Below are 55,806 nucleotides of genomic sequence, written 5' to 3'. Positions count from 1 at the left end.
AGGGTCACCTTCGCGGAGTTGACCCGCTGCTGCGCGCTGAGGATGGCGTCGGTGCTGCTGCTCTGGCCGCCACCCTGGCTGCCGCCGCTGCCGCTGCCACTGCCGCTGGTGCCGCAGTCGGACGAGCCGCTGCCACCCTGGCTGCCGCTGCCCGAGCCGCCCGTGCTGCCACTGCCGCTGGTCTTGGTCGAGGTGGCCGTCGCGGTGGCGGTGGCGGTGGCCGTCGCGGTGGCCGTCGCCGTGGCCGTGGCGGACGCCGACGCGCTGGGCGAGGCCGTCGCGGTCGGGCTCGTGGTGGCCTTGGCCTCCGGGAGCTTGTACGCGGCCGTGCTGTCCGAGCACGACGTGGTCGTCGACGAACTGGAGGAGGAGTCCTCGGCCTCGTCGAGCGCGTCCTCCGCGTCGTCGAGCGCGGTCTGCGCCTCGTCGACGGCGTCCTGCGCGTCGGTGTCGTCCACCGTCGCGAGCACCTGGCCCGCGGTGACCGTCGTGCCGGCGCGGACCTTGACGGTCTCCACGGTGCCGTCGACCGTGAACGAGAGGCTGCGCGTCTGCGCCGCCGCCAGCGTTCCGGTCGTCGCGACCTCCGTGCTGACCGCACCCTTGTCCACCGTGGCGGTCTCGGCCGCCTTCGTACTCTCTTCCGCGCCGTCCGCCGTCAGCGCACGCACCACGCCATAAGCGAGCAACGCGAGCACGACGACCGCTACGCCGAGCCAGACCAAACGCCGGCGACCGGCCAGTGCAACACCCATGGTCGAGCAGTGTGGGGAAGCGTCCTCGCCGCGGGCTCGGTCCCGCCTAGGAATTAGCTAGGAGCCCTCCAGGATTCTCAGCGGACTCGCAGCCGTTCCTAGCTAATTCCTAGGTGCGTCCGATCTTTCGCATAGGAAGACCGGCTTCGCTATGCCCTCGTGCCCGCCCGATGGGGGGCGGGAGATGAGGAGAACCATCGTGCGGGTAGTCAGTCTGAAGCGGGCCATGGTTCTCGTGGTGGCATCCGTGGCCGTTGCGTTCACGGCGGCAGCGTGTGGCGGCTCCGACAGCGACACCAGCTCGGCGAGCAGCACCAGCGACAACAGCGGTGGTGGCAACAACGCGATGACCGCCTACATCGAGTGCCTCTCGAAGAACGGCGTGACCATCTCGATGCCCTCCGGTGGCGCCCAGGGCGGCGGCAACGGCGGCCAGCCCGGCGGCGGCGCCTCGGGTGGCCCGCAGGGTGGCGGCATGCCCTCCGGCGGCCCGCAGGGTGGTGGCGGCGCGTCCGGTCAGCCCCGTCCGTCCGGCAGCTTCGGTGGTGGCGGCGGCCGCAACGGCGGCGGGATGATGGGCGGCGGCGCATTCAGCAAGCCGGACGACGTCGACGACGCTACCTGGGCCGCGGCCCAGACCGCCTGCGCCTCGGTCAAGCCGAGCATGGGCGCCGGCCGTGGCGGCAACGGCAACGGCGGTGGCGGCGGCGACAGCAGCGCGGCCTACGCGGACTGCCTCAAGCAGAACGGCGTCACCGACACCACCAACCTGGACGAGTCGGACGCCACCACCAAGAAGGCCGAGGAGACCTGCAAGGTCCTCAAGCCGAGCGCCGCGTCCTGACGCACCCCCGGTAAGGCTCCGTGCCGGCGTCGTTCGTCCCCCCGTCGTGGCGTCGCCGGCACGGCCATCGTGAAGAGGGAGGCCCCTGTGGGCCTCCCTCTTTCGTGCTTCCGGAATTTCAGACCCTGCACGACATCGGGTCATATCTTCCGGTCCGGATCCGCCCGCGTAACACTCGCGACATGTTTCATGCACCTTCAGTGCAGGAAGTCGCCGCGGCGGCGGGGCCGCTGACGCCCGAGGACTGCCGCTCGCTGCTCCCGCCGGACGTCGCCACGGACGTCGCCACCGCGGTGATCGAGCTCTCCGGCGGCGATCCGGCGGCCCTGCGCGAGCTGACCGCCACGCTGACGCCGGAGCAGCGGCGCGGTTACGCCCCGCCCCCGGCAGCGCTGCCCTTCGACGGTCCGCTCGGCTCCCGGATCCGCGCGGAGCTGACCGCGCTGCCCGAGGCCACCCGGCTCCTGCTCCTGCTGGCGGCCGCCGACCCACCCGCGTCACTCGCGGACGTGCTCACCGCCGCCGCCTCGCTCACTCCCGCGGGCAGCACTCCCACGGGCAGCACTCCCGCGAACATCGGGCTCGGGGACCTCGCGGACGCCGAACGGGCGGGGCTCGTCGTGGTCAGCGGGGAGACGGTGCGCTTCGGGTCGAAGGTGCTGCGCGGGGCCGCGTACCTCGGAGAATCGGTGAGGATGCGGCAGATCGCCCACCTGGCGCTGGCGGAGGTCCTGACCCGGCAGGGGCGGGAGCTGCCCGCGCTGCTGCATCGCGCGGCCGCGACGGTGGGCCGGGACCGCGCGATCGCGGCGGCACTCACCCGGGCAGCGGCGACGGCGGCCCCGGTCGATGCCTTCCGAGCCTTACGGTACGCCGCGGAGCTGGCCCCGAACCCGGCCGACAGGGACGACGCGCTGCTCGGTGCGGCGCGGGCGGCGTGGCTGGCCGGGCGGCCGCACGACGCCGGACCGCTGATCCGCCGGGTGGAGCGGGCCCGGGTGCGGGCGCGCGGACTGATCGCCGGGATGCGGCCGGACGCGCCGTCGTCCCGGGGGATGCTGCTGGACGTCGCCGCCGAACTGGGCCCGGGCGATCCGGTGGCGGCGCTGGACGCGCTCTCGCTCGCCGGGGAGGCCGCCGGGGATCCGGGTGAACGGGGACGGTACGCCACCCTGGCCCACCGGGTACTGGCGGCCCGGTGCGGCGACGAACCGGTGGCGGTGGCCCTGGCCTATCACCACGTGGCGGGCCTCGCCCGGATGGCCTCGGACGACGAGGCGGGGGCGTTCGCGTCCTTCCGGGCGGAGCTGGACCTCGCCGGCCGCACCCCGCCGCCGGTCGCCGACCCGGTGCCGCTGATCCGGGCCGCGACCGCCGGGATCCTGGTCGGGGACGCCCGGCGGGCGGCCGCGTTCGCCGGGCGGGCCGCGCTGCTGGCCCGGGAGGCCGGTGCGCGGACGCTGACGCCGCGGGCGCTGGAGCTGGTGGTGCTGGCCGGGCTGGCGGCCGGTGACTACGACGCGGCGACCGAGGCGGCGCTGGACGGTGCGGCGACCGCGCAGGCGACCGGTCAGCCCCCGCTCGCCGGAACCCACCTCGCGCTGCTCGCGGTGCTCTCCGCGCTGGTCGGCGACCGGGCGAGCGGCCTGACCCGGATCCAGCACGCGACCGGCTCCGATCAGGGCGACCCGACCCGGATCCCGCGCGCGACCGGTTCTGATCAGGGCGACCCGACCCGGATCCCGCGCGCGACCGGTTCTGATCAGGGCCGCCTGACCCGGATCCCGTGGGCGACCGGTGCTGATCAGGTGCGGCCGATCGTCGACTGGGCGCTGGCGCTGCTCGATCTGGTCGACGGGCGGCCGGGCGCGGCCGCGGAGCGCCTCCGTGGCGTGGTGGCCGGGCGGGGATCGGTGCTGCTGCGGACGGCGGTCGTACCGCACCTGCTGGAGGCCGCCGGTCCGGAGCCCGCGCTCGGCGACGTCGCGGCGGCGTTCGACGTCTGGGCCGGGCGTACCGGGCAGACCGGCTGGCTGGCGCTGCGGGACCGGTGCCGGGCGCTACGGACCCGGGACGGCGAGGCCGCGGCGGAGCACTTCCACGCGGCGCTGCGGCGGACCGGGGAGGGCGGGTTCCCGCGAGCGCACACCGAGCTGCTCTACGGGCGGCTGCTGCGGAGCCGGCGGCGGCACGTCGAGGCGCGGGCCCACCTGCGGCGGGCGGCGGAGACGTTCCGGTCGCTGGGGGCGGAGCCGTGGGCGGCGCAGAGCGTTCGCGAACTGCGGGCCGCCGGGGAGCGGGTGCGGCCACCGGGGGCGGCGGGAGCGTCCGGCGCTGCGCGGGAGCGTCCGGCCGTACTCGAGACGGGGGTGCTCACCGCCCAGCAGGAGCGCATCGCCGTGCTCGTGGCGGAGGGTGCGACCAACCGGGAGGTAGCGCAGGAGCTGCACCTGAGTCCCCGGACCGTCGATCATCACCTGCGCAACATCTTCGCGCGGCTCGGTGTCCGCTCACGCACCGAGATGGCGCATCGGTTGACGTGCTGACTTTCGGGGTACGGCCCGGCGCCTCTCCTTCAGGGCACCGAGCCGTACGGGATGGACCGGTTCTGATTGCGGACAGGGGTCACGCGGTCTGCGCCAGGCCGCGATCGGTGAGGTCCCGCTGGGCAAGCTCGAACGACGCCCAGCGCTCGGTCAGCTGGCGGCGCCGGCAGGCGACCAGGTGGCCCGCCAGGATCGCCGGGTGACCGCCGCGCACGCAGACGTCGGCGCCCGCGGTCAGCACCCCGGCGACCAGCTCGGCCGGCGCCCAGTCGTCGATCAGCGCCACCACCCGGGAGTCCCGGGGCAGGATCGCGCGGGCCAGCCGCACGTCCTCCACCTTGGCGCCGCTCAGCACGATCATCTCACCGGGCCGGGCCTCGCCGAGCTCGTCGAGGCGCCGGGTGGACCAGCCGGACGGCAGGTACTGCGGGAGCGCGCCGACCCGGCTCTGCTGACCGAAGACGGCGACGACGGGGTCGGCGGCGGGCGCCGGGATACGGGTGACGTTCTCCTCGGCCCCGCGGTTCAACTGAACGATCATGGCGGTTCTCCTGACTCGGGTCCCTCGTGATGTCCTTCACGATTCGCTCCCGGGCTTAAGACCCCATGTGGCATGCCTGTGCGTTGGTTGTCAGCCGTCGCTGCAGGTCACGACCCGATCACGGCCGCGTCACGGCATAGCGCTCGACGAGCCCGGCGAGGATGTCCCGGGTCCGGAACAGATCCTCGATCTGGCTCTCCACCCGGTCCAGTTCGGCGCCGAGCCGGCCCGCCAGCCAGGGCGTCCGCAGGCTCGCGTCGGCCACACAGGGCAGCACCTCGCGGATGGTCGCCGAGGTCAGCCCGGCGGCGAGCAGCGAACGGATCAGACCGACCCGTTCCACCGCCGCGGGCGGGTAGATCCGCTGCCCACCCGGGCCGCGGTCGCTGGCGAGCAGCCCCTGCTCCTCGTAGTACCGCAGCGACCGGGCGCTCGCCCCGCTCGCCGCCGACAGATCACCGATGCGCATGAATGTCTCCCCGCTCACATCAGGCTTGACCCTCACATCAGTGTCAAGTCTTAGCGTCCGCTCATGACCACCACAACCCCGCTGCCGGCAGCCCCGGTCGAGATCGCCGGGATGACCCTGCCGAACCCGTACGTGATGGCGCCGATGACCCGGTTCCGCTCCCCCGGTGGCGTGCCGGACGCCGAGGTCGCGGCCTACTACCGGCGCCGGGCCGGGCTCGGGCTGATCGTCACCGAGGGGGTGCTGGTCGGGCATCCGAGCGCGGGCCACGAGCCGGACGTGCCCCGGATGACGCCCGGTGCCGCCGAGGACGGGTGGCGACGGGTGACCGATGAGGTACACGCCGCCGGTGGCCGGATCGCCGCCCAGCTCTGGCATCTCGGCGGTGAGCGGCGGCCGGTCGACGGGCTGGCCGCGTGGACACCCTCCGGCGTGGACCCGGGCACCCGCGCGATGACCACAGCCGATCTGGACACCGTGATCGGGGCGTTCGCCGAGTCCGCCCGGGTGGCGGTCCGGGCCGGCTTCGACGCGGTGGAGCTCCACGCCGCGCACGGTTACCTGCTCGACGAGTTCCTCTGGCCGCACACCAACCGGCGCTCCGATCGCTTCGGCGGCGGCCCGGCGGCCCGCGCCGCCTTCCCGGCCGAGGTGATCCGCGCGGTCCGTGCGCAGCTTCCGGCCTCGTTCCCGTTGATCGTACGGTTCTCCCAGTTCAAGGAACGTGCCCATGACGCCGCCATCGCCGCGACCCCGGACGAGCTGGCCGCGATCCTGACCGCGTTCGCCGAGGCCGGCGCCGACGTGCTGCACGCCTCGCAGCGGCGCTTCTGGGAACCGGCCTTCCCCGGCTCCCACCGCAACCTGGCCGGCTGGGCCCGGCACCTGACCGGCCTGCCCTCGATCACCGTCGGCTCGGTCGGCCTGACCCGCGAGATCGCCCATGCCGACCGGCTCGCCGAGGGCCTGGCCACCGGCGAGTTCGACCTGGTCGCACTGGGCCGCATCCTGCTCGCCAACCCGACCTGGCCCGCCCTCGCCACCACCGGCCGCCTCAGCGAGATCCACGAGTACCGCAAGTCCCACGAGGAGGTCTACTTCTGACCCACCCGCTCCCCACCGGCTCCCACCGGCTCCCACCGGCTTCCGGCCGGCTGACCGCGTCCTGCGCACTCACGGGGCGCCTCAGGCCGGTCGGCTGGCGATCCGGGGTGTCTCGCGCCCGTCGGCTGGCGATCCGGGGTGTCTCAGGCGCCCGAGAGACCCCTGAACACCAGCCACGTCGGGAAAGCTGGCACCCAGAGGTCACTCAAGCCCGCCGACACACCCCTGAACACCAGCCACCAAGATCATCACCATTGTTGATCATGAAAGTGTCAGGGGTGTGTCGCGGGGGGCCGGCCGGCTCCTGGGCGCCGGCCGGGGATCGGCGGCTAACGGGCGTTCCAGGTGGCGATCACGGGGTCGGTGGCGTGCTCGAAGCCGAGCACCGAGATCGTGGCGGTGTCCAGTTTGAGCAGGCTGCCGCCGCTGGGCGGGAGGCCGATCCAGCGGGCGCCGGCCACCCGGAGTGAATGGCCGTGCGCGATCAGGGCCACGTCGCCGCCGGACAGGGGGTCGGCGGCGGACAGGTCGGCGGCGGACAGGAGGTCGGCGGCGCGCTTCAGCACCCGGTCCAGGCGGGCGGCCACCTCGTCCGGGGACTCGCCGCCCGGGCAGCCGTCGCGCCACAGCGACCAGTCCGGGCGGGTCTTCCGGATCTCCGCGGTGGTGATCCCCTCGTACTCGCCGTAGTTCCACTCGGCCAGGTCGTCGGTCACCTCCGTGACGTGCAGCCCGGCCAGCTCGGCGGTGCGCAGCGCACGTCGGCGCGGGCTGGACAGCACGGCCGCGAAGGTCCGCCCGGCCAGGCGGTCCCGCACGGCACCGGCCTGCCGCTCGCCCTCCTCGGTGAGTTCCAGGTCCGTGTACGAGGTGTGCCGGCCGTTCGCACTCCACTCGGTCTGCCCGTGCCGGATGAGCACGATCTCCGCCATTGATCATCCCTTCGTCGGGTTCCAGCTTTCCACCCCGCGCTCATCTCCTCCGGGACGACCGGGCCGACGGGGCTGTCCGAGTTCACGATCATGGACTGGCGGGGCGGTAGGGATCCGCGATCGCCGATCGAGTCCTTCCCGAGCCGCCATGAGGGCTGCCCGTGCACACGATCGGCCATCGTGTGCGCCCGCCGCCCCGATTCCCGGCTGATCGTGTGCACGCACCGCCCGTCTCGCGCCGTTCGTGTGCACGCGCCGCCCGGGCCGCGCCGTTCGTGTGCACGGGCCGCGCCGTTCGTGTGCACGGGCCGCCCGAGCCGCGCCGTTCGTGTGCACGCAGCGCCCGTCTCCCGCAGTGCTGCTCTCCCACAATGCCGCTCTCCCGCAGTGCTGCGGCGTTGACGGACCGGGAGGACCGGCCGGGAGGACCGGTCGGGAGCGGTCGGGAGCGGCCGGGAGGAGGTCAGGAGCGGTCGTCGCGGGGGATGGTGAGGGGGCTGCGTTCCTCGTCGCGGGCGGCCAGGTTCTCCAGGGCGCGAATGTACTGGCGGCGGCTGATCTCGCCGGTCAGGAGCTGGGCGGTGAGGACGCCCTCGAGACTGAACGGGGGGAGCGGAAAGCGGCCGACCCGGGGCGGTGCGACGGGCTCGGGCACGGCACGGCGGTCACGCCAGTCGCTCAGCCTCGGCCAGATGATCAGCCCGGCCGAGATCGTCAGGCCGACCGCGGCCACCATCAGAACCATCACCATCGGATCCCACCCCCGCGCAGCCGTCCCCCACCCCGTGGCGCCAACCCCGTAGAACCATCATCGTCACTGTCTTGTCGATCACCCAGACCGCCGGGAAGACGGGCATCCGACACAGCGCGGGAGCTGGGAAGTTGCTCAGTGTGAGGATTCCGTCACGTGTCTGTAGCGGCAAATGGCGTAACGCGGCGTTCTCCAGCCGGTCATCTCCGGCTGCTTCGGCGCGAACCGACCGGCGCTCAGGACGGGGCGGGGCCGGTGCTCGCGCGCTCGCGGACGCTGATCCGTGGGCCCGGATGCTCGCCCGCACCAGCGTCGCCGGCCAACCGGGTGAGCACGGCGTGGCCGAGGGTGAGGCCGTGCTCGTGGACGTCGGTGCTGAGCGCCGAGAGGGGTGGCACGGCCAGCTCGCAGAGCGGGGAGTCGTCGCAGGCCAGCAGGCTGATCCGGCCGGGGACCGGGATGCCCGCGCGGATCAGCTCCTGCTCGGCGGCGACCGCCATCACGTCGTTGTCGAAGACTATCGCGGTCGGGGTGGGCTCGGCGCCGAGCAGGTCGCGCAGTCCGCGGACGCCCGCCTCGGCACTGTAGTCGCCCTCGACGATCCGGACCCGGATGCCGCGCTCGGCGGCGGCCGAGCGGATCGCCGCGGTCCGCACGGCGGTGTGCACCAGGTCGGCGGGGCCGCTGACCCGGCCGACCACCCGGTGCCCGAGTCCGCCGAGCGTCGCGATCGCGGTGGCCATCGCCCCGGCGTCGTCGGTGATCACCTTGTGGAAGGCCCCGGGGTGCCGGCCGGCCAGCACCGCCGGGAGGCCCAGCGCCGCGACCCGGGACGGCCGTACGTCGTCGTGGACCAGGTTGACCAGGACGACCGCCGCCACGGTGTGGTCCTGCGCCCACCGCGCGTAGGTGGCCAGCTCGGCCGGGAGGTCCGGCACGACCAGCAGCAGCACGGTCGACCCGGTCGGGGCGAGCGCCTCCTCCATGCCCGCGATGAGCTCCATGAAGAACGGCTCCACCCCGACACGCGCCGCGCTGCCGGTCAGCACCAGCCCGATCAGCCCGCCGGCCATCCCGGTTACCTCGGCCCGGCCAGCGCGTTCGCCGAGCGCAGCACCCCGGGTGAGGCGAACACCGACGGGTCGGGGACGGGCTTCGTGCGTACCAGGAAGGTGTGTTCCTCGCCCGGAAGCAGGTCGATCAGCATGTCATCGGGGGCCGCGTCCGGGTCGGCGCGGTCGGCGAGCAGGGCGACGTCGCGAACGAATGTGGTGGCGGTCACGGTGATCGAGTATCCGCCCTCGACCGGCGTGATGTCAGCGTCGAGCGGGTCCGGATCGTAGGCGAGCGCCACGTCCTCGGCGAACAGGTGGGTGGCGCGCAGCCCGTCGGCGTCGGCGACCAGGACCTCGCGGGACGGGTCGCCCACCCCGGTCAGCCCGGCGGAGAGGGGGATGGCCTGCACGGCGCGGGGCGCGACGTCGAGCACGACGTCCTCGGACACGATGCGCGTACCCGAGAAGGTGAGGCGGGAGAGGCCGGCGGGCGCGCGCCACGGCTCGGCGGTGTCGTTGATCGCGATCAGTTCCGGACCGTTCGCCGTCTCCCGGAAGGCCAGCAGGCGCGGCGCGTAGACGCGGCGGAGGGCGTACCAGGCGGGTTTGCGGCGGCCGGCGCCGTCCACGACGGACCACGAGGTGACCGGCCAGCAGTCGTTGAGCTGCCAGATGATGCTGCCCATGGTGCGCGGGGCGTGACCGCGCAGGTGGGTGACGGCGTACGCGGTGGCGCGCGCCTGATTGAGCTGGGTAGCCCAGTGCCACGCGTCGAAATCGGCCGGCACCCGCATGTGATGGGCGAGGCCCGCGTTCAGCTTGCCGTTGCCGTCCTGGGCCTTCTGGTGCAGCAGGAAGACCGGCGAGTCCTGATCGAAATCCTCCGGCAGCATGGTCTCGGCGAGCGTGGCCAGGGTCGGGGGCGCCTGCCAGCCGAACTCGGAGCAGAAGCGCGGCACGAAGTTCGCGTGGTACGTGTAGTCCTGCCGGTTCCAGGCCTCCCACTCGTGCCGCGTGCCGAACCGGTCGTCGTTGGGGTGGACGACCTCGGGGTCGTGCCCCGGGCTGGACGGGCTGCCCGGGTGGTACGGCCGGGTGGGGTCCAGCTCGGCGAGCAGTGCCGGGAAGTCCTCGTAGTAGTACCCGGCTCCCCAGGTGGCGCCCTTGAGCTCGGCCTTCCACTTCCAGTCCTCGTGGCCCCAGATGTTCTCGTTGCCGCCGTTCCAGAGCGCCAGCGAGGGGTGCGGGGTGAGGCGGGTGATGTTCTCCCGGGCCTCGGCGAGGATCTCCGCGCGGATCGGGTCCTCCTCGGCGTACGCGGCGCAGGCGAGCGGGAAGTCCTGCCAGACCAGCACGCCGCGCTCGTCGCAGACGTCGTAGAAGTCGTCGCTCTCGTAGATCCCGCCGCCCCAGATCCGCAGCAGGTTGGCGTTGGCCTCGACGGCGCGGTCGACGGCGGCGGCGATCCGGTCCCGGGTGAGCCGGGTGAGCAGGTGGTCCTCGGGGATCCAGTTGAGACCGCGGACGAAGATCGGCTGTCCGTTCACGACCAGGGTGAACGCGCTGCCGACCTCGTCGGGCGTCTCGTCCAGGGCGATCGTCCGGAAGCCGACCCGGGTGGTGTAAGTGTCCAGTTCGTCCCCGGCAGCGGCACGCAGGCTCACGGTGAGCGGGATCAGCGGCTGGTCGCCGAACCCGACCGGCCACCAGATGGGGGCGTTCGGCACGGATGTTTCCAACATGCCGGAAACATCGCCTGACGACAGAGAAAGCTGGGCAGCGACCTCCCCCAACCTCACCTCGACGGTCAACTCCGCGTCGGGGGTCAGGCCGGAGCGCTCCACCTCCACGTGCACGGTCAACAGGCCCGTCGCACCGTCCAGCGTGGCCAGCGGACGGACCGACGCGAGCCGGGCGACACGCCAGCGCTCCAGCCGGACCGGCTTCCAGATGCCGGCGGTCTGCAGGTCCGGCCCCCAGTCCCAGCCGAAGGAGCAGGCCATCTTCCGGACCGCGTTGAACGGGTGCGGGTACGGGCGGGGCCGCTCGCCGATCAGCTCCTGGATCCGTTCGGCGTACTCGAGGGCCGAGTCGAACCGGACCGTGAGCGGCCGGCGGCCCTCCTGCGAGCGCACGTCGAACCGGTAGCCGCGGTGCATGTTGGCGGTCCGGCCGAGCTCGGCGCCGTCCAGGGAGATCACGGCGACCGTGTCGAGGCCGTCGAAGACCAGGTCGACGCGCTCGTCCGGGGCGGCCGGGGCGAGGTCGACGGTCGTCTCGTAGAGCCAGGCCGACCGGTGGAACCACGCGAGCACGGTCTCGTTCTCGCCGAGATACGGGTCCGGGATGAGCTCGGCGTCGAGCAGGTCGGTGTGCACCGTGCCGGGGACGGTCGCGGGCACCGTCTCGTCGGCGATCTCCGCCGGCACCGGCCCACCGGCGGCGCGCACGGTCCAGCCCTCGTGGAGGTCGGTCTTGATCATTGGCGTGACTCCCGTCGTAGCCCCGAAACAGCGGGGGCGGGTACATTCTTAAGCAACTGAACGAAGCCCGTCAACGCTGGTTAAGGGAGTCGCGGATGGCCCCGGATCCGATCCATCTGAGCGCCGGCGGGGTGAGCCTCGTGCTCGACCGCTCCGGCCCCGGCCTGCCCGTGGTCGTGTACTGGGGCGCCGCACTGCCGGAGATCGGCGACCTCGGCACGGCGGTCGCACCGCAGCCGATCGGGTTCTCGGTGGACGGGCCGGTGGGCGTGTCGCTCGTGCCCGAGCAGTCGTCCGGCTGGCTCGGGTACCCGGGGATCGCCGGACATCGCGAGGGCCGGGACTGGGCGACCGCTTTTGCATGCTCCGAGGTTCGGCACGGGGCCGCCGGCGTACGCATCAGCGCGGTTGATCCCGTCGCGAAGCTGGAGCTGACCATCACGCTCGAGCTGCTCCCGGCCGGGATCCTGCGCGGCCGGGCGGCGCTGACCAACAACGGACCCGGGACGTACTGGCTCGAGCATCTCGCACTCCTGCTCCCGGTGCCCGAGCGCACCGCCGAACTGCTCGACTTCACCGGTCACCACCTGCGCGAACGTCAACCGCAGCGGACCGCGTTCACGCACGGCATGCGCGTCCGGGAGAACCGTACCGGCCGGACCGGATACGACAGCGCCTTCCTGCTCTGCGCCGGCACCGCGGGCTTCGGCAATCGGCACGGCGAGGTCTGGGCGCTGCACACGGCGTTCTCCGGCGGCGCGCGCAGCATCGCCGAACGCACCTATCACGGGCATTCCGCCATCGGCGGCGGAGAGCTTCTGCTGCCCGGCGAGGTCGGCCTCGCCCAGGGACAGACCTATCAGACCCCTCTCCTGTACGCCGGGTATTCGGCAACCGGCCTGGACGGCCTGTCGGCGCGCTTCCACACCATGCTGCGCGCCCGCCCGCACCATCCCTCGTCGCCCCGCCCGGTGGTGGTGAACACGTGGGAGGCGGTCTATTTCGATCAGTCGCTGGAGAGGCTGACCGCGCTCGCCGGGGCCGCGGCCACCGTCGGCGCCGAGCGGTTCGTGCTGGACGACGGCTGGTTCGGCTCCCGTCGCGACGACACCTCGGGCCTCGGCGACTGGACCGTCTCCCCGGACGTGTGGCCGGACGGGCTCACCCCGCTGATCGCCGTGGTCCGCGGGCTCGGCATGGAGTTCGGCCTCTGGGTCGAGCCCGAGATGATCAACCCGGACTCCGAGCTGGCCCGCGCCCACCCGGACTGGATCATGGCGACCGGCGCGCGGCAGCCCCGGACGGCGCGCAGTCAGCAGGTCCTCGATCTCGCCAATCCGGCCGCCTTCGATCACATCCTGAAGCGGCTGGACGCGCTGCTGACCGACCACGACATCGCGTACCTGAAATGGGATCACAACCGCGACCTGGTCGAGGCCGGCCATCCGGCGAGCGGGCGCGCCGGTGTGCACGATCAGACGCTGGCGGTCTACCGCCTGCTGGACGAGCTGCGCGCCCGGCACCCGCGCGTGGAGATCGAGTCGTGCTCGTCCGGCGGCGGCCGGGTGGACCTGGAGATCCTCGAACGGACCGACCGGATCTGGGCGTCCGACTGCATCGACGCGCACGAGCGCGTCCCGATCCAGCGGTGGACCAGTCTGCTCGTACCCCTGGAGCTGATCGGCTCGCACATCGGCGCCCCGGCCTCGCACACCACCCACCGCACGCTGCCCCTGTCGATGCGCGCCGGCACGGCCATCCTCGGTCACCTGGGCATCGAGTGGGACCTCACCGCACCGGACGCGGACCTCACCGAACTGGCCGCGTGGGTGGCGCTCTACAAGGAGCTGCGGCCGCTGCTGCACACCGGCACGCTGGTGCACGCGGACGTGGCGGATCCGGCCTTCGCGGTCACCGGCGTGGTCGCGCAGGACCGGTCCGAGGCGCTGTACGCGCTGATCTCCACCGGGACGAGCGCCTCCTATCCCCCGGGCACGGTCACCCTGCCCGGCCTCGATCCGGACCGCGTCTATCACGTACGCCCGCAACCCCCGGGTGACGTTCCCGACGGCAACGCCGCGGCCTGGGGCGCTGCGTTACCCTGGTGCACGCCTCGGGGGGTCCACCTGCACGGAGTGACACTCGGGAATGCCGGCCTCCGGCTCCCGGTGCTCTATCCGGACCGTGTCCTCCTCGTCCGCGTCTCCGCCCTCCCCACCGGTGACGCCCCCGCCGTGCCGGCCGATCCGGCCGGGCCGGGGTTCTCGGGTTCGGACATCGGAAGGGTGACCAGGTGAAGGAAGCGGTCGGCGCGGCCGCGCCGGCGGGGCGCCCCGGCCGGGGACGACGGCCCGGCGCCCGGGAGAGCATCCTCGACGCGATCCGTGCCTCCGAGCCGCTCAGCCGGGTGGAGCTGGCCCGGATGACCGGGCTCACCGAGGCGGCGGTCTCGATGACCGTACGGCGCCTGCTGGAGGAGGGCCTGGTCGTGGAGACCGGGCGTACCCCCACCGGCGGCAAACCCCGGACGCTGCTCCGCCTGGACCCGGCGGCGCGCCTCTCGGTCGGCGTCCACCTGGACGAGGACACCACCACCTACGTGCTGACCGGCCAGACCGGCGGCGTCATCTCGCGGCTGGCCCGCCCCGCCCCGTCCGAATCGGATCAGGCGTCCGTGCTGCGCGACCTGGTCGCCGACGTGGACACGCTGCTCGCCGGTTCGGGCGTCGACCCGGCCCGCTGCCTCGGGGTGGGCATCGTCTGGCCCGGCCCGCACAGCGACACCCCGCGCCGGCTCAACGGCTGGCGCGGCGACGACCTGGCCGCCCGGCTCACCGAGACCACCGGCTGGCCGGTCCTGGTCGAGAACGACGCCACCGCCGCCGCGGTCGGCGAGTACTGGGTGGCCCGGGTCGGGCCGGACCGTGCCTTCGCCGCCCTCTACATGAGCGGCGGCCTCGGCGCGGGCATCGTGGTCGAGGGCCGGGCGATGCGGGGCGGGCACGCCAGCGCCGGCGAGTTCGGGCACCTCTGCCTCCAGGTGGACGGCCCGGAATGCTGGTGCGGGAGCCACGGCTGCCTGGAGGCGCTGGCCGGTCCCCGTACGGTGGTCACCGCCGCCCGCGCCTCGACCACGGCGACCGCCGAGGCGGGCCTGGACCCCGCCCAGCCGCTGCGCAGCGTCGCCGCCGAGTTCGCCGCGGTGGCCCGGGCCGCGCGCGCGGGCGCCCCGGCCTGCCGGGCACTGCTGGAGGACTCGGCCCGCTACGTGGCAGCCGCCGCCGAGTCGGTGGTCAACCTGCTCGACATCGACCTGGTGGTGCTGACCGGACCGGGCTTCGCCGCCGCGTCGGCCATCTACGGCCCGGCGATCATGCGCCGGATCGCCGCCGCCGACGCCCGCACCTGGCACCGCGACGTGACGGTCACCGTGTCGACGGCCGCCGCGGCCGCCTCGGCGACCGGTGCCGCGGCCCTGGTCCTGCAGTCCCACCTACGGGCCTGAGGGGGCGATATCCTGCCGGGATGTTCTCGCCCCACGGACCGACGCTGCGCGAACTGGCCGTCCAGGCCCTCTCCTCGGTCGAGCACGGCTACGACCTGCTCGCCCCGAAATTCGACGACACCCCTTTCCGTACGCCCCGGAGCATCCTCGACGCCACGGCGGAGGCGCTCGGCGCGCGCGGCCCGTTCGGGGCGGGACTCGACGTGTGCTGCGGGACGGGAGCGGGCCTCGGCGTGCTCCGGGCGGTGTGTGCGGGACGGGTGGCGGGTGCCGACTTCAGCGCCGGGATGCTCTCCCGGGCCCGAGCCGGGCATCCCGGCGCCGACCTGGTGCGGACCGACGTACGGGAGCTCGGTTTCGATCGGGAATTCGATCTTGCGGTGACCTTCGGGGCGCTCGGCCACTTCCTCCCCTCGGAACGGCCCGCGGTCTTCGCCGGTGTCCACCGGGCACTGCGGCCCGGCGGGCTGTTCGCCTTCCCGGTCCCCGCGCCGGCCCCGCCGACCTCGCCGGCGCACTGGGCCGCGCTCGGCTTCGACGTGGCGATGCGGGTCCGCAACGCCCTCTGGCACCCGCCGTTCGTCATGTACTACCGGACCACCCCGTTCTCCGCGCTCCGTGCCGATCTCGTCGCGGCCGGTTTCCGGGTGGAGGTGGCGGGCCTGCCGTCGCTCGGGCTCACCCGGGACGGCAGCCCCCGCTGCGGGCTCGTGATGGCGTTCACCGCGGCCGCGACCTCCTGAACCCGGCCCGACGGGATGCCCGCCAGGTTGATCCGGCCCGACGGGAGGCCGTAGATCGCGTGCTCGGCGCGGAGCCGCTCCATCGCCGCCGGGCCGAGCGGCAGGCGCAGGAACATCCCCCGCTGCTCCGTCAGCGCCCACTCCGGCGGCAGGCCGGCGGCCAGCTCGCCGCGCAGCCGGTCCAGCCGGGTACGCATCCCGTCCAGCTCCGCGCGCCAGCAGGCGGTCAGCGCCGGATCGGTGAGGATCTCCTCGACGATCAGGGCGCCGTGCGCCGGCGGCTGCGAGTAGCTCGCGCGGGCGATCGACTCCAGCGCCGCCCGGACGTGATCCCCGCCGGACTCGGTCAGCACCAGGGCGCAGCCGGTCCGCTCGTTGTAGAGGCCCCACGCCTTGGACGCGCTCACCGCCACGACCGCGGCCGGCACGGCGCGCAGCAGCACCCGCATACCCGCGAGGTCCGCGTCGAGCCCGTCGCCGAGCCCGAAGTACGCCTGATCCACGAAGGGGACCACGCCCCGCGCGGCGAGGATCGCGCCCAGCTCCGCCCAGAGCTCGACCGGCATACTCGTCCCGGTAGGGTTGTGGCAGCACCCCTGCAGCAGCAGGACGTCACCGGGCGCGGCGGTACGGGCCGCCTCGACGGCCGCGGCCACCGGATACTCGCGGACGCGCAGGCCGGCGGCGGCGAGGATCGCCGCGTGGTTGGCGTACGCGGGGACGCCGAGATGGACGGTCCGCTCCGCTCCGGTGACCGACGCCGATCCGGTGGTCGCCAGGAACTCCGCGAGCAGCCGGAGCGCACCCGTGCCGGCCACCGTCTGGATCGCGGTGACGCGGTCCGCGTCGCCCACGATCAACTCGGTCATCGCGGCGTTGAAGCGGAGATCGCCGGAGAGCCCGGTGTACTCCTTCGACGGGGACCGGTCCAGCAGCCGCCGCTCGGCCTCGTGCACGGCGCGCATCACCGGGGAGGCGCCGGTGTCGTCCCGGTAGACGCCGACGACCAGGTCGAGCCGCTCCGGTCGCCGGTCAGCCGCGCAGGCCGCGGTGAGCCGCCAGAGCGCGTCGGTCTTCGGTGGGGGCAGGGTCATCATCATGGCGGGTGGCACCCTTCGCGGAGAACGTGACCACACCCGCGACGATGAGGGCGAGGCTGACCAGGTCGTGCACGGTGAGCCGCTCACCGAAGAGCGGTACCGCGGCGAGCGCGGTGAGGACCGGGCTGGCGGCGCCCAGCGTGGCGGCGGTGGGGCCGCCGAGGTGCCGGATCGCGTACGCGTAGGCGAGCGCCGCCAGCACGCCCACCCCGGCGCCCTGCACCACCAGGTAGGTGAGCAGGTCCGCGGGGCGTACCGCGCCGAGGTGTGCCGGGCTTACCGAGCCGAGGTATGACGGGCTTACCGAGCCGAGGTGTGACGGCAGTGTCCCGGTCACCAGGAGAAGCGCGGTGACCAGGGCGGACGGCGCGCAGACCAGAAGTGCGGCGCCGATCGGGTCGAGCCCGGTGGCGCGCAGGCCGACCGTGTAGACGCTCCAGATCAGACCGGCCAGCAGCAGTACGAGGACACCCGGGCCGCCGGACCAGGCGGCGACACCCGCGCCGGTGACGATCATCGCGAGGGCCGCCGCCCGCACCGGACGGGTCCGGGTCATCAGCGTGACGAAGACCGGGACGCTGCCGGGGATCACCATGCCGACCAGGGCCGCGCTGGTCAGCCGTCCGCCGAGGGCCGCGACGAGAAAATAGGGCAGGCCCGCGCCGAGACAGACCGCCCCGGCGACCAGCGGGCGCTCGGTGCGCAGGGCCCGCAGCGTACGCGGGATCCACGGACTGAGCAGCACCACCGGGAGCCCGAAACGGATCAGCGCGGCGTCCGCCGTGGTCAGGCTGGACGCCCCGATGCCCCGGATGCTGAGCGCGAATCCGGCCCACACGACGACCGTGACGGCCATCGCGACCAGGCCCGCTGTTCTCTTCACGCTTCGCAACAGTAGGCAGACCGGCGGGGCAGGCGATTGCTAAATCATGCGCAGGGAGGCCCCCTGTTGGCATAATCTGCCACCGTGAAGCCCTTGGACGACATCGACCGCCGGATCCTGCTGGAATTGCAGCGGGACGGGCGGCTGAGCAACCAGGATCTGGCCGACCGGGTCGGGCTCTCCCCCTCCCCCTGTCTGCGGCGGGTCCGGATGCTGGAGGAGGCCGGGGTGATCACCGGATACCGCGCGGTCGTCGACCAGGACGCGGTCGGCCTCGCGATCACGGCGTTCGCGCGGCTCACGCTGGAGTCGCACGGCCGCGAGATCGTGGACCGGGTCGAGGCGGAGATCCGGAAGATCCCGGAGGTGGTCGAGGCATACCTGCTCGCCGGCGACCAGGACTACCTGCTGAAGATCACGGTCGCGTCGTTCGCCTCCTACGAACAACTGCTGCGCACCAGCCTGCGCGCCATCCCGTCGCTCTCCTCGATCCAGACCACGTTCGCCTTCGGCGTCACCAAACCGATCTCCCCACTGCCGATCCCGGCCACGCCGACCACCCGATAACGACCACACCGCGCCGCCCGCCCCAGCGCCTGCCCCGCCCTCCCGCCTGCCCCGCCCACCCTCCCATTCGCCACTCCACCTGCGCTCCCGCCCGCGGCGCCGCCCGGCCCTCGGCACGCTGACACTGGCCGGCCGGTGTTGAGGGGCGGCACACGCACACAATCAGCGCTGGCACGGCGGCACACGCACACGATCGGATCGGCAGGGGCGCTACGGAGCGCGAAAGGGCATCAGCAGCACACGATCGGCGTGAATCGGGGCGGGGAGAGGACACATTCGGCGACTGAGTGCTCGTGCCGCCCTCCTGAGGGCTGCGCGAGGACACGGTCGCTCATGGTGGATCCGTGCCGCCCCGCCGTCTCGCCCACGCGAACGGCGAACACCGCCGTGCTGAGAATATGCACACCGAGCAGGATGGTCGGCCACTGGCGGATGGCCCCGGGACGGTCGGGGTCGCCTTGTCGGGTCGGCCGCCGCTGCTGGCCAGGCCGCCGCTGCGGGCCGAGCGCTGTGAACCGGGCCGCCGCTGCGGGCCAGGCTTGAGCGCTGTGGGTCGAGCCGCCGCTGAGAGACAGGCTTGAGCGCTGTGGGCCGGGCCGCCGCTGAGAGCCGAGCGCTGTTGGCCGAGTGGCCGTTGTGGGCTGAGCGGAGGTGCGGGGCCTGCCCCCGTTGTAGGGCGTCATCGGCCACACGGAGTCGGTGGTGCTGCGGGCGGCCGAACACCAGCTTAGCGCGTGAGAACGTCGCGGCGGCGGGTCACCAGAAGCGGCGGCGGTAATGGCCGTGGTGACGATAGTGGCCGTGGTGACGGTAGTGCCCGTGGAAGGCCGGGCCGTGGTGGTAGGCCGGGCCGTAGTGCGGGGGCTGGTAGCCGCCGGGGTAGGGGTGGCCCCCGCCTGGATAACCCGGGTGGCGGCCGAGTTTATGGTTCACCTCGCGCAGCATGCTGTGGACCAGAGGGTTGCGGGAGTGGTGGGCGCGGCGTTCCAGGTTCGACGCGACCATGGACAGGAACATTCGCTTGACGAAGCCCATCGATGCACTCCTCACCTGCGGGAACTCTGGACACCAACGGTACGGCGTGGTGTCCAGAGGTCACGCTTTCGAGGAGGAGGTGCGGCACACGGGAGGAGGGGAGGAAGCGGGACGGACGGGAGGAGGTGCGGCACACGGGAGGAGGCGGGACACGTACGGGAGGACGTGGGACGTGCGGGAGGACGTGGGACGTACGGGAGAGGGGGTCAGGAGGGTGAGCGGAGCTCGCTGATCCGGCGCTCGGGGTTGGGTGCGGCCTCGGCCAGGGTCTTGGTGTACGGGTGCTGTGGGGTGAGGATCACGTCGTCGGCGGGGCCGCGTTCGACGATGGAGCCGCGGTACATCACCAGGATCTCGTCGGAGAAGTGGCGTGCCGTGGCCAGGTCGTGGGTGATGTAGAGGACGCCGAGGTCCTCCTCGCGCTGGAGGGTGGCCAGCAGGTTGAGGACGCCGAGACGGATGGAGACGTCGAGCATGGAGACGGGCTCGTCGGCGATCAGGACGCCGGGCTCGGGAGCGAGGGCGCGGGCGATGGCGACGCGCTGGCGCTGACCGCCGGAGAGCTCGTGCGGGCGGCGGGCGGCGACCGTGGCGGTGGGGGTGAGCCGGACGCGTTCCAGCAGTTCGTGGACGCGCCGGGTGACCTCGGCGTCGGTCATCGCGGGGTGGTGCAGGCGGATCGGGCGGGCCAGGTGGTGACCGATGGTGTGGTACGGGTTGAGGGAGGCGAACGGGTCCTGGAAGACCATCTGGACGGTACGGCGGTAGCGCCGCAGACCGGAACCGCGGCGGGCGACCGGCTCGCCGTCGAGGAGGATCGAACCGGAGGTGGGGCGTTCGAGCTGGAGCAGTAGTTTCGCGACGGTGGACTTGCCACTGCCGCTCTGACCGACGAGGGCGATCGTGCGGCCGTGGTCGAGGGTGAAGCCGACGTCGTCGACCGCGCGGAGCGTGGATGTCCGCAGCCCGTCCCGTAGGCGGTAGTCCTTGCGCAGCGAACGCACTTCGAGGGTGGTCACGACGGCTCCTTCCCGGCGGGGAGCGCTTCAGCCTCGACCGTGCCGGACGAGGAAGCCGCAGGCGTGCCGGACGAGGAAGCCGCAGGCGTGCCGGACGAGGAAGCCGCAGGCGTGCCGGACGGGCCGGGCGGAGACGCCGCGGGCGGAAGCGGGTCGGTGGTGATCTGGTCCAGAGCCAGCAGGCGGTCGTCGACGGCGCCGCGGATGAAGGAGCCGCGGTCGCCGGTGAGGCTGGGGAAGGAGGCGAGGAGCTGGCGGGTGTACTCGTGGCGCGGGTTCGTGTAGAGCGCGGCGGCGGCGCCCAGTTCGACGATCTCGCCGTGGCGCATCACGGCGATGCGGTCGCTGATCTCCAGGAGGAGTGGCAGGTCGTGGGTGATGAAGATGACGGCGAAGCCGAGTTCGTCGCGGAGGCGGCTGATCTCACGGAGGATCTCGCGCTGGACGACGACGTCGAGTGCGGTGGTCGGCTCGTCCATGATCATGATGTGCGGTTCCAGGGCCATCGCCATGGCGATCATGACGCGCTGGCGCATGCCGCCGGAGAGCTCGTGCGGGTACGCGGTCAGGCGCTTGCGGTCGACGCCGACGCGTTCCAGCAGGTCGCCGCAGCGCTCGCGGCGTTGTTTGCGGGTCATCGACGGGCGGTGGGTGGTGAAGACGTCCTCGAACTGGTCGCGGATCGAGATCACCGGGTTGAGGGAGTTCATCGCGCCCTGGAAGACCATCGAGATCTTCTCCCAGCGGTTGGCCCGGAGGTCGTCGGCGTGCAGCTCGCCCCAGTCGATCTGCGAGCCGTCCGGCCCGTGAAAGACCGCGCGACCGGAAGTGATCGCGGCGGGGGGCTTGAGCAGGCGGACGATGCCGTACGCCAGAGTGCTCTTGCCGCAACCGCTCTCGCCCGCCAGACCCAGCACCTCGCCGCGCTGCAGCTCCAGGCTCACGTTCTTGACCGCGTGGACGACCGGGTCGACGAGATAGTCCACGCTGAAGTCCTCGATGGACAGGACGGCGCCGCCGCCGCGGCGACTCGCCGTGCCACCTCCACCGCCATCGGAGAAAGCCGCGCCACCTCCACCGCCATCGGAGAAAGCCGTGCCACCACCGTCGCCATCAGAGAAAGCCGCCGTGCCACCACCGTCGCCGGGGAGAGCTGCCGTGCCGGTCACAGGGTCGCCTCCTTCGCGGTGGAGAGCTGCTCGCGGGACATGCGCCAGCCCTTGCGGGCCGACCGTGTCTGGTCACGCAGCTTCGGGTTGATGATCTCGTCGATCGAGAAGTTGACCAGGGAGAGAGCGGCGCCGAAGAGGGCCAGCATCAGGCCCGGAGGGACGAACCACCACCACGCGCCGAGGCGCAGGGCCAGGCCGTTCTGGGCGAAGTAGAGCATGGTTCCCCAGGTGAACGAGCCGCTCGCGCCGAGGCCCAGGTACGAGAGGCCGGCCTCGCCGAGAATGGCGAAGATGACCGCGAAGACCGTTTGTGACGCGAGCAGCGGGATCAGGTTGGGCAGGATCTCGACGGTCAGGATCCGCCAGCGCTTCTCGCCGGCCACCTGGGAGGCGAGCACGTAGTCGCGGTTGCGCAGGCTCAGCGTGTAGCCGCGCAGCACCCGGGCGGAGGCCGCCCAGCTGGTGATCGCCAGGACGACCGAGACCAGCCAGATGCTCTTGTCCGGGACGTAGCTGGAGATCACGATGACCAGCGGCAGACCGGGAATGACCAGCATGACGTTGGTGAACAGGGAGAACGCCTCGTCGACCCAGCCGCCCGCGTACGCGCCGACCACGCCGAAGAACGCGGAGAGGATCAGAGTGAGCAGGCCGACCACCGCGCCCACGATCAGCGAGCCGCGGGTGCCGTGCGCCAGCTGGGCCAGGACGTCCTGACCGGTCTGCGTGGTGCCGAGCCAGTGATCGGCGCTCGGGCCCGCCAGACCGATATCGTTCACCAGTCGCGGGTCCTGCGTGACGAACGGGCCGATCACTGCGAAGAGCAGGATCGCGCCGGCGATGACCAGGCCGACTCTCAACTTGGAAACCACGATCAACCCCTTGCTCTCGTACGCGGATCGATCACCGAGTACAGGAGGTCCACCAGGAGGTTGGCCCCGAGCACGGAGAGCGTGATGACCAGGAAGATGCCCTGCATGAGGGCGTAGTCGTTGCCCCCGACGGACTGCAGGAGCGCGGAGCCGATGCCGGGGTAGGAGAAGACCGCCTCGGTGACGATCGACCCGGCGACCACGAAGCCGAGCGAGATCGCGAAACCCGAGATGGACGGGAGGACGGCGTTGCGGGCGGCGTACCGTCGCATGATCCTTCCCGGTCGCAGGCCCTTCGCCTCGGCGGTGAGCATGTAGTCCTCGGAGAGCGTGGAGACCATCATGTTGCGCATGCCGAGCATCCAGCCGCCGACCGAGGCGATCACGATGGTCAGCGCGGGCAGCGTGCCGTAGTAGAGGACCGAGCCGAGGAAGGCGCCGTTCCAGCCGGGCTCCACGTTGTAGACGTCGTACCCGCCGTTGAGCGGGAAGAGCGGCCAGACGCTGCCGAACGCGAAGAGCAGGATCAGCGCCAGCCAGAAGTACGGCACCGACTGGAACATGGTGGTGACCGGGATGAGGTTGTCCAGCCAGGAGCCCCGCTTCCAGCCGGCGAGGGTGCCGAGACCGACGCCGGCCAGGAACGAGATGATCGCGGCGAGCCCGATCAGGCCGATCGTCCAGGGCAGGGTCTGCTCGATGATCGACGTGACCGGGGCCGGGTAGAAGACCACCGAGGTGCCCAGGTCCCCGTGCACCAGGTTGCCCAGGTAGTCGAGGTACTGCGACCAGAGCGGCTCGCCGGTGTTCGTGCCGAGCAGGGCCTCCATCGAGGCCCGCATCTCCGGGGTGACCGGGCCGTGCTGTCCCAGCTTCGAGAGCAGGATCTCGACCGGGTCGCCGGGCATCAGGCGCGGAACGAAGAAGTTCACCGTCAGCGCCGCCCAGAGGGCGACCAGGTAGAACCCCAGCTTGCGGAGCAGGTAGCGCACGGCCCGTCCCGCCCTACTTCGCCGGTACGAGGTTGGTCAGCACCACGCCGTTGTCCCAGTTCTTCCAGGTGGCCGGGAGCGCGTACTTGTTGTCGTTGGTGGGCCAGCCGGTGGCGTTCGCGGTGCTGAACTCGGTGAGCATCGAGTTGATGTAGATCGGGATGTACGGCAGGTCCTTGACGATCTCCTGCTGGATGATCGTGTACTGCTGCTTCTGGAGCGCCTCGTCGTTGGTGCCCGCCGCGACCGCGACCGCCGCGTCCACCGTGGCGTTCTTGTACCGCGCGTAGTTGCCGCTCAGCCCCGCCGCCGTGCCGACCTTGGCGGTGGTGGTCGAGGAGTACTTCAGGTAGGTGAAGTACGGGTTGGTGGAGGCGCCCAGGCCGATCGAGTCGAGCGAGAGCTGGAACTTGCCCTGCACCTCGTTGGTGTTCCACTCCTGCCAGGCGAGCTGGGTCGGCTTGAGCTCGATGCCGACCTCCTTGAGCTGCTGGGCCATCGCGTCGTTGAGCGAGATGAAGTCGCTCCAGCCGGTCACCGTCTGGATGGTCAGCGAGAGCTTCTCGCCGCCCTTGGCCCGGATGCCGTCACTGCCCTTGACCCAGCCGGCCGCGTCCAGGATCTGGTTCGCCTTGGCGACGTCCGGGCCGCCCGGGGTGGTCAGGTTGGCCGGGTCGGCGATCCAGTCCTTGTCGCGCTCGGGCAGGAGCAGGGTCGGCGACGCGGTCTCGGCGAAGCCTCCTCCGGCGAGCTTGTTCAGCTGGTCCCGGTTGATCGCCCAGTAGATCGCCTGGCGGACCGCGGGATCGGTCTGCGGGCCCTTACAGCCGTAGGAGGTGTCGGCACACGTGAAGATCGATGCGGTGAGAGCGGGCGTGTTGACGTACGTCAAATTCTTCTGGTTCTTGATCAGTTGATCCAGACCGGGCAGGAAGGAGCTCATCCAGTCGACCTGACCGGCGGTGAGCGCGGCGCTCGCGGCGTCGGCGGTGGCCAGCGCGATGTAGCGGATGTTCTGGATCTGCGGCTTGCCGGCCTGCCAGTAGTTCGGGTTCTTCTCCATGACGTAGCTCTGCGCGGAGAACTGCTTGAGCTTGTACGGGCCGGTGCCGACCGGGTTCGGGTTGATCGACGTCTTCGGGTCGGAGATCGTCGACCAGACGTGCTCGGGGACGATCGGCGTGTTGCCGACGATGCTCGCCTCGTCGGTGAAGGACGGCTTCTCGAAGGTGAGCACCGCGGTCTTGTCGTCCTTCGCCTCGGAAGAGACGATCTTGAGGGCGCCCGCGTTGATCTCCGGCGTCCGCTTGATCAGGTCGAAGGTGTACGCCACGTCCTTGGCGGTGAACGGCTGCCCGTCCGACCACTTCACGCCCTCACGGGTGGTGATGGTGAGGACCTTGCCGGTGGCGTCCCACGAGTACGCGGTGGCGAGAACCGGCTGCGGCTCCGCGTTGCTCGCGAAGTTGTACCAGTAGAGCGGCTCGTAGATGAGGCCCTCGGTGGGCTGCAGGAAGTTCGGGATGAACGGATTCCACTGCTCCACAATGGTGCCGGTCGCCCCGTTGAAGATGGTGATCGAGCTGTCGGCGGCATTGCCGGTGGACTTCTTGCCGCCACCGCCGGAACACCCCGAGATGGCGAGCGCGAGCGCGGCGGACGCGGCCACCGCGGCGCCGAGGCGACGGCCCCGGCCTGCGAACAGGTTCAACATCAGCAAATCCCTCGATATTCGACGCCGCGGGCAGGCGGCGAGCAGGCGCGGATCCCCGCGCATCCCCAGCACAGCGCGAGATTCACCGTTGACCGGGCCATTATTAAGTCGCTTAAGTTTGCAATGTCAAGAGCGGATGTCGGGTCGTCGCCTGGTGCGGCAAACTCCGACACCCGGCACGGCCCGACTCGAAACCCGGAGGCAGCAGATGACCGATTCATCGACAGTTGTTTTCACCGGCGACAGCGTCACCGACTGCGGCCGGCGCGACGATCCGGACGGTCTCGGCGACGGCTACGTCCGCTTCCTCGCGGCCGCTCCGGCCCTTTCCGGTACGCGCGTGGTGAACACCGGGGTCGGCGGCGACCTCTCGTCCGACCTGGCCGCACGCTGGGACGACGACGTGCTCGCGCACTCCCCCGCACTGGTCTCGATATTGATCGGTATCAACGACGTGTGGCGGCGCTACGACGGGGCCGGCCGAGTTACCGGGGTCGATCGATTCGAGGCCGCGCTGCGGGGGATGCTGGCCACGCTCGGCCCGGCGACGCGGGTCGTCCTGATCGAACCGTTCGTACTGCCGGTGGACGCCGGGCAGGAGCGGTGGGAGGCCGAGGACCTGGGCGCGAAGCGGGCCGTCGTCCGCTCACTGGCGGCGGCGCCGGGGGCGGCGTTCGTCCCCGCACAATCCGCTCTGTCATCCGCGGGGCCCGCCCACGAGCTGGCCCGAGACGGCGTACACCCGACCGTCCGCGGACATCGGGTGATCGCTCAGGCGTGGCTCGCGGCCGTTCCGCGAGCGTGGTTGCCGAGCCACTGACCGTCACGCTGAGTTATCACTTTGTGCGCCATCTGCCTCTGCGTTCCGGCGTTGATCGATCCAGAAACCCCACTGCCAGGCACTTCACCCCTTCCGGTACGCCGTACGCCGGTCGCGCTCTGTTGAACTGATCACCCTCGATGTTCGTACCATCGATCGACCAGCCCCCGGGGAGAGGACCGACCTCCGATGACCCTCTACTTCGACCTGCCGAACGGCGATCCCGCGATGGCCGGTGACTCTCCGTGGCGGGAGTACGAGCCGTCGCCGCGTCTCGTCTACGCCGCCGTCGCCAGCACCCTGCTGACCGTCTTCATCCTCGCCGCCGGGGCCTGGTCGCTACTGATCGGTGACCCCGCCGCCGCGCTCGCCTGCGCGGTCGCCTCGCTCTTCTTCGGCCACCTCTCCGGCCTCGAACTCGCCCTCTGGGTACGCCCCCGCGGCACCGGCGACCGGATGCGCCTCTCTAAGATCGACGACGGCTCGATCGGCGTGACCTTCGGGTACTCGACGACGCTCTACTACTGGTACGCGAGCTTCCTGACCCTGCTGACACTCTGCCAGCTCGGGCTCGCCGTGACGCTGGTGCTCCGCCCCGCCCCGCTCGGCTTCCTGCTGCTCGTCGCGGTCCTGCTCGGACTCGGCGCGACGGCGACCGCCTTCCTGCTCTTCACGCTGCTCCGGAGCGCCCCCGGGCGCCTGGTGCTGACCCCGGACGGCGTGTACCACCACGGAATCACCGCGCAGAGCTTCATCCCGTGGCACGCGGTCCGCGACATCCGGGCCGGCGAGGTCGCGCACATCCCGGTCATCGCGGTCCAGGCGGTGTCGTCACCGGAGACCCGGACGCGGCGCTTCCTGTTCGGCCGGGAGGACGCCCCGGAGACGATGGCGGTCCAGCTGCCGTGGCTCGCGGTCGACCCGGCACTGGTGTTCCAGGCGCTGCGCTATTACCACGGCAACCCGACGCACCAGGTGGAGCTCTCGTACCAGGCCGCCGTCGACCGCATCCGCCAGCACCGCTGGTTCCTGCCGTAGCCCGGCGCGGGACCCGCTTACCGAACCTTTATGCCGGTCGTGCGAAGGTGCCCGGTCGGGGGGTGGTGCCGACATGCGCGTGCTAGTCGCGGAGGACGAGAGGATCCTGGCCGACACGGTCGCCGACGGGCTGCGGGACTTCGCCATCGCGGTGGACGTCGTCTATGACGGTGCCGCCGCGATGGAGCGGCTCGACGTGAACCGGTACGACGTGGCGATCCTCGACCGGGACATGCCGGGGGCCACCGGTGACCAGGTCTGCCGGCACATCGCGGAGGGCGGCGGGGGCACCCGGGTCCTGCTGTTGACCGCGGCGGCCGGGATCCGTGACCGGGTCGAGGGGCTCGGGCTGGGCGCGGACGACTACCTGACCAAGCCGTTCGCCTTCGCCGAGCTGGTCGCGCGGGTACAGGCGCTGGGGCGGCGGGCGCACCAGGCGCGGCGGCCGGTACTGGAGCGTGACGGGGTGGTGCTCGACGAACCCCGGCACGCCGCGTCCCGGGACGGGCTGCCGCTGCGGCTGTCGCCGAAGGAGTTCGCGGTGCTGCGGGTGCTGCTGCGGGCCGACGGTGCCGTGGTCAGCGCCGAGGACCTCCTCGAACAGGCGTGGGACGAGCACGCCGACCCGTTCACCAACACGGTCCGGGTCACCGTGATGACGCTGCGCCGCAAGCTCGGCGAGCCGGCGATCATCCACACCGTGCCGCGCGTGGGATACCGGCTCGGCCGATGATGCTGCGTTCCCCGCGCCGGCGGGCCGCGCTGATCTGCGTGCTGCTGCTGGCCGGTGGCTACCTCTCCCGGGACATCGCGGCCGACGTCGCCGACTGGACCCGGATCATGGTGTTCCGGTTCTGCGTGGCGGGTGACGACGGCATCGGTGAGGCGTCGCATTCGGCCTTCTGTACGACGATGACCCAGGTGGACAACTCGTACCGGCTGATGCTGGTGCTGGCCCTGGCCGCGATGCTCGGTGCGGCGCTCGCCGGGCTGCACTGGGCGGTCGGCCCGCTCCGGGAGCTGGCCGTGCAGATCGGGAACCTGGGGCCGCAGAACTTCGCGTACCGGATCCGCGGCGGCCCGCGGGGGGAGATGGCGCAGCTCGCGGCGGCGGTGAACGGGATGATCAGCCGGGTCGCGGTCGGTTACGAGTCGCAGCGCCGGTTCGCGGCCGACGCCTCCCACGAGTTGCGCACCCCGCTCGCGGTGCAGCGGACGCTGATCGAAGTCGGTCTGGCCCGCGGCCCCGGCCCGGAACGGCTGCAGGCGCTGACCGAGCAGCTCCTGGAGACCAACGACCGTAACGTACGCCTGATCGAAGCGCTGCTGGTGTTGAGCGAGACCGATCGTGGTCTCGCCTCGCGCAGCGAGATCCGTCTCGACACGGTCGCCGGAGCGGTCGTCGAGGAGCACCGTGGCCGGGCCGGCCAGGCCGGGGTCGCGGTGACCGTCCGGCTGGCGCCGCGCGTGGTGATCGGTGAACGGGTGCTGCTGGAGCGCCTGGTCACCAACCTGCTGCAGAACGCGATCAAGTACAACCGGCCGGGCGGCACGGTCACCGTCGCGGTGGGCGAGGATCCGGCGCTGACCGTGGAGAACACCGGCGACGACGTGCCGCCGGAGGCCGTCGCCGGGCTCTTCGAGCCGTTCCGCCGGCTGAACCCGAACCGGATCGACCACAGTGGCGGCGCGGGCCTGGGCCTGACGATCGCCCGGTCGATCGTGCACGCGCACGACGGCACCATCACCGGGCGTTCGTCCGGGAACGACGGTCTGCGCGTTGAGGTGACCTTTCCCATAAAAGAACGATAAAGATAACCCTGACGGCCGCAGAACGCCTGATTGCGGAGAGTTCTCGGCATGAGACGTTCCCTTGCCGTGACGGCTGCCGGACTCGCCCTGCTGACCGGCTGTGGCTCCACCGAGAGCAGCGGCACGACCGACGGCGCCGTGACCACGACCACCGAACTGTCCAGCGAGGCGACCAAGCGGCAGACCGCCGAGAAGATGATCGCCGACTGCATGAAGAAGAAGGGCTTTCAGTACGAGGTTCCGCCCGCCTTCGAGTCCGCGTCCCGCTCGGCCGGCTACACGGGTGCCGCCGGCCTGCTGAAGACCGACGACGAACTGCGCGGGTACCGGCAGAAATACGGCTTCGGCATCTACAGCGCGAAGGTCTACCCGAACGACCCGATGGTGGAACAGCCCGTCATGCGGCCCGGCGACAACCCGAACAACCGGATCCGCGAAGCCCTGGACGAGACGCGCCGTACGGCGTGGGACGAGGCGCTCGGCGCCGACCCGAAGTCCGGCGGCACCGGCACGGGGTGCGCCGACATCGCCTATGCGACGGTGTTCCCCGAGGCACAGGACGCCGACAAGCGCGCCTACGAGAGGTTCCGCACCGACACCGCGGTGGTGGCGGCCGCCGCGAAGTACGCGGACTGCCTGCGCGGCAAGGGCTACCGGGTCGCCTCCGCCGAGCCGGGCCTGATCGACACCGGCGTCTACGACCTGATCAACGCCCCGGTGCTGGCCGGCGCGACGCTCAGCGCGGCCGAGGCGAAGGCCCACCTGCCCGAGGAGATCACGGCGTCCCTCGCCGATCTGGAGTGCCGCGGCGACTACGCGACGATCGCGCGCACCCGGTACGCCGCGGTCGTCACCCTCGGCGGGACAGCCGGTTGACCATGACGAGGGGCCCGCAGGGCGTCGTGGCCCTGACCACCGCGGTCGCCGTGGCCGCCGGCGCCGCCGGGTGGGTGGCCGCCACGCACGTCACGTCGCCCACCGACGCCGCGGCCGCCCGGACGCCGCCGTCCGCCGCGCCGGTCACCGTGCCGGTCCAGCGCCGCGAGCTCACCTCCCAGGTGGTGACCCAGGGCTCGGTGACGTACGGCCGGGCCACCCCGATCACGCTGACCGGCACGGTCGCCTCCGGCAGCGGCGAGGCCGGGACACAGCTGGTCACCAAGACGGCCACGGCCGGGCGGACCCTGCGGGCGGGCGACGTCCTGCTGGAGATCAACGGGCGCCCGGTCTTCGTCCTCGAGGGAGAGGTCCCGATGTACCGCACCCTCACCCGCGGCAGCCGGGGCGACGACGTACGCCAGCTGCGCGCGGCCCTGGGGCTCGCCGCCGGCGGCGCCCTGAACGACACCGCGCTGACCGCGGTCGCCGCCCTCTACGACAGGGCCGGGTACGCCGCGGCCCAGCCCACCGTCGAACAGCGCACCCAGCTACGCGCCCTGGAACGGGCCGTGACCGATACGGAACAGGCCGGCGGGCAGCCGCACCGGGACGCGCTCGACGACCTGGCCGCGTACCGGGAGACCTACGGGGTGAGCGTGCCCAGCGGCGAGGTCGTCTTCCTGCCGGCGCTGCCGATCCGGCTGACCACGGTCACCGCGAAGCCCGGCAGCGCGCCGGAGGGGCCGGTCGCCACCGTCGCCGACCCGAACCTGGTGGTCAACGCGACGGTCGCCACCGAGGACACCGAGCTGATCAGAACCGGCCTGCCCGTAACGCTGCAGGACTCCGCCGGCGTGACCTGTGCCGCGAAGCTGACCGGGATCGGCGCCGCCTACGCGGTCGACGCCGACGACGACACGGCGGCCCCGGCCGGCACGCCCGTCCGGATCGTCCCCGGCGACGCCGCGAAGCTCACCGCGGGGACGACCGTGAAGGTGCTGATCCAGGTCGGGCGGACCGGCGGGAAGGTGCTCGTCGTCCCGGTCGCGGCGGTCTTCACCGGCGCGGACGGGCAGGCCCGGGTCACGGTGGCCGGCGACGACGGCGCGACCCGGGACGTGCCGGTCACCCTCGGGCTGACCGCCGGCGGCGAGGTGCAGGTGACCCCGGTGGGAGCGGCCGTCCTGACCGAGGGCCTCCGTGTGGTGGTGGGCGCGACATGAGCCGGTTCACCCTCCGGGACCTGGTCACCGAGGCGATCAACGGGATCGGCGCCCGGCCCGCGCGGACCGTGCTCACCATCGCCGGCGTGGTGATCGGTATCGGCACGCTCGTCACCACGCTCGGCGTCGCCGCGACGGCGGGCAACCAGATCGCCGGGCGGTTCGACGCGGTGACCGCCACCGAGGTCACCGTGCACGTGCCCCGGCCGTCGGGGATGGCCTGGAGCGCCACCGACGACGTCGCCCGGCTCGACGGGGTGGCCACGGTCGCCGCCTACTCCCGGACCGAGGAGGGGCGGGACCTTCCGGTACGCGCCAACGAGGTGAAGGACCCGACGCGGATCCTGGACCGGCTGCTCCCGGTCCTCGGCGCCACCCCGGAACTGCCCGTCGCGGCGCGCGCCGACGTCGCCCTCGGCCGCTTCTTCGACGCCGGGCGTCGGCCGCCACGACCGGGTCGCGGTGCTCGGTGCGACCGCCGCCGGGCAGCTCGGCCTGGTCCGGGTCGACAACCAGCCGGCCGTCCTCGTCGACGGGAAGCCGTACACGGTGATCGGGGTCCTCGGTGACGTCCGCCGCCCCGACCAGCGTGTCCTGTCGACCGCGGTGATCCTGCCGTGGACCACCGCCGACGACGGCCTCGGTCTCGGCGCGGCCACCACGATCGCGATCACCACCACGCTCGGCGCCGCGCCGCTCGTCGCCGGGCAGGCGCCGATCGCCCTCTCCCCGAACGACCCGGCCGCGCTGGTGGTCGACGCGCCGCCCGACCCGGCGTCGCTGCGCACCGGCGTGGCCTCGGACGTCGGCGGCCTGCTGCTGATCCTCGGCCTGGTGTCACTGGTGGTGGGCGCGCTCGGCATCGCCAACGTCACCCTGGTCACCGTCCTGGAACGTACCGCGGAGATCGGGCTGCGACGGGCCCTGGGCGCCCGCCGCCGGCACATCGCGCTGCAGTTCCTGCTGGAGTCCACGGTCATCGGCCTACTCGGCGGGATCGTCGGCGCCAGCACCGGGGTCCTCGCGGTGCTGGCGATCAGCGTCGCCCGGCAGTGGACGCCCGTACTGGACGGTGCGCCGACCGCGGCCGCCCCGCTGGCCGGCGCGGCGGTCGGGCTGTTCGCCGGCCTCTATCCGGCGGCGCGCGCCGCCCGCATGCAGCCCGTCGACGCACTGCGCGGCCCGGGCTGATCACGCAGACCGCGACCCGGGTCATCACGCAAACCGCGACCCGGGGTCATCACGCAAACCGCGACCCGGGGTCATCACGCAGACCGCGACCCGGGGTCATCACGCAGACCGCGACCCGGGGCCTTCTCGCGGTTGATCGCGCGCGCCCGCCGCCCCCACTCGCACCGTCCGCGCGCGCCCGCCGCCCCTGGCCAAGCCGTGGGCCCGGGCTGATGCGACGCCGGGCGGCGGCCGGCGGGGCCGGCGTGTGTGGATCTCGACGTGCCGGAGGCGGGACCGGCGCCATCGTGGATGTGGTAACGAGCGGGCTCGATGGTGGTGATCACTCGGCGTACGCTGGACGAGGGGCCCGGAAGCGGGGGCTTGATGAGCATGCGGGAGGATCTGGGGGTGGATCCGCTGACCGATGCTCGTGCTCTCGTGGCCGAGCGTTTTCCGGAGGCCACCTGGGCGGTGCTCACCGGGAGTGTCATCGGGCCCTACCGGACCAGCGGGTCCGATCTGGACATCGTGGTGCTCCGGCAGAACGGGCCGGGCTACCGGGAGAGCCTGCACTTCCGGGGCTGGCCGGTGGAGCTCTTCGTGCACACGCCGGAGCGGCTGGCCGGGTTCCTGAAGAACGAGCTGGCCGACCGGAAACCGAGCACCCACCGGATGCTCGCGCACGGCGTCCCGGTCGTCGGCGACCCCAGCGAGCTGCGCGAACGCTGCGCCGGGGTGCTCGCCTCCGGCCCACCGCCGCTGACCGGCGCGGAGCGGGACTGGCTGCGGTATTCGCTGACCGATCTGCTCGACGACTACCAGCACGCGATCGACCCCGGCGAGCGTACGGTGATCGGCACCGCGATGTGGACGGAGACCGCGCAGGCGGCGCTCTCCTTCGCCGGCCGCTGGGTGAGCGGCGGCAAGTGGCTCCTCCGCGAGCTGCGCCAGCTCGACGAGGACCTGGCCGCCCGCTGGCTCGCGGTCCGCGACGCCCCGGCCGAGCTCGCCGCCGAGGTCCTGGCCCTGGGCGGCGGCCCCCTCTTCGACGGCTACCGCGCCTGACCCGGAGCCGGCTACTCCTTTCGGAGCGCGGTCGCTACTCCGGAGCACGGTCGCTACTCCGGAGTCTCCTCGCGCCGGTCACCCATCCCGGCCGTGCCGCCCCCAGGGAACGGACCGTGCCGCACCGTTACCTCTTTGATCGTCCCCGCCGGGGAACGGATCGTGCGGCCGTGCCGCCCTTACGGACCGGACCGTGCCGTCACTCCGCCCCCGCGATCCCGACCGTACGGGGTGGATGCCGGAGGTGTGTCGTGTCGTTGACCTGGTGGCGGGTGGGTGGATCAGGCGGCGGTCAGGAGGGCTACCAGGAAACCTGCGGCGGGGGTGAAGGGGCGCAGGTCCCACGTGCTCAGCAGCAGGTCGGGGGTGAGGCCCGCGGTGGCGGCGTCGGCGAGGAAGGTGTCGGCCGGGTAGCCGCGGTCGGTGCCGAACCCGATCGCCACCCGGCCCTGGGGTGCGAGGTGGGCCCGGAAGCGGCGCAGGATCTCGACACGGGTGGACGGGGCTACGAAGGTCATCACGTTGCCGGCGCAGACGATCACGTCGAAGGCGGCCCGGGGCGTGGCCTCACCAGACGCGGGCGTAGACGCAGCGCCGGGCGTAGGTGCAGCGCCGGGCGTAGGTGCAGCGCCGGGCATAGGCACACCGCCGGATGTGGGCGCGTTGCCAGGTGTGGGCGCGTTGCCGGGAGGGGCGAGCGGGGTCAGGTCGAGGGTGGTCAGGTCCAGGGTCGAGATGTCGGCGGTCAGCCAGAGGGAACCGGGGTGGTCGGTGGTGGCCACCGCGATCAGCTCGGGGTCCAGATCGACGCCGACCACGCGGTGGCCGGCCCCGGCGAGGAAGCCGCCGACCCGGCCGGTGCCGCAGCCCGCGTCGAGGATCAGGGAGTTCCGGGGGACCATCGTGTCGATCAAGCGGGCCTCACCGGCCAGGTCGGCGCCCTGGGCGGCAAGGTCGCGGAAGCGCTGGACATACCACTGGGAGTGGCCAGGATTCTCCGCGATCTTGCGTAGCCAGGCGTTCTCCGTGCTCAGGCCGCTCTCGCCGGGTGTTCCGGCTCCCGCACTCGCACCGTTCTCCGTGCCCACGTCGCTCCCCGTGATTCGTCGTCGCTCAGATCATTCTCGGCCTCGCTGCTCCGGCCCGATCATCCGGCCCGGCTCTCACCGCAGGCACGACAGCGGGCGAGCCCGGCAGGCACGGCGGGCATGCCATGACGGCCACGGCTGGCTGGCACGGCCAGCCAGCCGGCTGGGTGGCCCGGTGGGTGAGTGGCCCGGTGAGTAGGTCGCCCGGTAGGCGGGTGGCCCGGTAGGCGGGTGGCCCGGTGAGTAGGTGGCCCGGTGGGTGGGTGGCCCGGTGGCTAGCCCGGTAGGTGGGTGTGGTCGCCCGCGGGCCGGGTGGGCGGAGAGGGTCAGCCGGTGGGGGTCAGCTCGTTGGTGGTGACCTCCTCGATCCAGCCCAGGGCGGCGATGGCCGTGGGGAAACCGCAGGTGGTGATGGCGTCCAGGGCTACCGCGTGGAGCTCGTGGACCGTGGCGCCGTGCTGGAGGGCCTTGCGGACGTTGGAGCGGACGGCGCCCTCGGACTGGGCGCCGATCGCCATGGCCAGCTTCAGCAGGCGGTCGGTGCGCGGGTCGAAAGGGCTGCGGTCGCGGATGGTGCGGGCGACCGAGCCCTGTGCCTCCGCCACCTCCGGGAAGCGGTCGAGGAACTGCTGGTAGACGGTGGGCAGGTAATCCTCCATGTGCTCACGGTACGACCGTGGAGGACTCCCCCACGGCGGATCAGGCGGTGAAGGTGACGTCGGCGGCGGGGGTCGTGGTGGCGGTGCGGCCGGGGGCGGACTGGAAGCTCCAGTAGAGGTTGGTGTGGGCGATGACCTGGGCCGGGTCGGGGGCACCCCACTTCGTCATGTCCTCGGTGGTGTGGGCGTCGGCGACCAGGGTGACGTCGTAGCCGCGGGTGAAGGCGCCGTGCAGGGTCGAGCGGATGCAGGCGTCGGTCTGGGCGCCGGTGACGACGAGGTGGCCGACCGCGCGGGCGGCGAGCTGGGACTCCAGGTCGGTGGCCTCGAAGGAGTCGCCGTAGAGCTTGTGCACCACGGGCTCGGTCGCGGAGACCGCCAGCTCGGGGGCGAACTGCCACGGGTCGCTGCCCCGGGGGAGGTCGTCGGCGGAGTGCTGGACCCAGATCACCGGGATCTCCTCGGCGCGGGCGCGGGTCAACAGGGTGTTGATGGTGGTGATCACGGCGTCGCGGTCGTGGGCGTCGGCGACCACGCCGGTCTGCACGTCGATGACGAGCAGGGCGGTGTTCGGGCGGTCGGGCAGCGTCGTCATGGGAGGTCCCCGTCGTGTCGGGGGTGCCGCGGTCTGCGGGCACCCGAGAGTGCTGTCGATGGCGATTGACACCCTAGGACGACCCCTGACACTTTTGCGGGGAAGAGGGAACGGGTGTACTGATGCGTATGCCCAATCTGGCCGACGTCGCCCGGCTCGCCGGGGTGTCCCTCGCGACCGCGTCGCGGGTCATGTCCGAGAACGGTCCGGCCTCCGCGAGGAGCCGGGCGGCCGTACGGAGCGCGGCGGAACAGCTCGGGTACACGGCGCATCCGGTCGCGCGGCAGCTCGCCCGCAGGAGCGGGAGCCGGGTGGTCTTCGTGATGCGGGACCGCCGGGCCGGGATCCTCCGGGACCCCTTCGTGACCCGGGCGGCGGCGAGCATGGCCGCGGTGCTGGACGCGTACGATCTGGGCCTGAGCCTGCGGCACCTCCCGCTGGAGGGGGACGACGGGCTGGAGCGGCTGGGCGACGATCGCAGTGTGGCAGCGGTCGTGCTGGCCGGGCACGACCGGGAGCTGCTGGAACACCTGCCGGCACGGCTGCGCGGGCGGATCGCGGCGATCGGCGGTGGGTCGGCGACCGACGGGAGCGGAGCGCCGATCGCCTGCGGAACGGGCGGCTGCGGAACGGGCGTCTGCGCGGGCACGGCGGGCTTCTGCGGGGGCATAGGCACGGCGGGCTTCTACAGGACCGGGAGCGGGGCGGAGTTCTGGGGAACCGGGAGCGGGAGCGGAACCGGGAGCGGGAGCGGGGCGGGGATCCCCTTCGCGGATGTGGACAGCGGGGCGGGGGTACGGGCCCTGCTCGCTCATCTGTACGCCCGGGGACGCCGCCGGATCGGGCTGATCGCCGGACCGGAGTGGCTCGCGGCGTCACATGCGCCGCTGGCCGCGTACACCGGGATGGCCGTGGCGGCGGGGCTTCCCGTACTCGTGGTGCGCGGGGACTTCACGGCTGTTCGTGGGCGCGCGGCCGCGCGTACCCTAATAGGCCTTTGTCCTGATTTAGATGCCATCGCCGCGGTCAGTGATGCCACGGCGCTCGGCGCGCTGCAGGCGCTCGCGGAGGCCGGGCGGAGCGTGCCGGGGGACGTCGCGGTGACCGGTTTCGACGATGTGCCGCTGGCGGGCGCGCTGGTGCCCGGACTCACCACGGCCACCCACCCGGTCGAGGAGATCGCCGAGGCGGCCGTGCGGGCGGCGCTGGGCGGGCCCGCTCCGGAACGACTCTTTCCCAGCTCAGCGGTGGTGCGGGCGACCGCCTGAGAAATTCGGGCTTGCGGTGAGAGCGCTTTCACGGCCTAGCGTCGGCGCGTGGACACGATCCGGGAATATCGGCCCGAGGACCGCGCGGCGGTCTACGACATCTGTGTGCGCACGGCCGACGCCGGTGCGGACGCCCGCGGTGTGTACTCCACCGACGAGCTGATGGGGGACCTGTTCGCCGGGCCCTACGTACGCCTCGAACCGGGGCTGGCCTTCGTCGTGGATCACGGCGGGACGGCGGTCGGGTACGTGGTCGGGACGGCGGACACGCCCCGATTCGCCCGGCGGTATCGAGAGATCTGGATTCCGGAGGTCGCCGGACGGTTTCCGGAGCCGGTGCCGGTGACCGATACGGACATGGTCGCGGTGCACCGGAACCCGGAGCGGATGATCCTGCCGGAGCTGGCCGGGTATCCGGCGCATCTGCACATCGACCTGCTGCCCGGGTACCAGGGACGGGGGCACGGGCGGAGGCTGATCGAACGTTTCTGTGCCGCGGCGGCGCGGGCAGGCGCGGCCGCGGTGCACGTCGGCATGCTCACGGCCAACGTGCGGGCCCGGGGCTTCTACGACCGGCTCGGGTTCACCGAGCTGCCGGTCCCGGAACCCGGGCCCCTGACCTATCTGGGTCGTCCGTCCGCGGCCCGGATTCCGGCGGCCCGGCCCCCTGGGAGCGGAGGCCGGGCCGCGCCCGCCGCGAACACGAGCGTTGCGGGCGGCAGAAAAGGCGTCAGATAAGGGAAATGTCGGGAAAGTGCGGCGGAAGCCGGGGCGACCTACTCCCGGACGACCTACTCCCGGCCAGCCCAATCCGGGCGACCTACTCCCGGACGACCTACTCCCGGTCGGCTTACTCCGGGCGGCCGAGCGGAGGCTCGAGGAGCTCGATCGGCTCGGCCTGGTCGTGCGGGACGTCGCGCAGGTGGCGGTTGTGCCGGGGCTCCTGCCTGGTCTTCGCGTCGTTCAGGCGGCGGCGCAGGTCGTCGCGGACGTCCATGATCGCCGCGTGCAGATCGTCCTCGGACGACGTCGTGACGATTTTGTCACGGCCGCCGATCCAGCACTCCAGGGTGACCTTCTGGCCGCGGGCGGCCCGGTCCTTCACGGAGATCTCCAGTTCCGTCGCGTCGGCGTGGAAGCCGGCGAGCCGCGAGTCGAGCGGGCCGAACTGCTCGGTGAGCCAGTTCAGGTCACCCTGGGAGAAACCGGCGCCCACGCGCAGGCACTCCTGAACCGTGGCCGGGTTGGCGACAGCAGTCATCAGACCTCCTCATCCGTTGTATCAGGACACCCGTCCTGTACCCCGGAGGATCACGCCCGAACCCGGCTGAGCAGCCTTTCTCCGACACCGAGGACATCCGCGGCGGACCATTCCAGAGCCGGGGCGAGGACGCTGATCTCGGTCATCGCGAAGCCCGGGACGGCCGCGTCCCGCCAGCCGCCGGCGAACCAGACCTTCTCCTCGCGGGCCAGTTCGAGGGCCGCGGCGTCGAGGGCCTTCGCCGGGTACGGCAGCCAGAGCTGGAACTGGTGGGTGTGCGGCGGCTCCGGGAAGACCCGCGCGCCGGGCAGTCCGGCGAGGCCCGCGGCGACCGTACGGGCGTGCGCGACGTACTCCGGGACGCGCGGCAGCTCCTGATCCAGACCGGTCATCGCGGCGAGCACGGCCGGCCACTGCTGGTAGATCTGGCCGCCGAACCGATGGCGCCAGGCCCGCGCGTACCCGGCCAGGTCCGCGCTCCCGGCCAGCGCGGCACCACTGAGGCCGCCGAGGGTCTTGTGGAACGACACGTAGACGCTGTCGGCGAGCGCCGCGATCCGGTCCAGCGGCTGCCCGAGGTGCGGCGCCGACTCCCAGAGCCGGGCGCCGTCGAAGTGGACGCGCGCGCCGGCCGCCCGGGCCACCGCGCAGGCGTCCCGCAGCTCGGCCCAGGTCGGCAGCACGAAACCGGCGTCCCGCAGCGGCAGCTCGAAGACCACGGTGCCGACCGGCTCGTCGAGGGCACCGATCTCGACCGCGACCGGGTTGCGCGGCTCGACGGTCGGGTGGATCGCCCGCAGCCCGGAGAGCTCGGCGTACGCCCGCCGCTCGTGCACCTCCTGGTGCCCCAGGGGATGCAGCGCGACCCGGTCCCGCCCGGTCAGCTCGGCGCCGTACCGGAGCGCGACCTGCTGGGCCATCGTCCCGGTCGGGAAGACGACCGCCGCCTCGGTGCCGAGCAGCCCGGCGACGCGGTCCTCCAGCTCGGGGACGGGGCCGGTGCCGTAGAAGTCGGGCAGGTCGTCGAGGTCCGGGTGGGCCGCCAGCCGGGTGAGCCGCTCCCGCATCGTCTCGGGACGCGGGCCGGAGAGGATCCGGTCGCAGGCCCGCACGGCCTCGGTGCGCGCACGGCGGAGCTCGTCGGTCATCGCTCGATGATGCCACGACACCCCTTTTTATTGTACGATCGTACTAGTACGCATGTACAAGATGAGGTGCTTCCGCAATGCCGTACGTCCTGTTGCTTCTCGCCATCGCCACCGAACTCGTCGGCACCAGCCTGATGAAGGCCACCGACGGCTTCACCCGGCTCTGGCCGACCGTCGTCGTCCTCGTCAGCTACGTCCTCTCGTTCGTCTTCCTCGCCCAGGCGGTCAAGGGCATGCAGGTGGGCATCGCCTACGCGATCTGGTCCGCGGTCGGCACCGCCGCCATCGTGGTGATCGGCGCGGCCTTCCTCGGCGAACCGGTCACACTCGCTAAGGTTGCCGGGATCGCCCTGATCATCGCGGGCGTCGTCACGCTCAACCTGACCGGCGGAGAGGCGCATTGATCGCAGGCCCGGCCCCCGTACAGAATCCACCCTCTCGCCGTACCCGAGATCCGGAAGCGCGACGTGCCGCCCTGGCCGTCGCCACCATGGAGGTCATCGCCGAGGCCGGCGTCGGCCGGACCACGCACCGGGCCGTCGCGGCCCGGGCCGGCCTGCCTCTCGGCGCCACCACCTACTACTTCCCCACCCTGGACGACCTGATCGCCGCCGGCCTGCGACACGCGGTCGAGATGCTCCACGACGATCTCGCCGTCTGGGAGGAGCGCCTGCGCGCGGCGCCGGACATGGCGGCCACGCTGACCGAGCTGGTCCGGGAGTACCTCACCGACCGCCGTCAGGTGCGCCTGGAGTACGAGCTGTGCCTGGCGGCGGCGCGTGACCCGGCGCTCGGCCCGCTCGCCGAGACGTGGATGGACGGGCTCCCGGCACTGCTGACGCCCACCGTCAGCCCGGACGCGGCACGGGACATCTGCGCGCTGATCGACGGGATCATCCTGAAGGCCCTGGTCACCGGCGGCGAGCTGGACGCGCCGGGCCTGACCGCGGCGATCCGCCGACTGGGCGGTTAGGCCGTCTCGCCCAGTAGCGCCCGGACCCCCGCCACGTACCTCCGGCGGTCGATCGTGCCGATCAGGACCCGCTGCAGGACGTAGCCCTGGATCAGGCCGAACAGTGCCGCGCCGACGCCGGACGGGTCCGCCGACGCCGGGATCTCGCCGGCCGCCCGGGCCCGCTCGGCGGCGACCACCGCGCGGTCGCGGATCCGGCTGTAGACGTCGCGGACCACCTCGGCCACCTCGGGGTCGTGGGTGGCCTCGCCCCAGATCTGCACGGCGAGCCGGACCGTGTCGTCCGCGGCGATCGTGTCGTCGACCCGTTCCAGCACCTGCTCCACGAAGTCCGGCAGCGGCGGCATCGGGTCCATCGCGAGCAGGCTGTCGATCAGCCCGGTGACCTCGCCGATCTTCGTACCGGCGATCGCCATGATCAGTTCGTTCTTGCTCTTGAAGTAGCGGTAGAACGCGCCGACCGAGAGCCCGGCCTCCCCGATCACGTCCTGCATCGAGGTCTGGTGGAACCCGGCACGGACGAAACACCGGACCGCCGCGTCGAGGATCTGCTGGCGTCGGGCGGCGAGGTGGGCTTCGGAAACACGCGGCACCCGAGAACTTTACGACCGGCACCTAGGCTGCCCCGCCATGACGCCCCGATCACCCCTCGTCGCGCTCTACGGTATGGAGCCGCACCCCGAAGGCGGCTGGTTCCGCGAGACCTGGCGCTCGCCGCACGAGTTCCGGCCGGACGGCTACCCCGGCGCGCGCGCCGCGGCCACCGCGATCCACTTCCTGCTGCACCCCGGCGAGACCTCGGCCTGGCACGTGGTCCGCTCCGCCGAGCTCTGGTTCTGGCACTCCGGCGGACCGCTCACGCTGCGGCTCGGCGGGTCCGGCCCGGCGCCGGTGGACGGCCCGGCGCTGACGCTCGGCACCGACGTGGCCGCCGGACAGCGCCCGCAACTGGTCGTCCCGGACGGCGTCTGGCAGACCGCCACCCCGGCCGGCACCGAGCCGGTCCTGGTCAGCTGCGTGGTCGCCCCCGGATTCGAGTACGCCGATTGGCGACTGCTCTGACGGGAGTCCCCGTTGTACATTGACCGACGTGGACAGTCCGCGCACCCTGCCCGCGACGTACTACGCAGCCAGTGAGGGAAGCCGCCTCGGCCAGCGGCGCTTCCTGACCACCACCCGGATCCGGCTGGTCGCGCTCTTCCTCGCCGCGGTCGGCGGCGCCGCGAGCTGGACGGCCGGATCGTTCGACCTGCTCGGCTGGCTGGCGTTGCTCGCCTTCACCACCGCGCTGGCCACCGAGTTCTACCAGCTCACCACCGACCCGGTGCACCTCTGGTACGAGGCCCGCGCCGCCACCGAGTCCACCAAGACGGTCACCTGGCGCTACCTGGTCGGCGGCGACCCGTTCCCGGCCGGCATGGACCCGCACCGGGCCGACGAGCAGTTCCTGAGCCGCCTCCACGACATCCTGGAGGGCCTGGCCAGCGTCGCCCTGCCGCCGATCGACGACTCGGACGAGCAGATCACGCCCTACATGCGGGAGAGGCGCGCGACCTCGTTCGAGGAGCGCCGGGAGCTCTACCTCACCGACCGGATCACCTCGCAGGCCCGGTGGTACGGCCGGGAGGCGCGCCGCCACGACCGGATGGCCCGGGCGTGCACGGCGGCGGCGGTCGCCCTCGAGTTCGCCGGCGTGATCGGCGCGACGCTCAAGGCGTTCGGGCGCTTCGACATCGACCTGCTCGGCATGCTCGGCGCCGGGGCGGCCGGGGTGATGGCGTGGAGTCAGGCCCGGCAGTACGCGTACAACAGCCGGGCGTACTCGGTGGCGTACCAGGAGCTCGCGGCGATCCGGTCGGAGCTGCGCGCGGTGCCGGAGGCGGACTGGGCCCGCTACGTACAGGACGCCGAGGAGGCCATCTCCCGGGAGCACACGCTGTGGCGGGCGTCCAAGGGGCTGAGCCCGCGCCGCTGACCCCCCGGCCGTGTTCCGGTCGTGTCTCAGCCGGGCCCGAGCGGGCGCCACCGGTCGCGGTCGGCCCGGCCCGGCAGGCAGATCACCCGCAGGCCGTTCGCCGTCCTGCTCAGAGCCCCGGTGGGCGCGCAGGGAGCGCCGAGTCGCGCTTCCTGTTCGGGTACGGTCTGCGTCGGCGTCGCCGAGGTGCCGGTCGCCGTGGGCGCCGGTGCCGTGGTGCTCCGGGTCCGGGTCGGGCTGGGCCGCGCGGTCGGTTCCCCGGTCGGCTCGGCGGTCGGCTCGGCGGTCGGCTCCCGGCTCGATGGCCCGCTCGGGTCCCGGCTCGGCTTCTCACTCGGCGGCGCCGTGGTCGCCCGTTCCACGACGCGGGACTGTGGATCGTCGCCGCCGCGGAACAGGCCGGCGACCGTGGCTCCCCCGCCGCAGCAGAGCAGCACCAGCACACCGGTCGCGACGAGCACCGCGGTCGAGGAACGAGTAGGCACCGGACCACTCTGGCCATCACACCACCCGTACGTCGATGCCGGACGTATGCCATCTCCAGCCGATTCACTCCCCCGGCGCGATATCCACAGGCGGCGGAACTCCGTTGGCGCCGCGCCACGGCGGCCTCCTCGAGGACCCCGTCGTCTTCACCGGCCCGGTCCTGGGATCGGAGAAGGTCGACGGAGCGAATTCGCGTCTGCTCCTGCTGCCGGGTGGTGGGTATCTGCTCGGGTCGCGGGAGGAGCTGCTGTACGCGTCCGGGGATCTGATCGGGAATCCGTCGCAGGGGATCGTGGCGAATCTGCGGGCGGTGGCGGACCGGGTGGCCCGGACCACGCTGGTGCCCCGGGACGGGATGCTGCGGGTGCTCTACCTGGAGTTGTACGGCGGGCGGATCGGCGGGCAGGCGAAGCAGTACAGCACGCGGGGTGCCGACGGGTGGCGGCTGTTCGACATGGCGACCGTGGGTGCGCTGGAGGAGCGGCTGAGCTGGCCCGCGGAGCGCATCTCCCGGTGGCGGGAAGGGGGCGGGCAGGCGTACTCGGAAGAGGTGGAACTTCAGGCGGCGGGCGTGACGGCCGGGATCGAGCTTGCGCCGCGGCTGTTCACCGTCGACGGGAGCTCGCTGCCCACGGAGGTCGCGGGGATGCACGCGTTCCTCACCGAGTGGCTGCCGGAGACGTTCGTCGCGCTGGACGAAACCGGTCAGGGCGCGCCGGAGGGGATCGTGCTGCGGTCGCCGGACCGGTCGGTGATCGCGAAGGCGCGGTTCCAGGACTACGAGCGCACGCTGAAGCGGCGGGCCGATCGGCACTGACCGGCGTTGGGCGGCGCTGGGCGGCGCTGGGCGACGTTTGACCGGCGTTGGGCGGCGCTGACCGCGGTGTGTGGGCGGCGTTGAGCGGTGGCCGGTCCGGGACTGATCCCAGGCCCCCGAGAGTCCCCCGGGCCCCGCCAGGCCCGAGGGACGGTCCTGGGATCAGAACGGAGCCGTACCGGGTTCGGTGACGCTCACGGTAGGGGGTGGGGATGGGTGATGGTGCGGTGAGTGTCAATTCCGGACGAACTTCGGACGGAGACGGGAGATGATCATCCAGCCTGGACGGTGAGGGGTGGTCCTCCGTTGGAACGATGCCGTAACGCCGGTCGGCTTTCTAGGGTCGGAGGGCCCGGCGATGTCGCCTCCGCGATCGCGGGGATCGCCGTGGCGTACGGCACTGGGGGGCAGAACCATTCGGGAGAGCGCCGGCAACGGTCCGGAACACGGCGGGCCGGAGGGCGCCGAGACACGGGACGTCTTCGCGGGGGACATCGAGACGCGGGATGAGCTCGGGGACGCACTGAGTACGTTGCGGCGGCGGGCCGGGCTGAGCATCCGGGAGCTGGCCGCGCGGTCGGGGCTGCCGCCGGCGACGGTCGGGGGGTACGTCAAGGCCACCCACCTGCCGGGGCCCGCCCAGCGGCCGCAGTTCCGGGCGCTGCTGACCGCGTGCGGGGTGACCACATCGGACCTGGCGGCGTGGGAGGACGCGCTGGGGCGGGTCCGGGCGCGGACCGATGGACGGCAGGTGCGGCGCGGGGCCGACGGGCCGCCCTACCGGGGGCTGCGGCCGTTCGAGGCGGAGGACGCGGGGCTCTTCTTCGGACGGTCCGCGTTCGTGGACGAGGTGCTGGACCGGCTCGCGGCGCTGCGGGAGAGCGGGCCGGATCTGCGGCTGCTCTTCCTCGTGGGGGCGTCCGGGTCGGGGAAGTCCTCGCTGCTGCGGGCGGGGGTGGTGCCCGCGGTGACGGCGGACGGCGGCTCCGTCGCGGCGATGACTCCCGGGGCGGATCCGGTGAAAGCCCTGCGAGAGGCCCTCTCGGGTACGGCGGAGCCGCGGGTGCTGGTCGTGGACCAGTTCGAGGAGGTCTACACCGTCGCGGGTGAGCACGGGGTGGACTTCGTCGGGGAGCTCGCCGGGCTGGGGCCGGGGACGCTGGTCGTGGCGGGGATCCGGGCGGACTTCTTCGCGGCCGCGGCGGCGGATCCGGTGCTGGTGCCGGCGCTGCAGGAGTGGCAGATGGTGGTGCCGCCGCTGACCGAGGAGCAGCTGCGGGCGGCGATCGTCGGGCCGGCCGAAGCCTGCCGGGTACCGGTGGACGAGGCGCTCGTCGAGGTGGCGCTGGCGGACGTGCTGCCGGCCCGCCGGGGCGGGAGCGGGTATCCCGGGCATCAGAACGTGTTGCCGTTGCTGTCGCATGTGCTGCTGGCGGCCTGGGAGACCCGGGAGCGGGGGCGGCTCACGCTGGCGCACTATCGGGCGGCGGGCGGGCTGAGCGGGGCGGTGCAGCAGAGCGCGGAGCAGGCCTACGCGGAGCTGAGTGAGGCGGAGCGGGAACTGGCGCGGCGGCTGTTCCTGCGGCTGGTCACCGTGGACGAGGAGACGGTCGCCACGAAACGGCCGGTCGGGCCGGCGGAGCTGCCCGCCGGGCGGGAGGTGATGGCGCCGGTGATCGAGCGGTTCGTGGCCCGCCGGCTGATCACGGTGCATGAGCGGTACCTGGAGATCAGCCATGACGCGCTGCTGACCGCGTGGCCCCGGCTCGCCGAGTGGATCACCGCGGATCACGCCGGGCTGCTCGTGCACCGGCGGCTGGCCCGGGCCGCGGACGACTGGCGGTCCGGCGGCATCGCCGCGGACGGCACGCGGTCGGGCGGCATCGCCGCGGACGGCGCGCGGGCGGGCGGGACCGCGGCGGGCTCGGACGATCCGGGGCTGATGCGGGGGAATCTGCTCGCCCAGGTGACCGAGTGGGCGCGGGATCCGGATCACCGGGCGCTGATGAACGGCGTGGAGCGGGAGCTCCTGGACCGGAGTCTCGCCGCCGTCGAGGCCGAGCGGGAGAGTGACCGCAAGCGGGTGCGGGTGCTGCGGCAGCTCGTCGGGGCGCTGCTCGTCGTCGTGCTGGTCGCGGTCGGGCTCGCCGGGTACGCGTTCCGGGCCGGGGCGGTGGCGGCGGATCAGCGGGAGGCGGCCGGCCGGGCGCGGGACGAGGCGCTGTCGCGGCAGGTGGCGATCGAGTCGGCGCGGGCGCGGGACGTGGATCCGGCGCTGGCGGAGCAGCTGGCCCTGGCCGCGTACCGGATCTCGCCGACCCTCGACGCGCGGTCGGCGCTGCTCGACGCGACCGGGAGCGGCGTGGTGCACCGGCTGGTCGGGACCTCGGGGCCGACCGTACTGCGGATCGATCCGTCCGGGACGTTGATGGCGGTGAGCAGTGCGGCGGACGGGACCGTCGGGCTGTACCGGTACGCGGGCGGGCGGCCCGTGGAACGGCTCGGCGTCGTGCCGGCCGGGGAGAGCGGAACGGCCGGGGAGACCGGGAGCACCGGGAACGTGGTGTACGCGATCGCGTTCAGTCCGGAGGGGCGGACGCTGGCCGTGGGCGGGGAGGACGGGCGGGTGCGGCTGTACGACGTCCGGGAACCGCGCCGGCCCGTCGCGCTCGGGGTGGCACCCGGGAACTTCGCGGCGGCGGTGGAGTCGCTGGCGTTCGATCCGTCCGGGACGCGGCTCGTCGCGGGTGGCGGGAGCCCCTCGCTGCGGGCCTGGGGGATCATGCCGGGGGCGGACTGGAGCCGGCCCGCGCCGCTGTGGGTCACCGGTGGGCGCGAGGTGATCCAGAGTGTCGCGTACAGCCCGGACGGGCACAGCCTGGCGGCGGCCGGGAGCAGCGGGACCGTGCAGGTGTGGCCGGCCGGGCGGCTGGAGAGCACGCCCGCGTCGATCGTGGTGGGTGCCGGCACGATCACCGCGATCGCCTGGTCGCCGGGTGGGGAGACGCTGGTCGCGGGGGCCAAGGACGGAACGGCGGTGCTGCTGGACGTCGCCGGGCACCGGGTCCGGCGGCGGCTGGAGACCGGGTTCACCTCGTGGGTGAACGCGGCGGCGTACTCGCCGGACGGCGGGCGGGTCGCGGTGGGCGGGTCGAACAACACCCTGGTGGTGTTCGGCGCGGAGACCGGTGAACGGCTGGACACGGTGGCGAGCGCGGCCCAGATCACGGCGGTCGCCTACTCCCCCGACGGGACCGTGCTGCACGTCGGGGCGGCGGACGGGGTGGTCCGGAGTGTTCCGGTGCCGCGGCGGGTGATCGACGCGGCGAGCGGGGCGCTGTTCGCGCTCGGCGTGGACCGCGGCGGGACCCGGCTGGCGGTCGCCTCGACCGGGGCGCGGGGGCACGTCCAGCTGTGGTCGCTGAAGCGCGGCGCGGCGGCGGGCAGTCCGGCAGGCACGGGCAACCCGGCGGGCGACGGCGCGGTAGCGGGCGGCGGTGCGGCGGCGAGTGGCGGCGATGTGGCGGGTGCCGGTGTCGGGGCGGGGGCGGGGGTGACGCCGGGCGGGCGGCTGGAGCTCGACGCGAACGCCGGGGACTTCGGGGCGTCGGCCGGGTCGGTGGCGATCTCGCCGGACGGGCGCTCCGTGGTCACCGGGAACCGGGCCGGGAGCGTGCTGATGACGACCGGGAGCACGCACGCCACGCTGAGCGGGTCGGCGGCGCTGATCGAGGCGCTGCAGTTCAGCGCGGACGGGCGGCTGGTCGCGGCGGCGGCGGACGACGACCGGGTGCACCTCTGGGACGTGCACGATCCGGCGGCACCGCGGCGGCTGCCGGATCTGGACACCGGCGGGCAGGCGACCAACGTGGCGTTCAGCCCGGACGGGCGGTACCTGGCCGCGACGAGCGCGGACCGGTCGGTGCACCTCTGGGACATCAGCGATCCGGCGGCCGCCCGGGAGCTGCCGTCGCTCGGCGGGTTCGGGAACTACGCGTGGTCGGTGGCGTTCTCGCCGGACTCGCGGGTGCTGGCCGCCGGTGGGGCGGACGACACCGTACGGCTCTGGGACATCAGCGATCCGGAGCGGCCGCGGGCGCTCGGGGAGCCGCTGACCGGGCCGACGCACTACGTGTACAGCCTGGCGTTCCGGCCGGACGGGAGCGAGCTCGCCGCGTCGGGCGGGGACGGGTCGGTGTGGACGTGGCGGGTGGACGGCCTCTCCGCCACGGCGGCGCCGCACGCGTCTCCCACGGCGACGCTGCACGCGGCGAATCCGGGCGGGAAGACGTACGCGATCGCCTACCTGCCGGGCGGGACGGCGCTGGCGGCCGTCGGCACGGCGGGCACCGTGACGTTCTGGGACACCGACGAGCGGCGGGTGATCGACGCGCTCTGTGCCGGTGGCGGGGACGGGCTCACCGCCGCGGAGTGGGAGCAGTACGTGCCGGGGGCGGCCTATGTCCGGTCTTGCCCGTGAGACGGCCGGGCGCGCGGCAGCGACCTGGAGGGATCCCTCCAGGTCGCTGCGACCGGCCCGGTTCCTTCGGTAGGTCGTACGATCAAAGGTTCTTGATCATGTCTTCGAAATCGGTCGTGAGGGCGAACGGATCGACGACGGCGGCAGGCTCACGGCGGTCGACCTCGCGGGCCAGTTCGGCGGCGGCGCGGTCGATGCGGCCACGGAGCGGGCCCTCCGCCGAGTCGGCGCCCCAGTCGTCGCTGGCCGCGAAGACGGCGGTGGGCAGGATGCTCGCCCGCAGGTAGGCGAAGAGCGGGCGCAGCGCGTGCTCCAGGACGAGCGAGTGGCGCGCGGTGCCGGCCGTCGCGGCGAGCAGGACCGGCTTGTCCACCAGGGCGTCCTTGTCGAGGACGTCGAAGAAGGACTTGAAGAGTCCGCTGTAGCTCGCGCTGAAGACCGGGGTGACCGTGATCAGCGCGTCGGCCGCGGCGACCGCCTCCTGCGCCTGGTTCAGCGCGGTGGGGGCGAAACCGGTCAGCATGTGGTCGGTGATCTCGTGGGCCAGGTCCCGGAGCTCGATGACCCGGACGTCGAGGGTGACCCCGAGCCGCGCGGCGGCCTGCTCGGCGCCCCGGGTCAGCTGGTCCGCGAGCAGCCGGGTCGAGGACGGCTGACTCAGACCGGAACTGATCACGACGAGCTTGCGCTGCTTCATGCGGTGACCTCGTCCTTCTTCTCGTTCTTCTCGTTCTTCTCGTTCTTCTTCGCGACCAGGGAGGCGTGGGTCGGCGCGTCCGGGACGTGGGCCGGCTTGAGCGACGCGAACTCCTTGCGGAGCACCGGGACGACCTCGGCGCCGAGCAGGTCGAGCTGCTCCAGGACGGTCTTGACCGGCAGGCCGGCGTGGTCCATCAGGAAGAGCTGGCGCTGGTAGTCGCCGACGTAGTCGCGGAACTTCAGGGTGCGGTCGATGACCTGCTGCGGGCTGCCGACGGTCAGCGGGGTCTGGCGGGAGAAGTCCTCCAGCGACGGGCCGTGGCCGTAGACCGGGGCGTTGTCGAAGTACGGCCGGAACTGCTTGATCGCGTCCTGGCTGTTCTTGTTCATGAAGACCTGGCCGCCGAGGCCGACGATGGCCTGGTCGGCGGAGCCGTGCCCGTAGTGCTCGAAGCGCTGCCGGTAGAGACCGACCATCTGCTTGGTGTGCGACGCCGGCCAGAAGATGTGGTTGGCGAAGAAGCCGTCACCGTAGTACGCGGCCTGCTCGGCGATCTCCGGGCTGCGGATCGAGCCGTGCCAGACGAACGGCGGGACCTCGTCGAGCGGGCGCGGCGTGGAGGTGAAGCTCTGCAGCGGCGTGCGGTACTTGCCCGACCAGTCGACGGTGTGCTCACGCCACAGCTTGTTCAGCAGCGCGTAGTTCTCGATGGCGAGCGGGATGCCGGCCCGGATGTCCTTGCCGAACCACGGGTAGACCGGGCCGGTGTTCCCGCGCCCGAGGGTCAGGTCGACCCGGCCGTCGGCGAGGTGCTGGAGCATCGCGAAGTCCTCGGCGATCTTCACCGGGTCGTTCGTGGTGATCAGCGTGGTCGCGGTGCTGAGGATCAGATCCTTGGTCTGCGCCGCGATGTACGCCAGGGTGGTGGTCGGCGAGGAGGAGAAGAACGGCTCGTTGTGGTGCTCGCCGAGCGCGAAGACGTCGAGCCCGACCTCCTCCGCGTGCTTCGCGATGGTGACGATGTCCTTGATGCGCTCGGCCTCGGTCGGGGTGTGCCCGGTGGTCGGGTCGGTGGTGATGTCCGAGACGCTGAAGATACCGAATTGCATGACCCGCTCCTGTTGCTTCCCGCCGGGGTTTCTGACGTCCCGGACTGCCCCGCACAACGCGCTTGACTCAGCAACTATTTCAGATTCAAAGAACTTGCGCTGCGGCGGGGGTCACAGGGCTGCGCCTGCCTGGGGGCGACCCCCAGACCCCACGGCGTCGTGGTCCCGCTCCGCCGTTCGCTCACGGCCGGCCGCTCCTCGGACGTCCCGGCAGACGCGGTGGGGCTGTGGCGGCGGCTTCCATCCGCTGGACGGCGGCCGCCACCTCCGCGACGTCGCGCATGCCGACAGCACCGCTTGCCGCCTCGTCGCCAACCATTCCCATGCCACGATCGAGGCTGGCCTCCGAAGCCGCACCAACGAACTGGGAACAGAGTTCCCTCCCGTCGACGGCCTGCCGTCCGACGCGGTGACCTACTGCGACATGACGACCAGCCCCGCCGGAAACCCGGTCACCGTCGAACGCCGTTTGCATGAGATCACCGAAAGATACGAGCCCGGCAGCATCGTCCCCACATTCATAGCCGACGCCGACTCACAGATCATCCAGTCGGTGAACACCATCGAGCGAACCCTAAAATCCTCGAACACCCAATACTGAATCAGCGCACTCCCTTGCCGAGAAGAACGCGTTCGTCGTTCGGGCCGCCGTCTGTATCAGGTAAGCGGTGTGAATGGGTTGCCGCTGCCGGTTGTTGACCCTCGCTTCCAGTTGGGCGAGCCTGCCAACCGACCCGGCCGAGCCGCCAGGTGCCCTCTGCGAGCACTGACTGACGGGCATCGCCGCTTTCTGCGAGCCAGCCTCGATGCGACAACCGTCGCCCGGACATGGAATGCCGGCACGGACGCGTGACAACACCACTTGCATCGCGCACCGATTAGGTTTCCACGCCGCGCTCGTCTGTAGGTATGTGATCGACTCACGAGAGGCTGGCACGATGCGGAAACTGACCTTTGCTATGAACGTGACCTTGGACGGCTACATCGCCGCGCCAGACGACGACCTCGGCTGGAGTGGGGGTGAGGACCCGGAATCGTCGAGCGACGAGCTGTTCCAGCGGTGGTCCGACCGGGTGAGGGCGACCGGCCTGGCGCTGTATGGGCGCAAATTGTGGGAGGCGATGAGTTCCCACTGGCCGACCGCCGACCAGCAGCCCGGTGCCACACCGGCGGAGATCGAGTTTGCCCGCCGTTGGCGGGACATGCCGAAGGTGGTGTTCTCCTCGACGATCGACAAGGTCGACTGGAACACCCGCCTGGTCACCGGCGACGCGGTCGCCGAGATTACTCGGCTCAAGGCCGAGGACGGCGGCCCGATCGACATCGTCGGCGCCACACTTGCCGCAGCGGCCATGCGGGCCGGGCTGATCGACGAGTACATGCTGGTCACATACCCGGTCCTGGTGGGCGGCGGCACACCGTTCTTCACCGCTCTGGACAGCTGGGTGAACCTGAACCTCGTGGAGACGCGAACATTTCCCGGCGGCGTCCTGCTGACCCGATACGAAACGAGGCGATGAGCACGAGCCGACTGCCCGGCCAGCGAGGCCGGGGTCGGATCCTTCCTGACGTGCTCACCGCGACCCTCGGCCATGATCCGAGCCCCCCAGGCCATCCCCGTACGTTGCGGGCGAGCTGTCTACTCGCTGGACATATGGGCGACGGCGTCGTTGGTCGTGACGATGTTCTTCGGGCGCCAAGAGACCCCGCCGGCGTTGCCGGCGGGGTCGGCGGCAGCTTTCTCGTTGACGATGGGACTCCTCTGATCACAGCGTCGGGGGCAGGTCCAGCCATGGCTTACCGGCGGCGTCGAATCCGGTGAGCTCGGCGATCTTCCCGTCGACGATGTGCAGGACCGCGATGGTGAACAACCGGTACTCCAGGTCGTCGGAGGGGCGGAGGTACAGCGCGGCGGCAGGCATGCGGTTGACGGTCGTTGCGATCCCGCGCCAATCGTCGTATCCGGGCTGGAAGAGCCCACCGGAGACCCAGCCGTCCACCGCGTCCTTGGCCGTGATGACCGAGGTGCCTGCCTCGGGCAGCATCACGAAGCGCAGGTCGTCACGCAGCAGGGACATAAGCCCGTCGAGGTCGTTGCGCTCGTGGGACTCGATGTAGGACTTCACCACGCCGCGCTCGTCGTTCGACAGCTCGGAGCTGACGGAGCTGCGCCAGTCGAGTCGGCGGCCGGGTAGCTGATCGCGCATCGTCACGCGCGCTCGCTGCAGCGCGCTGGTCACCGATGCAACAGTCAGATCGAGGGCGTCGGCGGCCTTCGGCGCCGGCCAGCCGAGCACGTCGCGCAGGATGAACACCGCCCGCTGCCGCGGCGGCAGGTGCTGGACGGCGACGATGAACGCCAGCTCGATCGTCTCCCGCGCCACCACCGTTTCCTGCGGGTCCTCGGGCAGCATCCGGTCGGGGTACGGCTGCAGGTACAGCACCTCGGAGCCGGAGTCCGGCAGCTCGATCGGTACGGGTGTGCGGTCATTGCGCTTCTTCAGGAAGTCAAGGCAGACATTCGTCGCAATCCGGTACAGCCAGGTCCGCAGCGCAGCGTGGCCCTTGAACGATTCTCGCTTGTTCCACGCCCGGAGGAACGTCTCCTGCGTCATATCCTGGGCGTCCTCGTAGTTCGCGAGCATCCGGTAGCAGTGCACCTGCAGCTCACGCCGGTGGCGTTCCGTGATGAGCGCGAACCGTGCCGTATCGCCTGAACGAACCACCGCGATGAACGTGGCTTCGTCGGCGCCCAGCGGCATAGCGTCGGTCATGGTCGTCAATCCTTCCAGCGCTGCGAGAGGGCTGCCAGAACAGACGACGTGGCGGAACAATTATAATCGGTGAAGCCGCTGCCACCCGGCGGTTCGGCAGCACGGACAGGGCGAGTCAAGAGGCACACTTCGTACCGGCGTTGGGCGTCTTAACCCGCTCGTTCCGGCCCGACAGAGCGATTCCAGCGCGGCTCGAACATCCCGAATGACACACGCGGTGATCAGAGTCTTACGCGGAGGAGCTCATTGCTTCCGGTTGCCGGTCAACCGAGGAAGCCGCGAAGATCATCCATGCGAGTGGTCTTTCGCGACGAGGGAGCCGCGCATGGTTCTGGCGACGTCGTCGACGTCCCCTCCTGCTTGATATGCACTTGCCCTGCCGTCAGTGTCGGACGAACTTCTCCGTGATCGCTGCGTTCTGGGCGACGACCATCATCGCGACGGTTCCGCTCGCCGTCTCGGCATCCCAGGCGTAGAGGCGATGACCGTCGCCAGTCGTGACCTGGCGCATGAACTGCGCCTCGGGTGCGGTCGGAGGCCGGAATACCGGGTGATGAAACAGGTCAGAACAAGAAGCCCAGACGACGTCAGTGAAGGTGACCTCGACGCTGTGATGGTAGGTGAGGTCGTTATCCGCGATGAGACGGAGCCCGGACACGTCCCACCGGTCCACCTGCCAGTCCCACCACAGGCCGTTCAGCCTCACCAGGTCGCGCACTCAGCAATCATGCCGGCCGCGAGCGGCTCGCCGGACAACGCGCGCTCATGCCGCTGTCATCGGCGCGGCCGGTCTTGGGCCACCACTGCCCACCGGCACGCAGCGTAGCCGTCCTTCGAGGCTGGGTGGCCGGGGAGGATCGCCGCACTGACCAATCCCCGCCGCGGCGGCGGGTCTGGGTGAAAGCGGCGCCGGGTGAGCCGTCCTGCCTGGCTCAATGGTCGATATTTTCAAGATCGCCTGAGCGTTAGGGTCGGCGGCGTGCAGATCGTGACCTCACCCCCACCCGACCGCGGGCTCATCGTGGCCGCCGTGCGGTACAAGTCGAAGAAGGCGCTGTGGCTGTTCCGAGGGCTGGGCCTGCTCCTGCTCTCGGCCGTCGTGATCGACTCGATCGCCGCAGGTTCGCCCGATGTGGTCGGCCTTCTCCTGAGCCTGCTGGCCATCGTCGGCGTGCCTTGGCTGCTGGTCAGCCGCGCAACCAGCCGCTGCTGGCGCCTCTTCGCCACCTCGGGCACCTACACGATCGACGAATGGGGAGTGCAGCGCCACAGCGCCCTCACGCAACACGGCTACGGCTGGTCGGCTTTGAACGGCATCGACGATTTGCCCGGACAGTTGATCTTCACCACCGGGAAAGCCGGCTTCCTGCCGATGTCCACCGCCGCCCTACTCGACGGCGACCGCGAACACATCCTCGCGATGGCCGCCCAGAATGGCGTACGCCTGACTTGAAAACGCCACAATCCGGACAGAAAGGCTGCCTTGTTGCGGCGAGACCGCGGTGAGCGGACTACTCGCCTGAACCATTCCCCGTTCACATGTCAAATGCCTGGTCAGTCATTCGTTATTGGAGCTACGTAGCCGGATGGTCCAGGCGGGCCAATGTGCCCTGCTCGTCGCGGGTCCAGCGGCGGCCGGCGCTGTCCTGGAACTCGATCTGGACCGGCTCGGGCTCGACGTAGGAACGGAGCCAGCCAGCCAGCCAGGCGGAGCGGGACGGCGAATGCTCTGGCCGGACGGTACCAGGCCGACGAACTCGATCGACTCCGCGCCGTCAGGGGCGGGCAGAGGCAGCTCCGCCTCGTAGATCGGCATGTCGCTCGCGCTGTGGCTGCGGAAGGCCAACTCGCGGCTTCCATCCACCTTGCGGTACATCTACCCACGCGCTGATCTTCGCGGCCTGCTCGCGCCGCTCGTCCTCCGCTCGATCCGCCTCCCGGCGCTGATCCTTCCGGGGCAGCATGAATCCGACGATGAACGCCCCCACCGTCCCCACCGCCGAAAAGCTGTCCGCGGCATCCCCGATCCAGCTGTCAGCCAAGATGAGGCACCGTTTCCCCCGACAGGTACCGGTCGATCCGCATCCGCATCGACCGGTCCATCGTCAACTCACCCACCTCCGACGGCGCCACCCACCGCACCTCACGCGACTCGTCACTCGGCGTCGGCTCCCCGCCCACCGGCCGGGCCGTGAACACGACCGAGAACTCCTGCCGCGCCTCGTCGTTGCTGGTGTAGAGCACCACATGCCGCGGATCGGTGTAGATCCCGACCAGCCCCGTGATCTCCACGTCGACCCCGGTCTCCTCCAGCGTCTCCCGCGCCCCGCACTGCGGCAGCGACTCCCCCAAGTCCTGCGCCCCACCCGGCAACGCCCAGTTGTCGTTGTCGGTCCGATGAATCAGCAGCAACTCACCCTGCTCGTTCACCACGACCACGTTCGCCGACGGGACGATGCTGTTCGCCTGCGGAGCCGAAGGGTCGTCGAAGTAGTCGATCCTGCGGGACATCTGCCACCTCAATCCAGCGGGCTCGCGAATCCAGCGGGCTCGCACCTTCCCAGACGCGCGCGAAGCTCTCCAGGTACGCCCCAGTCCTATCCGGACTCCCGGTCGTCGGCAACCCGGTGCGCGGCGACGTACTCGTTCAGGAAGCTGTCCAGGATCGATTTCCGGCTGCCGGTCAGCATGCGGCACGCTCCGGAGAGCTCGGCGAGGAACTCCTGGTCGGTGACGGCGTAGCGATCCGGGAACGAGGCGATGCGGTCGCTGCCGTTCGGGTCCCGGCCGCCCGCCGCGGCGAACGAGGAGATCACCCACTCGCCGTCCGCGTACGACACCTCCAGGCAGAAGTCCAGGTCGAGGGTGCTCTCGTGCTGGACCGCGACGTACCAGTCCAGGGCGAAACCGGCCGGCTCCCGGCGGCCGCCGCGCTTGCGCGTCAGGTGCAGCGGCACGGAGACCCGGGTCACGCCGGGCTGCTTGCGTAGCCAGGCGGCCAGTCCCGTCAGGGCCGTGTGCACGTCCACAGCGGCGGACATGGTGGCCGCGGCCCCGGCCTGTTCCTCAGCGGTCATGACGAGCTCACCGCCCTCGTGCACGCTGGCGCGCGCTTGGGCCGATGATATGTCCCTTCAGAGATCATTTGCCCGGAGCGAGGGCTGGGGTCGCGGCGCTTCGCCGGGCTGACCTGGGCAAACCTCCGACTGTTCACTCATGTCACGCCTCTGACCAGGGCATCTGCGGCGGGGGCGGGAGGGGCGCTCTTCCGGCTGGCGGTGAGGGGTGACCCTGCTGGCTTATTCGGTGCTGGTGTCCGTTCGTGGGACTGGGTGGGTAGGTTGTGTGGTTATGTCGATGCAGCCGAAGCCGTGGCCTGAG

General features: G+C 71.9%; 54 protein-coding genes and 1 pseudogene (1 of these 55 only partly in view). 26 read left to right on the top strand and 29 right to left on the bottom strand.

The genetic code is table 11. The features are described 5' to 3' along the window. Positions 1 to 755 carry the 5' portion of an efflux RND transporter periplasmic adaptor subunit gene (locus AB0M08_RS09560; RefSeq protein ID WP_364490934.1) on the bottom strand. Its footprint begins 550 nt before the window's first position, so the window shows 755 of its 1,305 coding nt (coding positions 1-755); its start codon is at positions 753 to 755; its stop codon lies off the left edge, out of view. Positions 756 to 1,002: 247 nt separating this feature from the next. Between AB0M08_RS09560 and AB0M08_RS09555 the strand changes: the two genes are divergently transcribed. Together AB0M08_RS09555 and AB0M08_RS09550 are read left to right on the top strand one after the other, a co-directional pair. Continuing rightward, the gene (locus AB0M08_RS09555; RefSeq protein WP_364490932.1) at positions 1,003 to 1,599 is read left to right on the top strand and encodes a hypothetical protein; all 597 of its coding nucleotides are present in this window, start codon (positions 1,003 to 1,005) and stop codon (positions 1,597 to 1,599) included. Between the two features lie 200 nt (positions 1,600 to 1,799). Next, complete coding sequence (locus AB0M08_RS09550) at positions 1,800 to 4,145, top strand: LuxR C-terminal-related transcriptional regulator (protein ID WP_364490930.1); 2,346 nt, start codon at positions 1,800 to 1,802, stop codon at positions 4,143 to 4,145. A 79-nt stretch (positions 4,146 to 4,224) separates the two neighbouring features. Here the strand turns inward: AB0M08_RS09550 and AB0M08_RS09545 are convergent, their stop codons facing one another. Next, positions 4,225 to 4,686 (bottom strand): hypothetical protein, encoded by a 462-nt coding sequence (locus tag AB0M08_RS09545; RefSeq protein WP_364490928.1) that lies wholly within the window; start codon positions 4,684 to 4,686, stop codon positions 4,225 to 4,227. 118 nt (positions 4,687 to 4,804) lie between these two features. Further along, positions 4,805 to 5,155 carry a MerR family transcriptional regulator gene (locus tag AB0M08_RS09540; RefSeq protein ID WP_364490926.1) on the bottom strand — a complete coding sequence of 117 codons (351 nt, stop codon included), beginning with the start codon at positions 5,153 to 5,155 and terminating at the stop codon, positions 4,805 to 4,807. Positions 5,156 to 5,218: 63 nt separating this feature from the next. On the opposite strand from AB0M08_RS09540, the gene AB0M08_RS09535 reads away from it, so the two are divergent. After that, positions 5,219 to 6,259 (top strand): 12-oxophytodienoate reductase, encoded by a 1,041-nt coding sequence (locus tag AB0M08_RS09535; RefSeq protein WP_364490924.1) that lies wholly within the window; start codon positions 5,219 to 5,221, stop codon positions 6,257 to 6,259. A gap of 329 nt (positions 6,260 to 6,588) precedes the next feature. Here the strand turns inward: AB0M08_RS09535 and AB0M08_RS09530 are convergent, their stop codons facing one another. From AB0M08_RS09530 to AB0M08_RS09515, 4 genes are all read right to left on the bottom strand, one after another. Next, positions 6,589 to 7,191 carry a histidine phosphatase family protein gene (locus AB0M08_RS09530; RefSeq protein WP_364490922.1) on the bottom strand — a complete coding sequence of 201 codons (603 nt, stop codon included), beginning with the start codon at positions 7,189 to 7,191 and terminating at the stop codon, positions 6,589 to 6,591. Between the two features lie 463 nt (positions 7,192 to 7,654). Continuing rightward, a complete protein-coding gene (locus tag AB0M08_RS09525; protein WP_364490920.1) occupies positions 7,655 to 7,942 on the bottom strand; it encodes a hypothetical protein in 288 nt (95 codons plus the stop codon). A 236-nt stretch (positions 7,943 to 8,178) separates the two neighbouring features. Continuing rightward, positions 8,179 to 9,015 carry a substrate-binding domain-containing protein gene (locus tag AB0M08_RS09520; RefSeq protein WP_364490918.1) on the bottom strand — a complete coding sequence of 279 codons (837 nt, stop codon included), beginning with the start codon at positions 9,013 to 9,015 and terminating at the stop codon, positions 8,179 to 8,181. 5 nt (positions 9,016 to 9,020) lie between these two features. Further along, positions 9,021 to 11,480, bottom strand: coding sequence for a glycoside hydrolase family 2 TIM barrel-domain containing protein (locus AB0M08_RS09515; RefSeq protein WP_364490916.1), 2,460 nt, complete (start codon positions 11,478 to 11,480; stop codon positions 9,021 to 9,023). Between the two features lie 95 nt (positions 11,481 to 11,575). Here AB0M08_RS09515 and AB0M08_RS09510 point away from each other — a divergent pair, with 95 nt between their 5' ends. The 3 genes from AB0M08_RS09510 to AB0M08_RS09500 are packed head-to-tail and all read left to right on the top strand — an operon-like array spanning position 11,576 to position 15,728. Continuing rightward, positions 11,576 to 13,777, top strand: coding sequence for an alpha-galactosidase (locus AB0M08_RS09510; protein ID WP_364490914.1), 2,202 nt, complete (start codon positions 11,576 to 11,578; stop codon positions 13,775 to 13,777). Next, positions 13,774 to 14,985 carry an ROK family transcriptional regulator gene (locus AB0M08_RS09505; RefSeq protein ID WP_364490912.1) on the top strand — a complete coding sequence of 404 codons (1,212 nt, stop codon included), beginning with the start codon at positions 13,774 to 13,776 and terminating at the stop codon, positions 14,983 to 14,985. Before AB0M08_RS09510 ends, AB0M08_RS09505 begins: the two co-directional genes overlap by 4 nt. Before the next feature lie 20 nt (positions 14,986 to 15,005). After that, on the top strand, positions 15,006 to 15,728 hold the full coding sequence (locus AB0M08_RS09500; RefSeq protein WP_364490910.1) for a class I SAM-dependent methyltransferase: 723 nt from the start codon (positions 15,006 to 15,008) through the stop codon (positions 15,726 to 15,728). Positions 15,729 to 15,769: 41 nt separating this feature from the next. Here the strand turns inward: AB0M08_RS09500 and AB0M08_RS09495 are convergent. Together AB0M08_RS09495 and AB0M08_RS09490 are read right to left on the bottom strand one after the other, a co-directional pair. After that, positions 15,770 to 16,693 (bottom strand): annotated as a pseudogene (locus AB0M08_RS09495) (aminotransferase class I/II-fold pyridoxal phosphate-dependent enzyme); the annotation flags it as partial. A gap of 67 nt (positions 16,694 to 16,760) precedes the next feature. Then, on the bottom strand, positions 16,761 to 17,711 hold the full coding sequence (locus tag AB0M08_RS09490; protein WP_364490908.1) for an EamA family transporter: 951 nt from the start codon (positions 17,709 to 17,711) through the stop codon (positions 16,761 to 16,763). Between the two features lie 84 nt (positions 17,712 to 17,795). On the opposite strand from AB0M08_RS09490, the gene AB0M08_RS09485 reads away from it, so the two are divergent. Further along, a complete protein-coding gene (locus tag AB0M08_RS09485) occupies positions 17,796 to 18,278 on the top strand; it encodes an Lrp/AsnC family transcriptional regulator (RefSeq protein ID WP_364490906.1) in 483 nt (160 codons plus the stop codon). A 756-nt stretch (positions 18,279 to 19,034) separates the two neighbouring features. Here the strand turns inward: AB0M08_RS09485 and AB0M08_RS09480 are convergent. The 6 genes from AB0M08_RS09480 to AB0M08_RS09455 all read right to left on the bottom strand — a co-directional run bounded on the left by AB0M08_RS09480 (position 19,035) and on the right by AB0M08_RS09455 (position 25,082). Continuing rightward, on the bottom strand, positions 19,035 to 19,313 hold the full coding sequence (locus AB0M08_RS09480; RefSeq protein ID WP_364490904.1) for a hypothetical protein: 279 nt from the start codon (positions 19,311 to 19,313) through the stop codon (positions 19,035 to 19,037). 206 nt (positions 19,314 to 19,519) lie between these two features. Continuing rightward, positions 19,520 to 20,332: an ATP-binding cassette domain-containing protein gene (locus AB0M08_RS09475; RefSeq protein WP_364490902.1), complete on the bottom strand. Its 813-nt coding sequence runs from the start codon at positions 20,330 to 20,332 to the stop codon at positions 19,520 to 19,522. Beyond that, complete coding sequence (locus tag AB0M08_RS09470) at positions 20,329 to 21,318, bottom strand: ABC transporter ATP-binding protein (RefSeq protein ID WP_364490900.1); 990 nt, start codon at positions 21,316 to 21,318, stop codon at positions 20,329 to 20,331. The genes AB0M08_RS09475 and AB0M08_RS09470 overlap by 4 nt, the downstream gene beginning before the upstream one ends. Before the next feature lie 179 nt (positions 21,319 to 21,497). Beyond that, positions 21,498 to 22,376, bottom strand: coding sequence for an ABC transporter permease (locus tag AB0M08_RS09465; protein WP_364490898.1), 879 nt, complete (start codon positions 22,374 to 22,376; stop codon positions 21,498 to 21,500). A 2-nt stretch (positions 22,377 to 22,378) separates the two neighbouring features. Then, on the bottom strand, positions 22,379 to 23,368 hold the full coding sequence (locus tag AB0M08_RS09460) for an ABC transporter permease (RefSeq protein ID WP_364490896.1): 990 nt from the start codon (positions 23,366 to 23,368) through the stop codon (positions 22,379 to 22,381). 13 nt (positions 23,369 to 23,381) lie between these two features. Next, a complete protein-coding gene (locus AB0M08_RS09455) occupies positions 23,382 to 25,082 on the bottom strand; it encodes an ABC transporter substrate-binding protein (RefSeq protein WP_364490894.1) in 1,701 nt (566 codons plus the stop codon). Between the two features lie 208 nt (positions 25,083 to 25,290). Between AB0M08_RS09455 and AB0M08_RS09450 the strand changes: the two genes are divergently transcribed. From AB0M08_RS09450 to AB0M08_RS09410, 9 genes are all read left to right on the top strand, one after another. Next, complete coding sequence (locus AB0M08_RS09450; protein ID WP_364490892.1) at positions 25,291 to 25,902, top strand: SGNH/GDSL hydrolase family protein; 612 nt, start codon at positions 25,291 to 25,293, stop codon at positions 25,900 to 25,902. A gap of 189 nt (positions 25,903 to 26,091) precedes the next feature. Then, complete coding sequence (locus AB0M08_RS09445; protein WP_364490890.1) at positions 26,092 to 26,940, top strand: hypothetical protein; 849 nt, start codon at positions 26,092 to 26,094, stop codon at positions 26,938 to 26,940. 73 nt (positions 26,941 to 27,013) lie between these two features. After that, entirely contained in the window at positions 27,014 to 27,673 is a 660-nt protein-coding gene (locus tag AB0M08_RS09440; RefSeq protein ID WP_364490888.1) for a response regulator transcription factor, read from the top strand. Next, positions 27,670 to 28,752 (top strand): HAMP domain-containing sensor histidine kinase, encoded by a 1,083-nt coding sequence (locus AB0M08_RS09435; RefSeq protein WP_364490886.1) that lies wholly within the window; start codon positions 27,670 to 27,672, stop codon positions 28,750 to 28,752. The genes AB0M08_RS09440 and AB0M08_RS09435 overlap by 4 nt, the downstream gene beginning before the upstream one ends. A 48-nt stretch (positions 28,753 to 28,800) precedes the next feature. Then, positions 28,801 to 29,628, top strand: a complete 828-nt coding sequence (locus tag AB0M08_RS09430) for a hypothetical protein (RefSeq protein WP_364490884.1) — start codon at positions 28,801 to 28,803, stop codon at positions 29,626 to 29,628. Then, a complete protein-coding gene (locus tag AB0M08_RS09425) occupies positions 29,625 to 30,854 on the top strand; it encodes a hypothetical protein (protein WP_364490882.1) in 1,230 nt (409 codons plus the stop codon). Before AB0M08_RS09430 ends, AB0M08_RS09425 begins: the two co-directional genes overlap by 4 nt. Beyond that, positions 30,851 to 31,423 (top strand): ABC transporter permease, encoded by a 573-nt coding sequence (locus AB0M08_RS09420; protein WP_364490880.1) that lies wholly within the window; start codon positions 30,851 to 30,853, stop codon positions 31,421 to 31,423. The genes AB0M08_RS09425 and AB0M08_RS09420 overlap by 4 nt, the downstream gene beginning before the upstream one ends. Beyond that, positions 31,317 to 32,045, top strand: coding sequence for an ABC transporter permease (locus AB0M08_RS09415; protein WP_364490878.1), 729 nt, complete (start codon positions 31,317 to 31,319; stop codon positions 32,043 to 32,045). The genes AB0M08_RS09420 and AB0M08_RS09415 overlap by 107 nt, the downstream gene beginning before the upstream one ends. Before the next feature lie 312 nt (positions 32,046 to 32,357). Then, positions 32,358 to 33,092, top strand: a complete 735-nt coding sequence (locus AB0M08_RS09410) for a nucleotidyltransferase domain-containing protein (RefSeq protein WP_364490876.1) — start codon at positions 32,358 to 32,360, stop codon at positions 33,090 to 33,092. Positions 33,093 to 33,373: 281 nt separating this feature from the next. Here AB0M08_RS09410 and AB0M08_RS09405 read toward each other — a convergent pair whose 3' ends face one another. The 3 genes from AB0M08_RS09405 to AB0M08_RS09395 all read right to left on the bottom strand — a co-directional run bounded on the left by AB0M08_RS09405 (position 33,374) and on the right by AB0M08_RS09395 (position 35,434). Continuing rightward, positions 33,374 to 34,126, bottom strand: coding sequence for a class I SAM-dependent methyltransferase (locus AB0M08_RS09405; protein WP_364491251.1), 753 nt, complete (start codon positions 34,124 to 34,126; stop codon positions 33,374 to 33,376). Between the two features lie 380 nt (positions 34,127 to 34,506). Then, positions 34,507 to 34,839: a carboxymuconolactone decarboxylase family protein gene (locus AB0M08_RS09400; RefSeq protein WP_364490874.1), complete on the bottom strand. Its 333-nt coding sequence runs from the start codon at positions 34,837 to 34,839 to the stop codon at positions 34,507 to 34,509. 40 nt (positions 34,840 to 34,879) lie between these two features. Further along, the gene (locus AB0M08_RS09395) at positions 34,880 to 35,434 is read right to left on the bottom strand and encodes an isochorismatase family protein (RefSeq protein ID WP_364490872.1); all 555 of its coding nucleotides are present in this window, start codon (positions 35,432 to 35,434) and stop codon (positions 34,880 to 34,882) included. Positions 35,435 to 35,556: 122 nt separating this feature from the next. Between AB0M08_RS09395 and AB0M08_RS09390 the strand changes: the two genes are divergently transcribed. Both AB0M08_RS09390 and AB0M08_RS09385 read left to right on the top strand, forming a co-directional pair. Then, complete coding sequence (locus tag AB0M08_RS09390) at positions 35,557 to 36,702, top strand: LacI family DNA-binding transcriptional regulator (RefSeq protein ID WP_364490870.1); 1,146 nt, start codon at positions 35,557 to 35,559, stop codon at positions 36,700 to 36,702. Between the two features lie 48 nt (positions 36,703 to 36,750). Beyond that, positions 36,751 to 37,440, top strand: coding sequence for a GNAT family N-acetyltransferase (locus AB0M08_RS09385; RefSeq protein ID WP_364490868.1), 690 nt, complete (start codon positions 36,751 to 36,753; stop codon positions 37,438 to 37,440). Between the two features lie 112 nt (positions 37,441 to 37,552). Here the strand turns inward: AB0M08_RS09385 and AB0M08_RS09380 are convergent, their stop codons facing one another. Continuing rightward, positions 37,553 to 37,963, bottom strand: a complete 411-nt coding sequence (locus AB0M08_RS09380) for an HPF/RaiA family ribosome-associated protein (RefSeq protein WP_364490866.1) — start codon at positions 37,961 to 37,963, stop codon at positions 37,553 to 37,555. A 50-nt stretch (positions 37,964 to 38,013) separates the two neighbouring features. Further along, the gene (locus AB0M08_RS09375; protein ID WP_364490864.1) at positions 38,014 to 39,111 is read right to left on the bottom strand and encodes a beta-eliminating lyase-related protein; all 1,098 of its coding nucleotides are present in this window, start codon (positions 39,109 to 39,111) and stop codon (positions 38,014 to 38,016) included. Positions 39,112 to 39,188: 77 nt separating this feature from the next. Here AB0M08_RS09375 and AB0M08_RS09370 point away from each other — a divergent pair, with 77 nt between their 5' ends. Together AB0M08_RS09370 and AB0M08_RS09365 are read left to right on the top strand one after the other, a co-directional pair. Beyond that, the gene (locus AB0M08_RS09370; RefSeq protein WP_364490862.1) at positions 39,189 to 39,515 is read left to right on the top strand and encodes a multidrug efflux SMR transporter; all 327 of its coding nucleotides are present in this window, start codon (positions 39,189 to 39,191) and stop codon (positions 39,513 to 39,515) included. An 86-nt stretch (positions 39,516 to 39,601) separates the two neighbouring features. Next, entirely contained in the window at positions 39,602 to 40,084 is a 483-nt protein-coding gene (locus tag AB0M08_RS09365) for a TetR family transcriptional regulator (RefSeq protein WP_364490860.1), read from the top strand. Here AB0M08_RS09365 and AB0M08_RS09360 read toward each other — a convergent pair. Then, entirely contained in the window at positions 40,081 to 40,677 is a 597-nt protein-coding gene (locus AB0M08_RS09360; protein WP_364490858.1) for a TetR/AcrR family transcriptional regulator, read from the bottom strand. The two genes, AB0M08_RS09365 and AB0M08_RS09360, sit on opposite strands and share 4 nt — an antisense overlap. 37 nt (positions 40,678 to 40,714) lie before the next feature. Here AB0M08_RS09360 and AB0M08_RS09355 point away from each other — a divergent pair, with 37 nt between their 5' ends. Together AB0M08_RS09355 and AB0M08_RS09350 are read left to right on the top strand one after the other, a co-directional pair. Continuing rightward, complete coding sequence (locus tag AB0M08_RS09355) at positions 40,715 to 41,146, top strand: cupin domain-containing protein (protein WP_364490856.1); 432 nt, start codon at positions 40,715 to 40,717, stop codon at positions 41,144 to 41,146. A gap of 28 nt (positions 41,147 to 41,174) precedes the next feature. Next, on the top strand, positions 41,175 to 42,059 hold the full coding sequence (locus AB0M08_RS09350) for a DUF4231 domain-containing protein (RefSeq protein ID WP_364490854.1): 885 nt from the start codon (positions 41,175 to 41,177) through the stop codon (positions 42,057 to 42,059). A 26-nt stretch (positions 42,060 to 42,085) separates the two neighbouring features. Here AB0M08_RS09350 and AB0M08_RS09345 read toward each other — a convergent pair whose 3' ends face one another. Then, complete coding sequence (locus AB0M08_RS09345) at positions 42,086 to 42,544, bottom strand: hypothetical protein (RefSeq protein ID WP_364490852.1); 459 nt, start codon at positions 42,542 to 42,544, stop codon at positions 42,086 to 42,088. 104 nt (positions 42,545 to 42,648) lie between these two features. On the opposite strand from AB0M08_RS09345, the gene AB0M08_RS09340 reads away from it, so the two are divergent. Beyond that, positions 42,649 to 43,362, top strand: coding sequence for an RNA ligase family protein (locus AB0M08_RS09340; RefSeq protein WP_364490850.1), 714 nt, complete (start codon positions 42,649 to 42,651; stop codon positions 43,360 to 43,362). A 358-nt stretch (positions 43,363 to 43,720) separates the two neighbouring features. Beyond that, the gene (locus AB0M08_RS09335; RefSeq protein WP_364490848.1) at positions 43,721 to 47,842 is read left to right on the top strand and encodes a helix-turn-helix domain-containing protein; all 4,122 of its coding nucleotides are present in this window, start codon (positions 43,721 to 43,723) and stop codon (positions 47,840 to 47,842) included. A gap of 82 nt (positions 47,843 to 47,924) precedes the next feature. On the opposite strand, the gene AB0M08_RS09330 is transcribed toward AB0M08_RS09335, so the two are convergent. The 3 genes from AB0M08_RS09330 to AB0M08_RS09320 form a co-directional block, all read right to left on the bottom strand. Then, positions 47,925 to 48,539, bottom strand: coding sequence for an FMN reductase (locus AB0M08_RS09330; RefSeq protein WP_364490846.1), 615 nt, complete (start codon positions 48,537 to 48,539; stop codon positions 47,925 to 47,927). Then, on the bottom strand, positions 48,536 to 49,651 hold the full coding sequence (locus AB0M08_RS09325; RefSeq protein WP_364490845.1) for an LLM class flavin-dependent oxidoreductase: 1,116 nt from the start codon (positions 49,649 to 49,651) through the stop codon (positions 48,536 to 48,538). The genes AB0M08_RS09330 and AB0M08_RS09325 overlap by 4 nt, the downstream gene beginning before the upstream one ends. A 414-nt stretch (positions 49,652 to 50,065) precedes the next feature. Next, positions 50,066 to 50,215: a hypothetical protein gene (locus AB0M08_RS09320; protein ID WP_364490843.1), complete on the bottom strand. Its 150-nt coding sequence runs from the start codon at positions 50,213 to 50,215 to the stop codon at positions 50,066 to 50,068. Between the two features lie 374 nt (positions 50,216 to 50,589). Here AB0M08_RS09320 and AB0M08_RS09315 point away from each other — a divergent pair, with 374 nt between their 5' ends. Further along, a complete protein-coding gene (locus AB0M08_RS09315; RefSeq protein WP_364490841.1) occupies positions 50,590 to 51,171 on the top strand; it encodes a dihydrofolate reductase family protein in 582 nt (193 codons plus the stop codon). 246 nt (positions 51,172 to 51,417) lie between these two features. Here AB0M08_RS09315 and AB0M08_RS09310 read toward each other — a convergent pair whose 3' ends face one another. Then, on the bottom strand, positions 51,418 to 52,425 hold the full coding sequence (locus AB0M08_RS09310; protein WP_364491249.1) for an RNA polymerase subunit sigma-70: 1,008 nt from the start codon (positions 52,423 to 52,425) through the stop codon (positions 51,418 to 51,420). 382 nt (positions 52,426 to 52,807) lie between these two features. Then, a complete protein-coding gene (locus tag AB0M08_RS09305) occupies positions 52,808 to 53,143 on the bottom strand; it encodes a hypothetical protein (RefSeq protein ID WP_364490839.1) in 336 nt (111 codons plus the stop codon). A gap of 261 nt (positions 53,144 to 53,404) precedes the next feature. Here AB0M08_RS09305 and AB0M08_RS09300 point away from each other — a divergent pair, with 261 nt between their 5' ends. Next, positions 53,405 to 53,878 (top strand): hypothetical protein, encoded by a 474-nt coding sequence (locus AB0M08_RS09300; protein WP_364490837.1) that lies wholly within the window; start codon positions 53,405 to 53,407, stop codon positions 53,876 to 53,878. A gap of 581 nt (positions 53,879 to 54,459) precedes the next feature. Here AB0M08_RS09300 and AB0M08_RS09295 read toward each other — a convergent pair. Both AB0M08_RS09295 and AB0M08_RS09290 read right to left on the bottom strand, forming a co-directional pair. Continuing rightward, positions 54,460 to 54,936: an NUDIX domain-containing protein gene (locus AB0M08_RS09295; protein WP_364490835.1), complete on the bottom strand. Its 477-nt coding sequence runs from the start codon at positions 54,934 to 54,936 to the stop codon at positions 54,460 to 54,462. Between the two features lie 86 nt (positions 54,937 to 55,022). Beyond that, entirely contained in the window at positions 55,023 to 55,502 is a 480-nt protein-coding gene (locus tag AB0M08_RS09290) for a hypothetical protein (protein ID WP_364490833.1), read from the bottom strand. Positions 55,503 to 55,806: the final 304 nt, after the last annotated feature.

Origin of the sequence: Actinoplanes sp. NPDC051851, assembly GCF_040681165.1 — a bacterium.
Lineage (GTDB): Bacteria > Actinomycetota > Actinomycetes > Mycobacteriales > Micromonosporaceae > Actinoplanes.
Note: the sequence above shows the minus strand (reverse complement) of the source record. Positions and strands in the feature narration are given on the sequence as shown.

Excerpts from the sequence above, each read along its gene's own strand:
- AB0M08_RS09545 (WP_364490928.1), bottom strand. The coding sequence starts at position 4,686 with ATGATCGTTCAGTTGAACCGCGGGGCCGAGGAGAACGTCACCCGTATC.
- AB0M08_RS09540 (WP_364490926.1), bottom strand. The coding sequence starts at position 5,155 with ATGCGCATCGGTGATCTGTCGGCGGCGAGCGGGGCGAGCGCCCGGTCG.
- AB0M08_RS09535 (WP_364490924.1), top strand. The coding sequence starts at position 5,219 with ATGACCACCACAACCCCGCTGCCGGCAGCCCCGGTCGAGATCGCCGGG.
- AB0M08_RS09530 (WP_364490922.1), bottom strand. The coding sequence starts at position 7,191 with ATGGCGGAGATCGTGCTCATCCGGCACGGGCAGACCGAGTGGAGTGCG.
- AB0M08_RS09525 (WP_364490920.1), bottom strand. The coding sequence starts at position 7,942 with ATGGTGATGGTTCTGATGGTGGCCGCGGTCGGCCTGACGATCTCGGCC.
- AB0M08_RS09520 (WP_364490918.1), bottom strand. The coding sequence starts at position 9,015 with ATGGCCGGCGGGCTGATCGGGCTGGTGCTGACCGGCAGCGCGGCGCGT.
- AB0M08_RS09515 (WP_364490916.1), bottom strand. The coding sequence starts at position 11,480 with ATGATCAAGACCGACCTCCACGAGGGCTGGACCGTGCGCGCCGCCGGT.
- AB0M08_RS09510 (WP_364490914.1), top strand. The coding sequence starts at position 11,576 with ATGGCCCCGGATCCGATCCATCTGAGCGCCGGCGGGGTGAGCCTCGTG.
- AB0M08_RS09500 (WP_364490910.1), top strand. The coding sequence starts at position 15,006 with ATGTTCTCGCCCCACGGACCGACGCTGCGCGAACTGGCCGTCCAGGCC.
- AB0M08_RS09480 (WP_364490904.1), bottom strand. The coding sequence starts at position 19,313 with ATGGGCTTCGTCAAGCGAATGTTCCTGTCCATGGTCGCGTCGAACCTG.
- AB0M08_RS09455 (WP_364490894.1), bottom strand. The coding sequence starts at position 25,082 with ATGTTGAACCTGTTCGCAGGCCGGGGCCGTCGCCTCGGCGCCGCGGTG.
- AB0M08_RS09450 (WP_364490892.1), top strand. The coding sequence starts at position 25,291 with ATGACCGATTCATCGACAGTTGTTTTCACCGGCGACAGCGTCACCGAC.
- AB0M08_RS09445 (WP_364490890.1), top strand. The coding sequence starts at position 26,092 with ATGACCCTCTACTTCGACCTGCCGAACGGCGATCCCGCGATGGCCGGT.
- AB0M08_RS09440 (WP_364490888.1), top strand. The coding sequence starts at position 27,014 with ATGCGCGTGCTAGTCGCGGAGGACGAGAGGATCCTGGCCGACACGGTC.
- AB0M08_RS09435 (WP_364490886.1), top strand. The coding sequence starts at position 27,670 with ATGATGCTGCGTTCCCCGCGCCGGCGGGCCGCGCTGATCTGCGTGCTG.
- AB0M08_RS09430 (WP_364490884.1), top strand. The coding sequence starts at position 28,801 with ATGAGACGTTCCCTTGCCGTGACGGCTGCCGGACTCGCCCTGCTGACC.
- AB0M08_RS09420 (WP_364490880.1), top strand. The coding sequence starts at position 30,851 with ATGAGCCGGTTCACCCTCCGGGACCTGGTCACCGAGGCGATCAACGGG.
- AB0M08_RS09410 (WP_364490876.1), top strand. The coding sequence starts at position 32,358 with ATGGTGGTGATCACTCGGCGTACGCTGGACGAGGGGCCCGGAAGCGGG.
- AB0M08_RS09400 (WP_364490874.1), bottom strand. The coding sequence starts at position 34,839 with ATGGAGGATTACCTGCCCACCGTCTACCAGCAGTTCCTCGACCGCTTC.
- AB0M08_RS09395 (WP_364490872.1), bottom strand. The coding sequence starts at position 35,434 with ATGACGACGCTGCCCGACCGCCCGAACACCGCCCTGCTCGTCATCGAC.
- AB0M08_RS09390 (WP_364490870.1), top strand. The coding sequence starts at position 35,557 with ATGCGTATGCCCAATCTGGCCGACGTCGCCCGGCTCGCCGGGGTGTCC.
- AB0M08_RS09380 (WP_364490866.1), bottom strand. The coding sequence starts at position 37,963 with ATGACTGCTGTCGCCAACCCGGCCACGGTTCAGGAGTGCCTGCGCGTG.
- AB0M08_RS09375 (WP_364490864.1), bottom strand. The coding sequence starts at position 39,111 with ATGACCGACGAGCTCCGCCGTGCGCGCACCGAGGCCGTGCGGGCCTGC.
- AB0M08_RS09370 (WP_364490862.1), top strand. The coding sequence starts at position 39,189 with ATGCCGTACGTCCTGTTGCTTCTCGCCATCGCCACCGAACTCGTCGGC.
- AB0M08_RS09365 (WP_364490860.1), top strand. The coding sequence starts at position 39,602 with ATGGAGGTCATCGCCGAGGCCGGCGTCGGCCGGACCACGCACCGGGCC.
- AB0M08_RS09355 (WP_364490856.1), top strand. The coding sequence starts at position 40,715 with ATGACGCCCCGATCACCCCTCGTCGCGCTCTACGGTATGGAGCCGCAC.
- AB0M08_RS09335 (WP_364490848.1), top strand. The coding sequence starts at position 43,721 with ATGTCGCCTCCGCGATCGCGGGGATCGCCGTGGCGTACGGCACTGGGG.
- AB0M08_RS09330 (WP_364490846.1), bottom strand. The coding sequence starts at position 48,539 with ATGAAGCAGCGCAAGCTCGTCGTGATCAGTTCCGGTCTGAGTCAGCCG.
- AB0M08_RS09325 (WP_364490845.1), bottom strand. The coding sequence starts at position 49,651 with ATGCAATTCGGTATCTTCAGCGTCTCGGACATCACCACCGACCCGACC.
- AB0M08_RS09320 (WP_364490843.1), bottom strand. The coding sequence starts at position 50,215 with ATGGTGTTCACCGACTGGATGATCTGTGAGTCGGCGTCGGCTATGAAT.
- AB0M08_RS09315 (WP_364490841.1), top strand. The coding sequence starts at position 50,590 with ATGCGGAAACTGACCTTTGCTATGAACGTGACCTTGGACGGCTACATC.
- AB0M08_RS09310 (WP_364491249.1), bottom strand. The coding sequence starts at position 52,425 with ATGACCGACGCTATGCCGCTGGGCGCCGACGAAGCCACGTTCATCGCG.
- AB0M08_RS09295 (WP_364490835.1), bottom strand. The coding sequence starts at position 54,936 with ATGTCCCGCAGGATCGACTACTTCGACGACCCTTCGGCTCCGCAGGCG.
- AB0M08_RS09290 (WP_364490833.1), bottom strand. The coding sequence starts at position 55,502 with ATGACCGCTGAGGAACAGGCCGGGGCCGCGGCCACCATGTCCGCCGCT.